At 39.6% G+C, this 57,671-nt stretch carries 47 protein-coding genes and 7 tRNA genes (2 of these 54 cut by a window edge); 25 read left to right on the top strand and 29 right to left on the bottom strand.

Annotated elements, in window-relative coordinates:
• The 16 genes from AC6H4V_RS03930 to guaB form a co-directional block, all read right to left on the bottom strand.
• Positions 1-10 carry the 5' portion of a DUF3137 domain-containing protein gene (locus AC6H4V_RS03930; RefSeq protein ID WP_497607550.1) on the bottom strand. The gene continues 932 nt to the left of window position 1, outside the view, so only the first 10 of its 942 coding nucleotides appear in the window; its start codon is at positions 8-10; its stop codon lies beyond the left edge, outside the window.
• Between the two features lie 8 nt (positions 11-18).
• A complete protein-coding gene (locus tag AC6H4V_RS03935) occupies positions 19-573 on the bottom strand; it encodes a LemA family protein (RefSeq protein WP_497607551.1) in 555 nt (184 codons plus the stop codon).
• 11 nt (positions 574-584) lie between these two features.
• Positions 585-1,805 carry a BaiN/RdsA family NAD(P)/FAD-dependent oxidoreductase gene (locus tag AC6H4V_RS03940; protein WP_497607552.1) on the bottom strand — a complete coding sequence of 407 codons (1,221 nt, stop codon included), beginning with the start codon at positions 1,803-1,805 and terminating at the stop codon, positions 585-587.
• A gap of 2 nt (positions 1,806-1,807) precedes the next feature.
• Positions 1,808-4,030: an endonuclease MutS2 gene (locus AC6H4V_RS03945; RefSeq protein ID WP_497607553.1), complete on the bottom strand. Its 2,223-nt coding sequence runs from the start codon at positions 4,028-4,030 to the stop codon at positions 1,808-1,810.
• On the bottom strand, positions 4,021-4,350 hold the full coding sequence (locus AC6H4V_RS03950; protein WP_497607554.1) for a hypothetical protein: 330 nt from the start codon (positions 4,348-4,350) through the stop codon (positions 4,021-4,023). Before AC6H4V_RS03950 ends, AC6H4V_RS03945 begins: the two co-directional genes overlap by 10 nt.
• Positions 4,350-5,663 carry a UDP-N-acetylmuramate--L-alanine ligase gene (gene murC / locus AC6H4V_RS03955; RefSeq protein ID WP_497607555.1) on the bottom strand — a complete coding sequence of 438 codons (1,314 nt, stop codon included), beginning with the start codon at positions 5,661-5,663 and terminating at the stop codon, positions 4,350-4,352. The genes AC6H4V_RS03950 and murC overlap by 1 nt, the downstream gene beginning before the upstream one ends.
• A gap of 4 nt (positions 5,664-5,667) precedes the next feature.
• Positions 5,668-6,174 carry a hypothetical protein gene (locus tag AC6H4V_RS03960; protein ID WP_497607556.1) on the bottom strand — a complete coding sequence of 169 codons (507 nt, stop codon included), beginning with the start codon at positions 6,172-6,174 and terminating at the stop codon, positions 5,668-5,670.
• Positions 6,162-7,304, bottom strand: coding sequence for a succinyldiaminopimelate transaminase (locus AC6H4V_RS03965; protein ID WP_497607557.1), 1,143 nt, complete (start codon positions 7,302-7,304; stop codon positions 6,162-6,164). Before AC6H4V_RS03965 ends, AC6H4V_RS03960 begins: the two co-directional genes overlap by 13 nt.
• Positions 7,305-7,364: 60 nt before the next feature.
• A complete protein-coding gene (locus tag AC6H4V_RS03970; RefSeq protein WP_497607558.1) occupies positions 7,365-8,036 on the bottom strand; it encodes a HesA/MoeB/ThiF family protein in 672 nt (223 codons plus the stop codon).
• Positions 8,033-8,830, bottom strand: coding sequence for a carbon-nitrogen hydrolase family protein (locus AC6H4V_RS03975; RefSeq protein ID WP_497607559.1), 798 nt, complete (start codon positions 8,828-8,830; stop codon positions 8,033-8,035). The genes AC6H4V_RS03970 and AC6H4V_RS03975 overlap by 4 nt, the downstream gene beginning before the upstream one ends.
• Entirely contained in the window at positions 8,827-9,036 is a 210-nt protein-coding gene (xseB, locus tag AC6H4V_RS03980; RefSeq protein WP_497607560.1) for an exodeoxyribonuclease VII small subunit, read from the bottom strand. The genes AC6H4V_RS03975 and xseB overlap by 4 nt, the downstream gene beginning before the upstream one ends.
• Positions 9,029-10,135: a homoserine O-acetyltransferase MetX gene (gene metX, locus AC6H4V_RS03985; protein ID WP_300696019.1), complete on the bottom strand. Its 1,107-nt coding sequence runs from the start codon at positions 10,133-10,135 to the stop codon at positions 9,029-9,031. The genes xseB and metX overlap by 8 nt, the downstream gene beginning before the upstream one ends.
• 2 nt (positions 10,136-10,137) lie before the next feature.
• Complete coding sequence (locus AC6H4V_RS03990) at positions 10,138-11,403, bottom strand: O-acetylhomoserine aminocarboxypropyltransferase/cysteine synthase family protein (RefSeq protein ID WP_497607561.1); 1,266 nt, start codon at positions 11,401-11,403, stop codon at positions 10,138-10,140.
• 75 nt (positions 11,404-11,478) lie between these two features.
• The gene (locus AC6H4V_RS03995) at positions 11,479-11,865 is read right to left on the bottom strand and encodes a DUF6858 family protein (RefSeq protein WP_497607562.1); all 387 of its coding nucleotides are present in this window, start codon (positions 11,863-11,865) and stop codon (positions 11,479-11,481) included.
• Between the two features lie 41 nt (positions 11,866-11,906).
• Positions 11,907-12,869 carry an SLAC1 anion channel family protein gene (locus tag AC6H4V_RS04000; protein ID WP_428730061.1) on the bottom strand — a complete coding sequence of 321 codons (963 nt, stop codon included), beginning with the start codon at positions 12,867-12,869 and terminating at the stop codon, positions 11,907-11,909.
• Positions 12,870-13,029: 160 nt separating this feature from the next.
• Positions 13,030-14,475: an IMP dehydrogenase gene (gene guaB / locus AC6H4V_RS04005; protein ID WP_497607563.1), complete on the bottom strand. Its 1,446-nt coding sequence runs from the start codon at positions 14,473-14,475 to the stop codon at positions 13,030-13,032.
• A 152-nt stretch (positions 14,476-14,627) separates the two neighbouring features.
• Here guaB and AC6H4V_RS04010 point away from each other — a divergent pair, with 152 nt between their 5' ends.
• Positions 14,628-15,431: an RMD1 family protein gene (locus tag AC6H4V_RS04010; protein WP_428730059.1), complete on the top strand. Its 804-nt coding sequence runs from the start codon at positions 14,628-14,630 to the stop codon at positions 15,429-15,431.
• Between the two features lie 40 nt (positions 15,432-15,471).
• Positions 15,472-15,798, top strand: a complete 327-nt coding sequence (locus AC6H4V_RS04015) for a c-type cytochrome (protein WP_497607564.1) — start codon at positions 15,472-15,474, stop codon at positions 15,796-15,798.
• 43 nt (positions 15,799-15,841) lie between these two features.
• Here AC6H4V_RS04015 and AC6H4V_RS04020 read toward each other — a convergent pair whose 3' ends face one another.
• The 6 genes from AC6H4V_RS04020 to ileS all read right to left on the bottom strand — a co-directional run bounded on the left by AC6H4V_RS04020 (position 15,842) and on the right by ileS (position 21,802).
• Positions 15,842-16,336, bottom strand: a complete 495-nt coding sequence (locus AC6H4V_RS04020) for a hypothetical protein (RefSeq protein WP_497607565.1) — start codon at positions 16,334-16,336, stop codon at positions 15,842-15,844.
• Positions 16,336-16,632, bottom strand: a complete 297-nt coding sequence (locus AC6H4V_RS04025; RefSeq protein WP_497607566.1) for a heavy-metal-associated domain-containing protein — start codon at positions 16,630-16,632, stop codon at positions 16,336-16,338. Before AC6H4V_RS04025 ends, AC6H4V_RS04020 begins: the two co-directional genes overlap by 1 nt.
• A 12-nt stretch (positions 16,633-16,644) precedes the next feature.
• Positions 16,645-17,988, bottom strand: coding sequence for an Asp-tRNA(Asn)/Glu-tRNA(Gln) amidotransferase subunit GatA (gatA, locus tag AC6H4V_RS04030; RefSeq protein WP_497607567.1), 1,344 nt, complete (start codon positions 17,986-17,988; stop codon positions 16,645-16,647).
• 110 nt (positions 17,989-18,098) lie between these two features.
• On the bottom strand, positions 18,099-18,440 hold the full coding sequence (locus tag AC6H4V_RS04035; protein WP_428730054.1) for a DUF3465 domain-containing protein: 342 nt from the start codon (positions 18,438-18,440) through the stop codon (positions 18,099-18,101).
• A gap of 106 nt (positions 18,441-18,546) precedes the next feature.
• Positions 18,547-18,936, bottom strand: coding sequence for a hypothetical protein (locus AC6H4V_RS04040; RefSeq protein WP_497607568.1), 390 nt, complete (start codon positions 18,934-18,936; stop codon positions 18,547-18,549).
• Positions 18,937-19,042: 106 nt separating this feature from the next.
• Positions 19,043-21,802, bottom strand: a complete 2,760-nt coding sequence (gene ileS / locus AC6H4V_RS04045) for an isoleucine--tRNA ligase (protein WP_497607569.1) — start codon at positions 21,800-21,802, stop codon at positions 19,043-19,045.
• 108 nt (positions 21,803-21,910) lie between these two features.
• On the opposite strand from ileS, the gene AC6H4V_RS04050 reads away from it, so the two are divergent.
• The 7 genes from AC6H4V_RS04050 (at position 21,911) to AC6H4V_RS04080 (ending at position 23,792) form a co-directional block, all read left to right on the top strand.
• Positions 21,911-22,999 carry a CinA family protein gene (locus tag AC6H4V_RS04050; protein WP_497607570.1) on the top strand — a complete coding sequence of 363 codons (1,089 nt, stop codon included), beginning with the start codon at positions 21,911-21,913 and terminating at the stop codon, positions 22,997-22,999.
• Positions 23,000-23,072: 73 nt separating this feature from the next.
• Positions 23,073-23,148: transfer RNA gene (locus AC6H4V_RS04055), tRNA-Lys, on the top strand.
• Positions 23,149-23,161: 13 nt separating this feature from the next.
• Positions 23,162-23,238: transfer RNA gene (locus tag AC6H4V_RS04060), tRNA-Asp, on the top strand.
• A gap of 96 nt (positions 23,239-23,334) precedes the next feature.
• A tRNA-Val gene (locus tag AC6H4V_RS04065) sits at positions 23,335-23,410 on the top strand.
• Between the two features lie 113 nt (positions 23,411-23,523).
• Positions 23,524-23,599, top strand: a tRNA-Glu gene (locus AC6H4V_RS04070).
• Positions 23,600-23,628: 29 nt separating this feature from the next.
• Positions 23,629-23,704, top strand: a tRNA-Val gene (locus tag AC6H4V_RS04075).
• A gap of 11 nt (positions 23,705-23,715) precedes the next feature.
• Positions 23,716-23,792 (top strand) — tRNA-Asp (locus AC6H4V_RS04080).
• Positions 23,793-23,869: 77 nt separating this feature from the next.
• On the opposite strand, the gene AC6H4V_RS04085 is transcribed toward AC6H4V_RS04080, so the two are convergent.
• On the bottom strand, positions 23,870-24,982 hold the full coding sequence (locus AC6H4V_RS04085) for an FtsW/RodA/SpoVE family cell cycle protein (protein ID WP_497607906.1): 1,113 nt from the start codon (positions 24,980-24,982) through the stop codon (positions 23,870-23,872).
• 47 nt (positions 24,983-25,029) lie between these two features.
• Between AC6H4V_RS04085 and AC6H4V_RS04090 the strand changes: the two genes are divergently transcribed.
• The 8 genes from AC6H4V_RS04090 (at position 25,030) to thrC (ending at position 33,228) form a co-directional block, all read left to right on the top strand.
• Positions 25,030-26,001 carry an RluA family pseudouridine synthase gene (locus AC6H4V_RS04090; RefSeq protein ID WP_497607571.1) on the top strand — a complete coding sequence of 324 codons (972 nt, stop codon included), beginning with the start codon at positions 25,030-25,032 and terminating at the stop codon, positions 25,999-26,001.
• Positions 25,949-27,346, top strand: a complete 1,398-nt coding sequence (locus tag AC6H4V_RS04095) for a fibronectin type III domain-containing protein (protein ID WP_428730048.1) — start codon at positions 25,949-25,951, stop codon at positions 27,344-27,346. Before AC6H4V_RS04090 ends, AC6H4V_RS04095 begins: the two co-directional genes overlap by 53 nt.
• Positions 27,347-27,357: 11 nt before the next feature.
• Complete coding sequence (trmB, locus tag AC6H4V_RS04100; RefSeq protein ID WP_497607572.1) at positions 27,358-28,530, top strand: tRNA (guanosine(46)-N7)-methyltransferase TrmB; 1,173 nt, start codon at positions 27,358-27,360, stop codon at positions 28,528-28,530.
• Positions 28,523-29,194, top strand: coding sequence for a cell division ATP-binding protein FtsE (locus AC6H4V_RS04105; RefSeq protein ID WP_428730046.1), 672 nt, complete (start codon positions 28,523-28,525; stop codon positions 29,192-29,194). The genes trmB and AC6H4V_RS04105 overlap by 8 nt, the downstream gene beginning before the upstream one ends.
• Positions 29,181-29,993 carry a cell division protein FtsX gene (locus AC6H4V_RS04110; RefSeq protein WP_428730045.1) on the top strand — a complete coding sequence of 271 codons (813 nt, stop codon included), beginning with the start codon at positions 29,181-29,183 and terminating at the stop codon, positions 29,991-29,993. Before AC6H4V_RS04105 ends, AC6H4V_RS04110 begins: the two co-directional genes overlap by 14 nt.
• The gene (locus AC6H4V_RS04115) at positions 29,990-31,213 is read left to right on the top strand and encodes a murein hydrolase activator EnvC family protein (protein WP_497607573.1); all 1,224 of its coding nucleotides are present in this window, start codon (positions 29,990-29,992) and stop codon (positions 31,211-31,213) included. The genes AC6H4V_RS04110 and AC6H4V_RS04115 overlap by 4 nt, the downstream gene beginning before the upstream one ends.
• Before the next feature lie 101 nt (positions 31,214-31,314).
• On the top strand, positions 31,315-31,713 hold the full coding sequence (locus AC6H4V_RS04120) for a hypothetical protein (RefSeq protein ID WP_428730043.1): 399 nt from the start codon (positions 31,315-31,317) through the stop codon (positions 31,711-31,713).
• A 42-nt stretch (positions 31,714-31,755) separates the two neighbouring features.
• Positions 31,756-33,228: a threonine synthase gene (gene thrC / locus AC6H4V_RS04125; protein ID WP_497607574.1), complete on the top strand. Its 1,473-nt coding sequence runs from the start codon at positions 31,756-31,758 to the stop codon at positions 33,226-33,228.
• Position 33,229: 1 nt separating this feature from the next.
• Here thrC and AC6H4V_RS04130 read toward each other — a convergent pair whose 3' ends face one another.
• Entirely contained in the window at positions 33,230-33,991 is a 762-nt protein-coding gene (locus AC6H4V_RS04130) for a pyrroline-5-carboxylate reductase (protein WP_497607575.1), read from the bottom strand.
• Positions 33,992-34,041: 50 nt separating this feature from the next.
• On the opposite strand from AC6H4V_RS04130, the gene AC6H4V_RS04135 reads away from it, so the two are divergent.
• The 4 genes from AC6H4V_RS04135 (at position 34,042) to AC6H4V_RS04150 (ending at position 37,274) form a co-directional block, all read left to right on the top strand.
• Positions 34,042-35,298 carry a glutamate-5-semialdehyde dehydrogenase gene (locus AC6H4V_RS04135; protein WP_497607907.1) on the top strand — a complete coding sequence of 419 codons (1,257 nt, stop codon included), beginning with the start codon at positions 34,042-34,044 and terminating at the stop codon, positions 35,296-35,298.
• 85 nt (positions 35,299-35,383) lie between these two features.
• On the top strand, positions 35,384-35,719 hold the full coding sequence (locus tag AC6H4V_RS04140; protein ID WP_428730696.1) for a hypothetical protein: 336 nt from the start codon (positions 35,384-35,386) through the stop codon (positions 35,717-35,719).
• Positions 35,720-35,727: 8 nt separating this feature from the next.
• Positions 35,728-36,960: a hypothetical protein gene (locus AC6H4V_RS04145; RefSeq protein WP_428730697.1), complete on the top strand. Its 1,233-nt coding sequence runs from the start codon at positions 35,728-35,730 to the stop codon at positions 36,958-36,960.
• Between the two features lie 11 nt (positions 36,961-36,971).
• Positions 36,972-37,274, top strand: coding sequence for a metal-sulfur cluster assembly factor (locus tag AC6H4V_RS04150; RefSeq protein ID WP_428730957.1), 303 nt, complete (start codon positions 36,972-36,974; stop codon positions 37,272-37,274).
• On the opposite strand, the gene AC6H4V_RS04155 is transcribed toward AC6H4V_RS04150, so the two are convergent.
• Positions 37,271-38,335, bottom strand: a complete 1,065-nt coding sequence (locus AC6H4V_RS04155; RefSeq protein WP_497607576.1) for a response regulator — start codon at positions 38,333-38,335, stop codon at positions 37,271-37,273. The genes AC6H4V_RS04150 and AC6H4V_RS04155 overlap by 4 nt on opposite strands.
• 96 nt (positions 38,336-38,431) lie before the next feature.
• Here AC6H4V_RS04155 and rsmH point away from each other — a divergent pair, with 96 nt between their 5' ends.
• The 4 genes from rsmH to AC6H4V_RS04175 all read left to right on the top strand — a co-directional run bounded on the left by rsmH (position 38,432) and on the right by AC6H4V_RS04175 (position 43,041).
• The gene (rsmH, locus tag AC6H4V_RS04160; protein WP_497607577.1) at positions 38,432-39,355 is read left to right on the top strand and encodes a 16S rRNA (cytosine(1402)-N(4))-methyltransferase RsmH; all 924 of its coding nucleotides are present in this window, start codon (positions 38,432-38,434) and stop codon (positions 39,353-39,355) included.
• Positions 39,356-39,634: a hypothetical protein gene (locus AC6H4V_RS04165; protein WP_428730701.1), complete on the top strand. Its 279-nt coding sequence runs from the start codon at positions 39,356-39,358 to the stop codon at positions 39,632-39,634.
• Positions 39,635-39,643: 9 nt separating this feature from the next.
• The gene (locus tag AC6H4V_RS04170) at positions 39,644-42,778 is read left to right on the top strand and encodes an efflux RND transporter permease subunit (protein ID WP_497607578.1); all 3,135 of its coding nucleotides are present in this window, start codon (positions 39,644-39,646) and stop codon (positions 42,776-42,778) included.
• 186 nt (positions 42,779-42,964) lie between these two features.
• A tRNA-Ile gene (locus AC6H4V_RS04175) sits at positions 42,965-43,041 on the top strand.
• A 2-nt stretch (positions 43,042-43,043) separates the two neighbouring features.
• Here the strand turns inward: AC6H4V_RS04175 and AC6H4V_RS04180 are convergent.
• The 4 genes from AC6H4V_RS04180 to AC6H4V_RS04195 form a co-directional block, all read right to left on the bottom strand.
• Positions 43,044-43,721, bottom strand: a complete 678-nt coding sequence (locus tag AC6H4V_RS04180) for a hypothetical protein (RefSeq protein ID WP_497607579.1) — start codon at positions 43,719-43,721, stop codon at positions 43,044-43,046.
• Positions 43,722-55,079 (bottom strand): helicase-like domain-containing protein, encoded by an 11,358-nt coding sequence (locus AC6H4V_RS04185; RefSeq protein WP_497607580.1) that lies wholly within the window; start codon positions 55,077-55,079, stop codon positions 43,722-43,724.
• A gap of 76 nt (positions 55,080-55,155) precedes the next feature.
• Complete coding sequence (locus tag AC6H4V_RS04190) at positions 55,156-56,118, bottom strand: hypothetical protein (protein ID WP_497607581.1); 963 nt, start codon at positions 56,116-56,118, stop codon at positions 55,156-55,158.
• On the bottom strand, positions 56,118-57,671 hold the 3' portion of the coding sequence (locus tag AC6H4V_RS04195) for a portal protein (RefSeq protein WP_497607582.1). The gene runs 318 nt beyond the window's last position; only the last 1,554 of its 1,872 coding nucleotides appear in the window; its start codon lies beyond the right edge, outside the window — the gene reads right to left on this strand; the stop codon is at positions 56,118-56,120. Before AC6H4V_RS04195 ends, AC6H4V_RS04190 begins: the two co-directional genes overlap by 1 nt.

Consider the following 57,671-nt stretch of genomic DNA (forward strand, 5'->3'; position numbering starts at 1 on the left):
CGCTTTTCATCGCTATGCCTAGCTAAAGAGCTCTTTTACATTGATATTTTGCCTCTCGCTCACATCAATTTCAAACACCTGTTTTCGTCCATAATGCATCAAAGACGCCATAAAACTTGTCGGTATCATCTCAATAGCGTTGTTGTAGTCCGTCACGGCTTGGTTGTAAGCGCGTCTAGCCGCCGATATCTGCTCCTCCACCTCATGAAGCGTATGTTGCAGATGCATCACGTTTTCATTTGCTTTAAGCTCAGGATAAGCCTCAACCGCCACCATGATAGAACCAAGAGCAGAGGTGATTTTTGCATCAAGCGCTATCTTATGCGCATCGCTGATATTTGGCTTTGTCGCCTCCGAGCGAAGTTTTGTAACCTCTTCAAGAAGCGATTTTTCATGCTCCATATATTTGCTCACACTCGCGACAAGATTTGGGATGAGGTCATAGCGTTTTTTAAGAACCGTATCTACGCTTGCAAAGATATTTTCCACCTGATTTTTCTTGCCTACAAGCGAGTTGTACATCAAGACAAGTATAAGAGCCAAGACACCTAGGATAATAAGAGAAGTTGACATAAGCAAATCCTTTAGCGAAATTTTGCTTGCAGTGTAGCTAAATTAACTTTAGCTATATCTTTAGCCGCAAGATACCCGCTTGCCCACGCAAAGGCAAAGTTATAACCGCCTCTTTTTCCCACGACATCAAGCACTTCTCCACAAAAATAGAGATTTTTTTGCTTGAGTGACTCAAAAGTTTTTGGGTTTATCTCTGTTGTGTCCACTCCGCCGCCTGCAACTTCTGCATGACGAAAGCCGTGTGTGTCGGTTACTTCAAAACGCCAGTTTAAGAGTTGGTTTGCTATTTTTTTAGCAAGTTTTATACCGATGGCATCTCCGCATAAAGAAGCTGAAATATTTAGCTCTTCTAAAATTCCTGAGGCTATTTTTGTTGGAACAAGCCCCATTAGAATATCAAAAATCGTCATTTTTGGTGCTAACTGAGCTATTTTGCTTATATGATTTACAAGTTTTTGCGCATTGAAAGAGGGAAGCAGATTTATCGAGATGGCTACGTGCGCTCCTTCCATCAAGGCGACGCTTACACCTTGTGAGATATCAAGCACTGCAAAACCTGAAACTCCATAGTCGCTAAAGAGTATATCGCCGCTTGAAGTTATCTCTTTTGCGTTGTTTATAAGTAGGGTGACTTCCCCATCTATCTTTGCTCCGCTCATCTTTTTAGGTGTTGAAGAGTTGAGATGTAGCTGTACTAAAGAGGGATAGGTCGGGATGATATTGTGCCCAAAAACCTCTGCAAACGCTAAACCATCCCTGTTTCCCCCAAGATGTGGTGCTGCCTCTGAACCCGTTGCTATCACAACGGCATCATACTCACTTAGCAGTTCTTTTATATCGCTTATTTTTCTATCAGTATGGATGACAACACCGAGATTTTTCGCATGGCTAAGAAGCAAAGAGGCAACACTTTTTGCCTCGTTACTAAGCGGATAAACACGCCCGTCATCTTTTAAATCAAGTAAAAGCCCGATACTCTCGCAAAATCTCTCAAACGCCCCAAATCCAAACTCTCTAAGCGCGAACTCCACAAAAGAGGGATTTTGAGAAAAGTAGTCGTTTGGGCTTAGGTTTTTGTTCGTGATGTTACAACGCCCATTTCCAGAGACCAAAATCTTTTTGGCACATTTGGAATTTTGCTCATACAAATCTACCTGCACACCTTTTTTTGCACAAAATATAGCGCATATTAAGCCACTTGCTCCACCGCCGATGATTGCTGTTTTTTTCATACTTACAGTGTCACCACTTTCGCCCCAAATCCGCCCATATGTTGCGGTGCGTCTTCAAACTTTTTTACTCTTGGATGTGCTTTTAGAAACTCTTTGACTGCGTAAGAGAGTTTTCCTGTGCCTATGCCGTGATAGACTATGACTTCATCCCAGCCGTTAATGAGTGCATCGGAGATAAATTTGTCCAGTACCTCGGTGGCTTCTTCGGCTCTCATGCCGTGGAGATCGCATTTTAATCCTGCTCTTTTTTGGACATTTAAGCTTATGTCTGTTTTTGGTTTTTGATGTGGTATATGTGTGTGCTTGAGCTGTGCGGTTTTAACTCTTATGCGCATCCCCTCTATCTCGACAATCGCCTCTTTTTTATCTTTCATTGCGACAATCACGCCTTTTTTGCTGTGATACTTGACACTCTCACCAACGTTAAACTCTGGAGTTTGCAGGATTTGCGGTTCTTTCTTCTCCTGTGGGAGTTTTTTGTTTGCCTCGTTCATCGCTCTGTGGATGGCTTGCATATCGCCTGCACGAGCGGCTTGTTTTGCCTCGTTGATGGCACTCTCATAGCTCTCTTTAAGAGCATTTTTCTCACGCTCCAACTCTTCGTAAACACTTTGTTTTTGCTCTTTTAACTCTAACTCTTTGGTTTTTATCTGCTCAAGTTTTTCATCTATGAGTTTGTGCTTTTGCTTTAACTCTCGCTCCAGCTGTGAACCTCTCTCAATGAGGATATTGAGTTTTTCGCTGTTGTCTCCGTAAAGAGCTTTTGCTTCACTTACTATTTTATTAGAGATTCCGTATCTGCTTGCGGTCTCAAAAGCGTAACTTTTTCCGATGATGCCGTGCATAAACTCATAAGTCGGAACTCTGTTTTTTTCATCGTAAATCGCCGCCATAAGTTCTACATCATCACGGTCTGCCATCAATGCGGCAAGTCGTTTGTGATGCGTTGTGACGACTATTTTCTGCCCTCTTAAAATCAACTCATCAAGCATAACTTTAAAGAGTGCCGCCGCTTCGTCGCTATCTGTTCCAAGCTCTATCTCATCGACTCCGACAAGCGCATCTCTATACTCAAAAATCCTTGAGAACTCCTGCATACGCCCTGCAAAAGTGGAGATATCGTTTTTGACATTTTGGGGGTCGTCGATGATGGCAAGTATGTTTTTAAAACTGCCAACATGAGATTTGTGTTCGTTTAGTTTCATGGGGATAATGTACTTTGCCATAAAAGCCGCACTTAAAATCGACTTTAAAAGCATAGTTTTTCCGCCCGCATTGACACCAGTTATCATCAAGATATTTTTAGAAAAATCAACATTTATGGGTTTCGCGTGGTGCAGGGCAGGGTGGATAAAGCCCTCTAGGATGATTTTGCCATCTTTTTTTGATTTGACGAGCTGGAGGTTTTTACTTTTTGCAAACAGAACTCTTGCTTGGTAGTTGTCAAACTTCGTAAACTCTTTATCTGTAAAGTTGAGAAATGGAAGAAGGAGGGCAAGTTTGGAGGAGAACTCTTTTGCGTAAGTGTAAAAAATCGCCTCTCTCTCTTGCGTAATGTAGCGAATCTGCTCTTTTGCTTTGAGGATCACATCTGGCGAGACATAAAAACCGCCGCCGCTGCTTCTGCCTACAATAGCACCTTTTAAGACATGGTTAAAGCCGCCACGTACCAAAAGAGACTCTTCATCGTTGATAAGATGGACTTGCGTGTCTATGAGATAAGGCGAGATTTTTGGGCTTGAAGTGAGTCTTTTGAGTGAACTGCTAATGTTGGCTTTATGCTCTTTTATCCTCTGTGCCAAACCAAAAAGTGCCTCATCTAGGTTCTCTTCAAATTTGCCGTCATGCGTAAAGTACTTCTCAACCTCAAAAAATTTCGGCTCTATAACGAACTTATCCATCCACTCGCCGATAATGCCGCTAAGGTTTTTGTTCTTAAAGTAGCGAAAATAGCGCACAACTTTGACAAACTCAAAAATCTGCTCAAACTGTAGCACGCCCTGTTTTTGGAGGTGAAGTTTTGCGTTTGTAAAGTCTGCTACTTTTGGAGGTGCTTTAAACTCTATGGTATCAAGTGCTTGGATATAGCGAAAATGAAGCTCTTGGTCACCCTCGATGTAAAGCGAACTCTCACGGGCAAAAAAGTGTCTAAAGGAGTTTATATGCTCGTTTAAATCGAGTTGATTGATAAGAGTATCAATCTTAGAAGCCGCATCTACTCGCATTTTGACGCGCTAATCATTTGACCGCTAAAGGGAGTTTTTTCTTTGCCTATAAAAGTATAAGTACCGATACTTAGGGTAAAGTTTGTGTTATTGACATCAAGCGCACCACATTTGACGGTGGCGTTTTGGTTAAACCTTGCAACAACATCAAGCATTTTATCTCTTTGTGTATCGGCATAGGTGTTAAATGCCAAAGCAAAGAGAACAAGCAGGAGCGCTACACCTGTTACAAATGTTTTTTGCTTACGCGTAAGTTCTGTAAAATAGTGCAGAACTAAGAAAAAAAGTCCTACGACAACGAGCCCTACGAGATAAGCCACTACACCGCTCCTCTGATTTGGTATGTCAAATCACCCGCACCAAAGCCTATGATAAGCCCTTTATCTAGTGTTTTGAGCTCCTCTTTGTCTTTTATGACACTGATGGTGTTGTTGGCTCTTTTGATTTTGTCTGCCATGGTAAGGTTGTAGCGCTTAAATTTCTCGGCAAAATCAATCTCTCTCTTTGCTTCACCCGCCGACCAAACAGGCAGGATAATCAACTCCTGCGCACCCTCAAAACAGTTGATAAACTCCTCAAGATTGTCAATGGTGCGAGAGTATTTGTGCGGTTGCCAGATAGCGGTAATTTTGTCAAAACCTTTAAGAAGTGCATACTCTTTTACTGATTCAAATGTTGCTTTTATCTCTGTTGGATGGTGACCGTAATCATCTATGATTACGCTGTCATCCTCAACTCCGACAATGTCAAAACGTTTTTTGATACCTTTAAATGTAAGTATTTTTTCTCTGATAGTCTCAATATCCATCGACTCATGTGCCGCCAAAATTGCCAAAGACGCATCAAGAGCGATATGTTTGCCAAATCCCCAAACATCAAAACTTCCCAAATCTCTAAGCGTAAAACGGGTATGCGGTTCATCGTTGATAAGAACAAATTCTATATTTGTGATGTCACGGCTTGGGTAGAGCCACTGGGCTTCTATGTCGCCCACAAGTTTGCCCAAAAACGGATCTTCAGCGTTTAAAACACGATGGGGAGCAGATTTTATAAAAGTTTTGTATGATTCATAAAAGAGTTCAAAGTTATAGTCATAGTACTCCATATGTTCCGGCTCGGCATTGACGACTATGGCACAGTGAGGGTTTGAGTTTAAAAAACTTCCATCGCTCTCGTCTGCTTCAAATATCATCACATCATTTGCGGCGTCATAGCGCACATTTGAGCCAAACGATTTTGACTCTGCTCCGATGATGGCTGAACCATCCATGATAGCCGTAAGTATCGCTGTCGTAGTGCTTTTACCATGCGCTCCCGCAACAGAGTAAACTTTCAAATCTCCCAAAATCTGCGGCAGTGCTTCACGGCGGGCAAGAACTTCGATTCCCTTTGTTTTTGCAGCTACTATCTCGGGATTGTCAGGGCGGATGATGGCAGAGTGAATAACCAAATCTTGCTCATTTATGGCAGAAGCATCATGAGGGATGGTGATAGCGATGCCAAGCTTGCGCAACTTTTGCGTTATAAGCGTATCGGCGATATCCGAACCGCTGATTTCATGTCCTTTGTAACGCATATACTGTGCCAAACCTGAAATGCCGATACCGCCAATCCCTATAAAATGAATTTTCATACGCTTACTCCCCACTGCTTTGGGCATTTTCAAGCAATTTTCGTGCCTCTTTCTCATTAAAAGAATTTATATAAAAAGTTCCCGCTTCTTGTGTTGCATCGATATTGGCGAGAATCTCTAAAAAATCATCAAGCGGGATATTTTTGGCAGCGGCAAGCTTGTGGATTTTAAGTGCTTTTGAGAACTCTTTGTCGTTGCTAAGACCGCCAAGAACTTCAAAAAGTGCGCTTGCATCCTCTCTTTTTCCTGCACTGTAGTTCTCCATGGCATACTCGTACAAAGCTCTTAGCGTTGCAAAATCCTGCACCTCGTTCATATCCATCACTCTATGCGCTTCAAGTGTGTCAGTGAGCCTTTCAAGTGCCATATCAAGAATATTTGCGTAAAAATCTTGAAGCATATCCTCTTCAAATGTGTTGTACGCCTGCTCTTCGAGCATATAAAGTGATGCAATATCGCCATTTTGCACAGCCTTAAAAACATCTTCTTTAAGTTTTTCTACACTAGACATAAACACTCCTTAATTCTTTTCAATGCACTCTCAACTTTTTGCGTATCCTCAACAAGAGCGATACGGACGTACTCTTTGCCTGGGTTGATGCCATTTACATCTTCTCTTGCCAAAAACTCACCCGGTAGAACTTTGACGTTGTAGTCACGGTAGAGTTTTTTTGTAAACTCCAAAGCTGATGGGACTTTTAGCCAGATATAAAATGTGGCTTCGGGTATCTCTACACCCAAAATCTCACGCGCTTTTTCAAAGTTTTGCTTATAGACGGCTCTTGCCTCTTCCACATGCTCTTCATCACTCCAAGCCGCCGCCGCCGCACTCTGTAGTGGTAGTGGAGAAGCACATCCGACATACGTTCTATAGTTCATGTAACCTTTTAAAATCTTTGCATCCCCAGCGATAAAACCTGAACGTAGCCCCGGAGCGGACGAACGCTTTGAGATAGAGTTGATAACAAGCACATTTTTAAATGAAGCGTTGCCCACATGTACCGAAGCTTCAAGAAGCGATGGGATGGGTTTGTCGGTATAAATCTCGCTGTAACACTCATCATTTAGGAGAAGAAAATTGTGTTTGAGTGCAAGCTTTACCCACTCCCCAAGCTCTTCAAGTGTTAGCATTGATGAAGTTGGGTTGTTTGGAAAGTTCAAAATGACAAGATGACATGTAGCTAACTTTTCTTCATCAATCAGAGGCTTAAAACCGTTCTCTTCTGTAAGGTTTAGGTGGAGCGTCTTTGCTCTTGAAGCAGTAGCCGCACCCTCATAAATCTGATAAAAAGGGTTTGTAAAAGCGATGGTTGGCTCTTTTTTGTCAAAAAGAAAATATTGCGGAAAGTTAAAAAGAACCTCTCTTGTTCCAAAAGTAGGAATGATTTGGTTTTCATGAAGCATCACGCCAAATCTTTTTGCGACAAACTCTCTTTGTGCCACTCTTAGCCCATCTTCACCCGCTGTTTTAGGATAGCGTCTAAGAAGCGGTGTACTATCACAAAGAGCTTTTTGTATAAAATGCGGTGTCTCAAACTGCGGCTCGCCGATAGTTAAAGCAGAGGGTTCATACGCGCTATTTGGAGTAATATCTTGAAGTAAAGCGGTAAGTTTTTCAAATGGATAGGGTTCAAAATTCATAGTGTTTGCGCCTTTTAAAGTAGGCGCAATTATATCTAAAATCTATAAAGCAGAGGTAAATTAACTCTTTGGCACTCCAAACTTTTGCGTTATCAGCTCCCCATCAGCGTTAAAAAAGAGGTAGTAGAGCCAATCTTTTTTGACACTCAAATCCGCAAGATATCTAATGGCGAGATTTGCTTGAAGAGAGGCAATGTGCATAACGATGGGAGCGGCGATGCCTGCCGGAGTTTGGGATGTTATCTTAAATGCGTCACGAAAAGAGGAGTTCTCAAAAAAACAGACTTGCCCGTGAAATGCCTCGACACTGCCGTATATCCAAGGCAAGTTTTTGCTTTTGCAGTAGTCGTCTATTTGGGCACGTGTGGGGAGGTTGTCGGTTGCATCTATGACCAAATCAACGGTTATATTTTTTTGAGAGAATGTTTCAAAATCACACTCATGAGAGATGGCTTTTACAAATGGACATCTCTGTTCTATGAGTTCTGCATTTAAAGCGGCTTTGCTTTTTCCCTCATCACCGATTTTAAAAGCGATTTGGCGGTGGATGTTGTGAGTGGAGACCGTGTCAAAATCGACCATATGTATCTCGCCGATTCCGCTAGAACCGAGTGCAAAAGCAAGTGAGCTTCCAAGCCCTCCCGCTCCGATGATGGCTATCTTTTTGTTTTGGAGTGCGTCTTGTCTCTCTTTGCCCCAAAGCTGTATCTGTCTGTGAAAATACTCTATCATGAGAGGCTTCTTTTGTGAAGTGCATCTCTAAAACCCCATGCTTTTCTCGCACGTGCCACCTCTGTATGGCTCATATCGACAATCATCAGCTCCTCTTTGTTGCCAAGATGCTCCAAAAGCTCGCCGTTTGGAGAGGCAAGAAGCGAATCGCCGTAAAAACTCCAAACATGCTCTTTGTCGGCATATTCGCCGATTCTGTTTGCTCTGAGTATATAGCAGTTATGTGTAAATGCACGTGAGAGGATAAGCGTTTTCCATCTCTCGTACGAGTCAAATGTGGAGACGCTCGGAAGCAAGATACAATCCACCCCTTTTGCGGCAATTTCGCTAAACATAGTATCGAAATGGAGTTCAAATCCACTCATAAGTGCAAATTTAAAGCCTCCAACTTTAAACATCAGCGGAGATTGAAGCGGTTTTGGTGTGTTGGCAAAAAACTTCTCCTCGTTCCAATGCGGATAGTTGATAAGGATTTGCTGCTCGTAGTAAGAGGTGGAAGAGGGTGCAAACTTCGCCACGGTTTTGTAAACCCTCCCTTTTTTAACTACCACCAAAGGCGCTACAATGGTTATGTCATAGGTATGCGCCATCTCTTTTAAAACTTTTGCCTGATGCTTCGCCTGCTCATCAATCATGCTAGGGGAGAGCCCTTGAAGCTCTTTGAAAAAAGGGTTTAGGATATATTCGCCCAAAAGCAGCACTTTGACATTTTGTTTTGAGGCTATGCGGATATAGTTGTAGAGCTTTGTTGAGCTCATCCCCTGTGCGCTGAGTTGAAGGACGGCGGCTCTCATTGTTTGCTCTTTATCTCGTTGATTTTTATCTCCGCCTCTTCTAGCATCTTTTGTGCGCTTAAGAGTTCGCTCATCCCTTGTTCATACGCTTTGAGGCTATCTTGAAGTGTTATTTCGGGATTCATAAGAGTTTCTAAAACTTTTTTTGCACTCTCTAACTTTGCCTCAAAGTTTTGGGTCTCTGTTGTCAAATCTTCTTTAGCCATTTAAAATATCCTTTACATACTCTTCAAATTTCTCGACTTCTACCAAAAATGCATCATGCCCGTAGTTGCTCTCTATATCGACATAGGTGTGGTTGGTGTTGCCAATCTTTGTCAGTGCATCGCTAATCTCTCTCATCTCAAAGTTTTTAAAGAGCTGGTCGTTGCTAAAACTCATAAGATGCAGTTCGCAACTTATCTTTTTAAGTGCCTCGCCAAGAGAGTCAAATCCGCGCGAGATATCGTAGATGTTGATGGCTTTTGTGATGTAGAGATATGAGAGCGGGTCAAACCATTTTGTAAAGTTATAACCGTTGTACTCCAAAAAAAGCTCCACTTGAAACTTGCCGAAGAGTTCGTAAAGTCCGTCTGTGTTTTTGTACTCTCTGCCAAACTTGCTCTGCATCGATTCGTAAGACAAAAAGCTGATAAATCCTGCCATTCTGCCCACCGCCATACCTGAGAGACCGTTTTCTTTGATATTTTGGCTCTCATAATATCCATCTTTAAAATCAGGGTCTTTAAGGATAGCTTCTTGCGCTACTTTGTTAAATGCTATCGCCCAAGGCTGGGTAGCGTGTGTTGTTGCCATGGAGATGATTTTGGATGCAAAGTTAGGGTAGTGAATCGCAAAAAGAAGTGCCTGCATGCCGCCCATCGAACCGCCGATGATAGCATGAACGCTATGGATGCCAAGTCTGTCAAAAAGGATTCTTTGCGCTTTTACCATATCTTTGATAGTAATAACCGGAAATTTGTATCGGTATGGGTTATGGTGCGGATGTTGCGGGCTCATAGGACCGGTTGAACCAAAACAGCTCCCTATGACGTTGGTGCAGATAACAAAGTATTTGTCGGTATCGACTGCTTTGCCTGAGCCGATGAGGTTGTCCCACCATCCTGCTTTTTTATCACCCTCGTAAGTTCCTGCACAGTGGTGCGAACCCGTGAGTGCATGGCAGATAACGACAACATTGCTCTTGTCATCATTTAGCTCCCCGTAAGTCTCATACGCTATGTCATAAGGCTCTAAGATACGCCCGCTCTCCAGATAGAGCGGGTTTGTAAAGTGTTCGGTATATGTTTTGAGGTTGAGTGACAACGCTATGCCTCTAGTGCTTGTTTCATATCTGCAATGAGGTCTGCGGCACTCTCTAAGCCGCATGAGATACGAATAAGTCCCGATGGAACACCGCACGCTATAAGTTCTTGTTCGTTTAACTGCTGATGTGTTGTTGAAGCAGGGTGCGTGATGATAGACTTAGAATCGCCGATATTGACCACCAAAGAGTAGAGTTTTGTCGCATTTACTATTTTTGTTGCTTCCTCAAGAGATGCTACTTCAAAGCTGAGCAGCCCGCTACATAAGGCGTCTTTGAAATATTTTTGTGCATTTTTGTAGTTTGCATTGCTCTTTAACCCTGGATAGTTTACTTTTTTTACTTTTGGATGCGCTTCTAAAAACTCTGCAAGTGCAAGAGCATTTTTAGAGTGTTCTTGCATACGCAAAAAGAGTGTCTCCATCCCTTGTATAAAGAGCCATGAGTTAAACGGAGACAAAACGGCGCCCAAATCACGTGCGAGTGAAAGTCTTGCTCTAAGGGTGTAAGGCGGGAGATTTGTATCGACATATACAAGTCCGTGGTATGAAGCGTCTGGTTTGTTGAAATGCTCATAGCGAGGGTTTGCACGAAGTTTTGAAACCAAATCTTCTCTCTCGACTAAAATCCCACCGATGGCAAGACCTTGTCCTGTTGTATATTTGCTTGCACTGTGAACCGTGATATCTGTTCCATGTTCAAATGGGCGGCATAAAATCGGCGTTGCAACCGTGTTGTCCACTACCGTGAGGATACCGTGTCTGTTTGCAATAGTAGTAATCGCCTCAATGTCTGCTACATCAATACTTGGATTTGTCAACGACTCAAAAAAGATAACTTTTGTTTTTGCATCGATAAGTGCTTCAAGTGATGCCATGTTATGTACATCAAAGTATCTTGCCTCAATGCCAAAACGCTTTAGTGTGTGCGTGTTGAGCGTCAAACTTCCGCCATAAAGCTGTTTTGCACAAACGATATTGTCTCCAGCTTCTGCCACATTGACGATAGCAAAAAAGATAGCGCTCATGCCGCTTGAAGTAGCAAGTGCAGCTGCACCGCCCTCTAGGGCTGCAAATCTTTTTTCAAAAACATCTGTTGTAGGATTGTTGAGGCGTGTGTAGATGTTGCCTAACTCTTTAAGTGAGAAGAGATTTGCAGCGTGCTCTACATCGCGAAACTCATACGCTGTTGTTTGGTAGATGGGAACAACCATCGTTCCCTGTGAATCTTTTATGTAACCTTCATGCAGTGCTATCGTTTGCAAATCCATCTTGCTCACCCTTGACTTAAATATTGAAAGGTATTTTAGCGAAAATGGTTTAATCTTCGTTTTAATGACACTTTTTTAGCTCTTTAAACCTTTTGTCCACTCTTCCATCACTTTATGGAGCTCCTCTTTTGGGGCTTCAAGAAAGTCGATGACGATTTTATCTTCAAATTCACAAACACCGATACTTCTTGGTCTTGCCGCCAACATTTTGGTATCGGGTATCGCCTGACCGAAACAGAAGATGATATTTTGTGCATCCAACAAACCATCCATCATAGGACCACCAAGATTTTTTGTATGCGTGTAGTGGTCAAAAACAGCGATAAACTGCGCAATCGGATGGTTTTGAATCTTATCTTTAAAGTACTCAATTACCTCTTTTGCTGTTGCAACTCCCATTTCGCTCTTAGCAAACTCAACACTGTAAACCGGATACTTGTCCATAAATATACTTTTTTTCACTCTTATTCCTTTTTAAATTTAAATTTTATCGGTAAACGCAACTACTCTTGAATACAAATTTCGCCTTTTTTCATATGCAAAATCGTCTGGTAAGCAACGATGGCAACAATGATTGTTGTTGCACCAAGCATCACGTAAGAGAGGAGCTGTAAAAATGGCGAGCCTCTCTCGTGGTACATCAACATGGAGCTTATCGCCATGGCAGCGATTGGGAAGACAAACGCCCACCATGAGATAAAAAATTTGATACGGATAAAATTTTTGTACATAAAAAGTACCAAAAGTGTAAAAAAGAGCGCTAAATTGAAGAGAAAAAGTGCAAAAGTATCGATGACGCCAAACATCTTAAAGTAAGCGATAAAGCCTACAGCAGGGGGTGCAATAAGGATAAAAAGTGTCGGCATAAACTTGATGGCTAGTTGGTGGTGAAATATGATGCGATTGAGAAGTACAGCAAAAAGTATAATCCAAAAAAACATACCGACACTAAAAAAGTAGAGCAACAAGCCAGTGTCAACGAAGCCTACCCCTGCTACAGGTACCAAAACATTTCCAACGATTGGGATAAACCAAGCAGGGTTCGAATGGTCAAGTTGCTGGTTTTTGTTAATCCAAAACGCTATGGTGTGCATAGTAAGATAGAAATGTAAAAATGTCCCCGGGTACCAAAAAATAGCACTTACAGTGGGAAAATTCTCCTTGTAGATGATAGCGAGCATCAGCATAGAGATGGAGATGGCAGCAAAAAAGTTGATACGTACAGGATGAGAAAACTCATTGGCAACTGCCATCTTGTAGGTAAAGAATTTTTTGAGATAAACAAGCGAGACAACCACAAAAACAGCAGTTGTAAGTACCATAAATATCTCACCTAAAAAAGCAGGAAAGCCGAGCCAAACCGCCGCTTTTTGGTAGGTAATGGTAAGTCCACTCAAGCCCATGACAATAGCATACATCATAACAGGAAAAAATTTTAATCTGTTTTTTTCTTGATTATTTTCCATCCAAAAACCTTCTTATTATCTAAAATTATAATATTCATAAATTTTACTATTTTTTCGCATAAAAGTCAACAATGCTTTTTTGTTTTTAAAAGTAGAAATCTTAAATACGTTAAAAAAAGAAGGAGATTTAGAGCATAAGAGAGTTATGCCCTAAAGAGAGTTAGATATGGTAGTTTGGAGCTTCTTGCGTGATGATAACATCATGAACGTGGCTCTCTTTGAGACCAGCACTTGTTATCTCAACAAACTCTGCTTGCTCCCAAAATGTCGGGATATCTTTACTTCCGCAGTAGCCCATAGAAGAGCGAAGTCCGCCCATCATCTGATGCACTATGCCGGCAATGCTTCCACGAAATGGCACACGCCCCTCGATGCCCTCAGGGACAAGCTTGTCTGCAGCAGTTCCTTCTTGGAAATATCTGTCGTTTGACCCTTTTTGCATAGCACCGATACTTCCCATACCACGGTATGACTTGTATTGGCGACCTTGAAACATGATAGTCTCCCCTGGGGACTCTTCCGTTCCTGCCAAAAGTGAGCCTGCCATGATACAGCTAGCACCCACTGCAAGAGCTTTTGCAATGTCGCCTGAGTATTTGATACCGCCATCAGCGATAACTGGAACACCATGTTTGCGCGCAGCATCTGCACACTCTGCAATAGCCGAGATTTGCGGCACGCCAACACCTGCAACGATACGGGTTGTGCAGATAGACCCAGGTCCAATACCCACTTTTACGCCATCAGCTCCAGCTTCTATAAGAGCTTCAACAGCTTCAGCAGTAGCGATATTTCCGGCGATAACGTCAACTTCCATTGTCTCTTTGATTTTTTTGACTGTATCTAAGATACCCTTTGAGTGTCCATGCGCAGAGTCAAGAACCAAAACATCCACGCCTGCATCTACAAGAGCTTTTGCACGGTCAAGTTGCCCAACACCGATGGCTGCACCAACCACAAGTCTGCCAAAAGCATCTTTGTTTGAGTGTGGATACTCGATACGTTTTTTGATATCTTTGATAGTTACAAGCCCTTTTAAAAATCCCTCATCGTCGATAATCGGGAGTTTTTCAATCTTGTTTTTGTGCATAATGTCCGCTGCTTCATCAAGTGAAATCCCTTTTTTTGCAGTGATAAGAGGCATTTTTGTCATCACTTCATCCGCACGTCTGCTCATATCTTTTTGAAAGCGCATATCACGGTTTGTGAGGATGCCTAAGAGTTTGTTGTGTGCGTTTATGACAGGAACACCGGAGATTTTGAACTCCTCCATAAGTGCATTTGCCTCTGCAAGCGTAGCTTCTGGATAGACATAGATAGGGTCGATGATAACGCCGCTCTCAGATTTTTTTACTTTTTTCACCTGTTTGCACTGTGTCTCGATGTCCATGTTTTTATGGATGATGCCTATGCCGCCAAGTCTTGCCATAGCGATAGCTGCACGGTACTCCGTAACAGTGTCCATTGCAGCGGAAACCATAGGGATTTTAAGAGAGATATTGCGAGAGAGTTTTGTCTCTAAAGAGACCTCTTTTGGTAAAACTTCGGAGTATTTTGGTACGAGAAGTACATCTTCAAAAGTGAGGGCACGTTTGCGAATTTTCATGGTTGTCCTTTTAGAAGTTAAAAGTTTTTATGTTGCTATAAAAATTCTGTGGATTATACTTTTATTGTGGTTAAAAAGAGGTAAAGCCGTGGTAATAAAATGGAGATAAAAAAGGTGTATAATAGAGCAAATTTATAAAATGAAGGCTAAAAATGGAATCAAGAGTACTGTTTGTATCCGTAGAGATACCCATAATCATCACAAAAAATGATCTTGAAAAAGAGTTCCCAGGCTTAATCCTCACAACCATAGAGAAGTCACTTGTCGGCGAGATAACCAACGATAAGTTTATTTTTGCCTCCTCTTTTGGGGTAATCACATTTTGCAACTTTAACCATGAAGAGATAAAGTCATTTCTGCAAAGACTCAAAATCAAAGAAGCACCGCACTACCAAACAGCACTTGTAAACCAAGATTATCCTATGGTTGTGGACGCTCTTTATGAAAAACCGCTTATCGATACACATACCATTAAGTACAATAAATTTAACAAATCGGTTGCCTCTATCATCTCACTTGCACTCTCGCAAAGTGTTGGGTTGGAAATAAGAGAAAAATCACTTGAAGCCAAGATGCAAGAGAGTAAAAAACTCTACGATAGAATAGAAAATATCAAAGCAAAAGATAGAGAAAATCTGATGAATTTTGCAAGCGCCATCGCAAAAGAGAGATTTGAGATTCTCAATCAGCTCTACCTTTTAGATAAACCAGACATTATCTGGGATGATTTTGAGCTAGAATCGCTCTACAACCAACTTGCACTCCAGTTGGAACTCAAATCAAGATTTGATGTTATCGAATACAAAATCTCATTTTTAAAAGAGTCGGTCGAGTTCATAACGGATAGAGTAAACCAAAAATCGAGTGAATTTTTGGAGTGGATCATTATCTGGCTTATCGGAGTGGAGATACTTTTTTCAACCTATGAGTATATCATCAAACCTAATTTGCATTAGAGAAAGGGCGTGTTATAATAACGCCAAAAAAGGGGATGTTGTGAAGAAGATTTTTATATGGCTTTTTTTTGTCTCTCTCTCATTTGCAGATATAGAAAAAGGGTTTGACGTTTACAAAACACACTGTGCAGGTTGTCATAGCATAACTATGTCAGGTGGAATGGGAAGAGATTTTAATCTTGTCTCTTATGAGAGAAAAAAAGAGGATATTTTTTCATATATCGTAGATCCGGCGGGAAACTACAAAAGGTTTGGCTACTCTTCCAACGCCATGCCAAAAATCGCTCTTAAACCACAAGAAGTTAATGATGTGGCAGACTACATCGACAGTCTGCAAAAATTTAAAAAGTGGATGAAGAAGAACTAGAAAACTCCTCTTTTGATCTACAAAATGGCTCAATCCATTCTTTTTATGGATTTTGTGCCGCACTCTCCTCTTTGGACCATTTATATTTTAAACTATGTATATAGACGATGAGCACAAAAAAAGTGGCTGAAGTAACACCTAAAACCAGGAGCAACATCGTCTCTGATGGATGTGTCTCGAGCAAAATCAATTTTCTCACCAAAACGACAAATGAAATCTCTAAAAAGGTAATTGCATAGTCAAAACCATTTTTTATAAAGAGTGTTTTTACAATCGCTAAAACAATAAGCGTAAAAAGACCATCCGTCAAAATCATCTTGATTGATTCAAAATCAAGCGCACCTTGGGCCAGCGTCAATGAAACTATTTTATAACTCAAACTAATCAAACAAGTAAAGAGATAAATAATCATCAAACTTATAAAAATATATCTTGCAATATTCAAGATATTCATAAGAATCTTATCCATTTTAACTTCTAAAAATGTATTTAAAGAGGATAAGGCTAAAAGAGTATTTTTAGAATCTTTTTTTTCCATCAAGAGTTTTCCCCGCCATCGCTCATCTTCCCCATAGCGCATGAGATAAAGCTTTTTGCTTTAAGTCCGCCTTTTGTAAATGCTCCTAGCTCTTCATCTTCCATCGGATAGCCAAGAGATTTTATCTTTTTGCGAAAACTCTTCTCTGCTTCTTCATCTTTTATCTCTAAAGTAATGACACGAGGCTCTTGCATCAAGTCAACATCAACCTCGCCAAACTCATCCTTTAAAGCCTCTTTGATAGTATTTGCACAACCGCCGCACTTGACATTTTGAACTCTAAAACTTTTTTGCATGACTGAACCTTTTTATTTTTGGTAGTTTATCGCTCTCTCAAGACTAAGTGCGCCATCAAACAGTGTCTGCTCATCATAAGCATTCGCAATTAACTGAAGTCCTATCGGCATTCCCTCAGAGCTTTTTGCAACAGGTACAGAGATAGCAGGAAGTCCCGCAAGGTTTACGCTGATGGTGTAGAGGTCGCTTAGGTACATCTCCATCGGAGTTGAAAGCTCTCCAAATTTGTTTGCGGTTGTCGGCGCAACAGGAGAGAGTATCAAGTCCACATCTTTAAATATATTTTCGTACTGCTCTTTTATGATATGTCTAGTTTTTTGCGCTTTTACATAGTAAGCTTCATAGTATCCGCTTGAGAGTACAAAGTTTCCAAGCAAGATACGGCGTTTAACTTCATCGCCAAAACCTTGACTTCTTGTTTGTACAAATGTGTCGTTTAGGTCTTTGCCGCTAACCCTGTTCCCATAACGGATACCGTCATAACGAGCCAAGTTTGTAGTAGCTTCTGCGGTTGCCGTTATGTAGTAAGCCGAGATATCATACTTTGCGTCCATCAACTCAGCTTCTACTATCTCATGTCCTGCACTCTTTAGCGCATTGACTGCCAGTTCATAAGCTTTTTTGACATCGTCACTTGCATTTTCTATGTGTTTTGGAAGTACGGCAATTTTAAGTTTGCGCTCAGGATTTAGTTTGTCGCTTACTTTGTCGTTTTTGTTTGCACTCGTAGAGTCTTTTTCATCATGTCCGCTGATGATGTCATACAAAATCGCCGCATCCTCCACATTTTGCGTCATCGGTCCAATCTGGTCAAGTGATGAAGCGTAAGCACCCAACCCATAACGGCTAACACGCCCATAAGTCGGCTTCATCCCCACAATCCCGCAAAAAGAGGCAGGCTGACGGATGCTTCCGCCCGTATCACTACCAAGTGCCGCAATGGCAAGTCCCGCCGCAACAGCCGCCGCACTTCCGCCAGAACTTCCCCCAGGGACGCAATCTCTGTTATGAGGATTGAGCGTTTTGCCGTAAAAACTTGACTCGGTAGTACTTCCCATAGCAAACTCATCCATATTTGTCCGCCCAAACGGACTCAGTCCGCTAGCCAACATCTTTTGTATAACGGTAGCATTGTAAGGAGCGATATAGCCTTGAAGTATATTTGAAGCAGATGTAACAGACCAATCTTTTACTTGAATATTGTCTTTTATAGCGATTGGCACGCCTTCGCCGATGTTGTTTACATCTATGTAAGCGTTTAAATCTGCATTTGCTTCTATTTTTGTTTTTAACTCATTTTTAAAATTTTCTAGTTCGTCTTTACTTAATTTTAGTGCTTCTTTTAATGTAATCACTAGTTTTCCTGTATCTATAAATTATGGGGTGTATTATAGCAAAATACGTCTGTTTTTCTTTAGCGGGGTTTAATTACACTTCAAACATTGGGTTGTGTAATTATTATATGTTACTCATACTTTTTACCATTATATTCTAACCAACCACCGACATGACTGTTTCTTGGGTCATGATGTGTCCAATGTACAACACCGCCTTTTGTGTTGTTTTCATATTCTCCACAAAACTTTATAGAATTACCCTCTTTTAGTTGATGTACTTTTGGTGCTAAATCAATATTGTGTGAAATCAATAAAGTTTGCCCAGATGGTACTTTTATGATAAACCTTTGATGACGGCTTCCTTGGTTATCATCACTAAGCAGTTTCGTAACCGTTCCAGAACTACACATTCGTGTACCAGCAAATAGTTCTAAACTTATAAGTAGTAATAAAAAGAACATCTTTTTCATTTTAAATTCCAATCCTTTCTCGTTCCACCTCTCCTGAGGTGTAATGCATACAACATTTAACAAATATTATATATAAAACAACTTGATATTTGCTACAAAATGATTTTCACAGCTTAAAATTTGCAAAAGCACCCTCAACGCTTAGTACATTTTTGTAGCTGGTTTTTGTGATAGTTACTCTTTTTGTGTTTAGGTCACACACAGCTATGCGGAAGTTTGAACCCATTTGCGGTTCAACTATGCATATGATTTTATCTTCTATCTGTCTCGTTGTATGGATAGTCCCGTAAAGATTGTGAAAAAAGTACTTTGGATAACTAAGCGGTGTAATTTCCACAACATCAGCGGTTCTTTTTTTATCAAGAGTTTGTGCGATAATATTGGCATCTTCAAAGTTGTCAAACTGGATGCACCAGTCGTCAAACTCTTTGTTAAATCGTTTTAATCCTTCATCTAAAAAACCACCAGCAGGTGATTGAAGAGCAAATATACTCATTTATGGTTATTTAAACTTTTTAACCAGAAGTATGCCAACCCCCACAGTCCCAAATATCACAGCAACAGTGCTAGCGATAAATGCAAAAGAGACAGGCTCGGCAAAATTAGGCATTTAGCACCTTTGAACATCTCTCACATGTATGCTCTTCGTCTATTGACTGGTATTTCCAACATCTTGGGCATTTTGCTTTTGTTGCTTTTTGGATGACAAAGATGTCTCCATTAACCTCAAATTTTCCGAGTTCTTCGATGATTTGGGTGTGTGAGATGCCTGAAACTACAAACCAATCTTCAGCGGCGGTTTTATCCATTTTTGCTATTTTTTCAGACTCTGTAACTATGACAAGCTCTAAAGTGTTTTTGATGATTTTCTCTTTTTTAAGTCCGTCAACTATCTCAAAAAACTTCTCTCTCGCACTGTTCATATAAGGAGCGTCAAAAGTTGATGCAACTCCTTCTATGCCCTCATGAACAAAGTCAAAGATGTCTTCTCTCTCACCCTTGATAACGGCAGGAAGATGCTCTACTATCTCATCTGCAGTGTATGTCAAAATCGGAGCGATGAGTGTTAGGAGTGATTTTGTCATGATTGCCATTGCACTCTGGCTTGAGGTTCTTCTTGGGTCGTTTATAGCGTCACAGTAGAGGCTGTCTTTTGTGATATCGATGTAGATGCCGCTTAGTTCATTTACTATAAAGTTGTTTAACATGCTCATGCCATGAACAAAGTTGTAGTTGCTAAATGATTTATAAACAGCGTCAAGTACGATTTTTGCCTCGCTAAGTATCCATTTGTCAAGCTCGCCCATTTCGTTATATGGCGTGATAGCTTTTAGGTCGTTAATATTTGCCAACATAATTCTAAAAGTATTTCTTAGTTTGCGATAGTTCTCGGCACTCTGTTTTAGAATGTTTTGAGAGATTTTAAGATCTCCTTGATAGTCGCTTGACGCAACCCAAAGGCGGAGAATCTCACTGCCGTACTCTTTTAAAACCGCATCAGGTGCGACAACATTGCCCTTTGACTTGGACATCTTCTCGCCCTTTTCATCAACCGTGAAACCGTGAGTAAGAACCATTTTGTAAGGTGCTTTGTGTTCTACCGCCGTGCTTAAAAACATAGATGACTGAAACCATCCACGGTGTTGGTCGCTTCCCTCTAAGTAGAGGTCTGCCTGATATTCCCCTGCATCATAGTTGCGGGATTTTAAAACGCTGTACCATGTAGAGCCGCTGTCAAACCAAACATCTAAAATGTCGGTTACTTTTTCAAGCTCATCTGCTTTATATCCAGAACCTGGGTAGAGGAGCTGTTCTGTCGGCATTGAGTACCATGCATCGCTTCCGTGCATCTCAAAAATCATAGCGACAAAATTTAAGACTTTCTCATCAAGCAAGACTTCTCCCGTAGCTTTTACTCTGAAAAATGCTATAGGAACGCCCCAGTCTCTCTGTCTTGAAATACACCAGTCTGGACGGTTTTCAACCATGCTTCTTAGTCTGTTTTTGCCGCTTTCAGGAAAGAAGAGAGTTTTTTCAACTTCATCAAGGGCAATTCCTCTTAGTGTTTTATCTTCACCCTTTGGCGTTCCGTCAACCGAGATAAACCACTGTTTTGTAGCTCTAAATATAAGAGGAGTGTGGCTTCTCCAGCAGTGCGGATATGAGTGGGTAAACTTGCTTACTTTAAGCACGCTTTCACCCATCATCTCGATTAGCTCATCGTTAGATTTGAAGATATGGCGACCGACAAAGTTCTCTCCATTTGGGATGAGTCCCAAACCTACTACAGTCTCATCAAAACATCCAGTCTCATCAACAGGCATGATAACTTCCAAGTCATAAACAAGCCCAATACGGTAGTCATCCTCACCATGCCCTGGAGCCGTATGCACACACCCCGTTCCGCTGTCCATGAGAACATGCTCTCCTAAAACGATGCGTGAAGTTCTGCCGTTTAGCGGGTTTAGAGCTAAAAGATTTTCAAACTCTTTAGCATGAAAACTCTTTACAATTTCTCCGCTTAAGATGCCTTGCTCTCTTAGAGAGTCCAAAAGCTCTTTTGCCACGATATAGCCAGTTGTTGTAAGCACATACTCTTCGTTTGGATTTAGTGATATGCCCGTGTTTGCAGGAATCGTCCAAGGAGTTGTTGTCCAGATAACAAGAGCCGCTTTATCTGTTACAGAGAGTTTTGATTTTGCATCATCGCTTAGTTCAAAAGCTATAAAAATAGAGTGTGACTCTTTGTTTTCATACTCAACCTCTGCTTCTGCAAGTGCAGTTCTCTCAGCCCATGACCAAAATACAGGCTTGCTTCTCTCAATCAAAAGCCCCTTTTTAGCGACATTGCAAAGAGTGCGGTAGATGTTTGCCTCAAACTTAAAATCCATAGTAACATAAGGATTTTCCCAGTCTGCTATGACACCGAGTTTTTTAAACTCATCTCTTTGAATATCTATAAACTCCGATGCATGAGCACGGCAAAGCTCTCTGATTTTTGCAGTCTCAAGCAGCTCTTTTTTCTGCTTTCCGCCAAGTTTTTTCTCAACTTGCTGCTCAATCGGCAGACCATGACAGTCCCAGCCTGGAGTAAAACGAACGGATTTGCCGCTAAAATAGTTATGTTTTATAATGATATCTTTTAAGATTTTATTGAGGGCATGTCCGATGTGTGTGTGACCGTTTGCGTAAGGAGGACCGTCATGAAGTGTAAAACTTTGCGCATCTTTGCGGTTTTTCTTCATTTTTTCATAGACTTTTTTATCATCCCAAGAAGCGTATCTTTTTGGTTCATTATTTATGAGATTGCCGCGCATCTCAAATTTTGTAGTAGGTAAAAGGAGTGTATCTTTGTAATCCATAGCTGTTCCAAATCGTAGAAAATTTTTGGATTATATCCCTTAAGCGTTTAAAAGCCACTTTAATGTATTATAATTGGCAAAATCAATTTCTAAAAGGTTATGCTCATCATGAAACTTCATCTTCTTCTTATTGGTAACAAGTTTATTTACAACACACCGTTGCGGGAGTATGTTATTAGAAAGATAGAGCAAAAAACAGATTTTATCCACTCTATCACTTTTTTCAAAGAGAGCGACAATTCACTTTTTCTCTATTTGGACAAAGAACTCAACACAAAAAATAGACAAATTATTGTCACAACAAAACAGCACTTCTCAACCATTGGTAAACTTTTATGTACCATAACTGGCGATAATCAGATTTTAAAAGAGGATATGCTTATTCCATCTAACTCCTCTGTTTTTGAGGATGGAAGTTATCTTTTAGAGTATAGGGATTCTATTACTAACGTTCTTCATATGGATGAGATGCAGATGTTTCCGGAAGTTTTGCTAAGTATGGAGGATTCTAAAGCAGCAGTGCATCTTTTCGAGGAGGACAAAGAGAGTGCGATGGCGATGCTCTCTCCTATAGCACAGATGTATGATTTGAAGATAGATGTAGTCAGTCTCATTGATGGATGGTTGCGGATTGATGTTAGAAGTAAGAAGTATGGAAATATATCCAAATTCATCGCCTCTGCAAAACAGCTGCTCCCAAATAAACTCATTGCAGCGTCAAGTATGCCAAGTTATATCATAGAAAAACTCTCAGCAAGTGGAAAAAAAATCTCTTTTGCTGAGAGTTGCACAGGAGGGCTTTTAACCTACTATTTTACGAAGCATAACGGAGCATCTAAAGTTCTTGAGGGCTCTCTTGTCACCTACTCAAACACGATGAAAGAGAACTGGCTCGGGGTACATGGCAAGACACTTCAAGAATATGGTGCAGTAAGCAGTGAGGTTGTTATGGAGATGAGCGAGGGCGCTATGAATGTGAGCAACGCTGATTATACAGTTTCAATTAGTGGTATAGCTGGCGATACAGGAGGAACGCTATATAAGCCAGTTGGCACTGCCTATGTGAGCGTAAGAAGCAAAGAGCACCATAAAGAGAGTCGCCTTCATCTGAATGGAGATAGAAACTATGTACAGCAGCAAAGTGTGCTCTTTGCTATAAAAATGCTACTCTTGTTAGACAAAGAGACATTTTTTTAAATTTGTCCTATTTTTTCTTGACAATTAAAACCTATTTGCCTATAATTTCGACCTCTAAACAAATAGAGGGTATGTCTTGTTAGCTCAGCCGGTAGAGCATCTCACTTTTAATGAGGTGGCCGATGGTTCGAATCCATCACAGGACACCAGTTTTTATAATGCGCGGTGGTAGTTCAGTTGGTTAGAATACTTGCCTGTCACGCAGGGGGTCACGGGTTCGAGCCCCGTTCATCGCGCCATTTTTTGATTATTTGCACGCAATATTTCGCTCACATACTTTAAGTATGCTATGCAAAATCTTACGCACAACTAATTCAAAAACCTAAATGAAATTAGGGCGTTTAGCTCAGTTGGTAGAGCGCTACCCTTACAAGGTAGATGTCACTGGTTCGAGTCCAGTAATGCCCACCATTTTTGATTATACTTCGTTAAATTTCAACCCACATAGTTTACTATGTTTCGTTAAAATTTGCCTTGTCTAATGCAAAAAACAAGTTTTATAAAACCTTTTGTTGAATGAAAGTGACCCTTTCGTCTAGTGGCCAAGGACACTATCACTTCATGGTAGGGACAGAGGTTCAAATCCTTTAGGGGTCGCCATTATATCTGGTGTTTATAGTTATAAAAATGGGCGTTTAGCTCAGTTGGTAGAGCGCTACCCTTACAAGGTAGATGTCACTGGTTCGAGTCCAGTAATGCCCACCATTTTTATATGCGCAGCGGTAGTTCAGTTGGTTAGAATACCTGCCTGTCACGCAGGGGGTCGCGGGTTCGAGCCCCGTCCGCTGCGCCACTTCATCCCCTTGGCAAATCAGCATAATAAAAAATCATCACAACACAAAATTTTAAACTAATAACTCTTTAACTCATTTAAAGAAAACTTTTTGTTCCCCGTCCATCATACATATCTTTGTAACGAAATGTGATGAGGTTTTGCATGATTGCAAAAAGAATCATAAAGTTGATAAAACTACTCCCCCCATAGCTAAACATAGGCAAAGGAACTCCGACAACAGGGGCAAATCCTATGGTCATGAAGATATTTACCCCCATATAGATAAAAATCATAAAGGCAATGGCTACTGTGACAACTTTGATAAAATGGTCGTTGTTAAAAATGCTTAGGCTCATGAGATGCAAGATAAGTAAAACATAGAGCAAGATAACGCCTAGCGCACCTAAAAATCCAGTTCTCTCAACCAAAAAAGCAAAGATAAAATCACTCGTTGCAATAGGCAAAAAGCGCATTTGTGTTTGCGTAGCGTCCTCTTTTGATTTGCCAGTCCATCCGCCTGAACCAATGGCGATGATGGATTGTTGCACATGGTAAGAGGGTTTTTCACTTACAAAATCGTGGATTCTTGTTCTTTGGTAGTCATGGAGTAAAAACTGGTAAGCAATGGGTGAAAAAAGCAAAATTCCCCCGACTAAAAACGCCCATATTTTCCAGTAAACACCGATATAAAAGAGTACCCCAAAACCAATAAGAAGAAGTACAAGAGCCGTCCCTAAATCAGGCTCTTTGGCTATGAGTATAAAGGGTAAAAGAATATAGAAGCTGATTTTTAAAAACTCTTTGAGTCCATAGCCCTGTATTGGCGGCGGAGATTTGTTGATGAGATAGGCAAGCATTAAAATGAGAGCGGGTTTAACAAATTCTGATGGTTGGATGGTGGCGTTGATAAAAGGGATGTCTATCCATCTTTGCGCACCAAGTCTTGCATGTCCAAAGAACTCAACCATAAGAAGAAGAAAGATGCTAATCCAGTAGATAGAAGGAATAAGCCAACTCATCCTGCGAATAGGAAGTAAAAAAACGGCTAAAAATGTTAATGTCGCAACCCCAACATAAGCTAGCTGTTTTTGTGCAAGTGCCGGAACTGCTTCGCTGATAAGCCAGTTGGAGGTAAGTACGAGGGGAATAATTAAAATAATGGAAAATATATCAAATTGTGCTAAAATGCGCTTATCAATTCTCCACAAATTTGAAACTCCATAAAATTTTAGAAATTGTATCATAAAGGTTTATAATGAATGCAACACATAGATATATTTGCGATGATGCACAGCGTCTTGATACGTTTCTTGCATCGCAAATAGGGCAAAGCCGTTCGCAGGTTGCACAGCTTATCTTAAGAGAATCTGTACTTGTAGATGGCAAAGTCGTCTCACGTGCAGGCGTTAAACTAAAAGAGAATCAAATCATTACCGTAAACCTTCCTGATATGCAGATAAGCTCTCCATTGGAGATAGATTTTAGTGTTGCAGTGCTTTATGAAGATGATGATGTTTTGGTTATTAACAAACCAAGCGGACTTACCGTGCATCCTGCTCCTAGTGTCAAAGAAGCGACGTTGGTTGACTGGCTCAAGCATAAAGGGATTCGTCTCTCAACGCTCAGCGGAGAGGAGAGACACGGAATCGTGCATAGACTTGACAAAGGGACAAGCGGTACAATGGTCATCGCAAAGAACAATGCGTCGCATGAGTTTTTATCTAGCCAACTTCAAGACAAAAGCATGGGAAGATACTATCTAGCAGTTGTTAATCCGCCACTTAAAGAAGATATAGTTGCAGTGGAGTGCCCCATCGCTAGAAGCACGCATAACAGACTTAAGATGGGATGTTTAGAGCATGGCAAATACGCAAAGAGCCTTTTTAAGGCGTTGGCATTGTCAAAAGATGAAAAAAATCAACTTATTGCTTGTAAGCTTTTTACTGGAAGAACACATCAGATTCGTGTTCATTTAGAGAAGATAAATCGCCATATTGTGGGAGACCATATTTATGCGCAAAGTCCAAAACTAGAGAAGTCGGAACGCATTTTGCTTCATGCATATAGCATATATTTTATTCACCCGACAACAAGAGAAGAGGTCTCTTTTACCGCGCCTTTGGACGTAGCAATGGGAGAATATATAGAGAAAAAATTTGATATGGAGCAGATGGATGAGACTATGGACGTTAACAACATTATACGCAGTTTCGCTACTTATTCTTAGTGGCTGTAGCGGTACGGTACCCGTGCCTAAAAAAGAGACGGTGATTGATACTACATTGCCGATTGTTGAGCTTACTGCAAATGGCACGATTATAGATACAAACTCGATTGCACTTGAGTGGAAACCGATTGAGGATCAAAGGGTAGAGGGTGTCTATATCTACAAAACAGTGGTTGGTGAAACAGATACTAAAAAAGACGCATACTATGATACAGTGCCTAGTCGTTTCTCTACGCACTACCTCGATACAAAAATAGAACCAAACAAGCGTTATAGTTACTATTTCAAAACATACAGCACAAAAGCAGAATCGCAAAAAAGTGCAGCGACGGTGATAGCTTCTCTTCCAGAACTTGAGTCTGTTGTCTGGATTCATAGCAGACAAGGAATGCCAAAAAGTGCAAAAATTTTATGGCGTCCACATGCAAATGAGAAGGTAAAAGCTTACATCGTTCAAAGACGAACACTTGAAGATAGTAAATGGATTGATGTGGCAACAGTAGAAGGACGTCTTAATGCAGAGTATATAGATGAAGATTTAAAAGATAATTTTACCTACATCTACCGTGTTCGCGTAAAAACATACGATGGACTTATCTCTAAACCAAGCCAAGAAGTCACCGTTTTAACAAAAGAGCTTCCTGTTGAAGTTATGCAGATTGTAGCTTCTACTGATATACCAAAAAAGATAGAACTTCACTGGAAAAAGAGTGACGCTGTTGACTTTTTGATGTATAGAATCTACAGGTCTGTAAGTATTAATGGAAGTTACACGTTGCTTGCTGAGACAAAAACAAACTCTTATGTGGATACTATCAAAGAGGATGGTCAAGAGTACTTTTACAGAATTAGTGTTGTTGATAGAGACAAGCTAGAGAGTATCAACTCTAACCACACCGCACTCGGAAGAACGCTTGTAAAACCAGCTGCTCCATCTTTAGCAGAGGCAAAATTTTCAAATGGACAGGTAAAACTCTCTTGGATTGGGACTGATTCTAGGGCAAAGAGTTATACAGTACAAAAAAAATATAGCAAAGGTTTTTTAGAGAGTTCGATTGAAGATTTTCAAAATATCAAAGGAAATCAGTTTTTTGACTCCAATGTGCAGTATGATAAAACATACTACTATAAAATCTTTTCAGTGGATGCAAATGGTATCAAATCAGAGCCGAGCATAGAGATCAAAATGACAATCGAAGACAAAAATATGGTTCCAAAAAAAAGAGAACCTGCTGTAGTTGAGAGAGATGTACCACAAAGTAACAGCACAAGAAGCAGTAGCCAACAAAAGCCAGTTGTTGCGCCTATCGAAGAGGTCATTGTGCCAATGCAAGATTTTAACTAAAACGAGAATGAATGCCGCATTTACATATAAAAGAGTTTAAAGAGATAGAGTTTCCATCCCAGAGTGATGGAACCTCTTTTTATTTTATAGCCAAAAACGCATCGTATCAAGAAGAGAGACTCATCTGCGCAAAAGTGGATGAAGATGAGTTTTTTTTGTTGGTGATAGACGAGGAGGGGAAGAAACTTCTCAAAAGCGATAAGCTCACGCGACCAACTTCTGTTTATAATGTACATAAAGCGCTTTTGTCCTATGCGAACCTTGCCGGATTGGAGATTATCGCATCCAATGTGCCGCATCATCAAAAAAATATTCACCTCAGAGAAGTAACAGCCCTTAAAGATATAACTTACTTTGCCCAAAATTTTCCACAAAACAAAAAAATTCGTATTGAAGTCGGTTTTGGCTCTGGGCGCCATCTCCTGCATCAAGCTTCCAATAATCCAGATGTTCTGTTTATCGGTATAGAGATTCACACTCCTTCTATTGAACAAGTTTTAAAACAAACTACCATCCAAAATATAAACAATATCTTAGTGCTTAACTATGATGCAAGACTTTTTATGGAGCTTGTCCCATCCAATGCCATAGAGAAGATTTATGTCCATTTTCCTGTGCCATGGGATAAAAAACCGCATAGAAGAGTTATTTCAGCTCCATTCATCGAAGAGGCGAGACGTATCTTGAATGTTGGCGGAACGCTGGAGCTTAGAACAGATAGTGAAAACTACTATGCATACTCGTATGAGACATTTATTGCTCCAAACAAAACCACGCTTCATATCAACAAAAACAAAGATATTGCAGTGACAAGCAAGTATGAAGATAGATGGAAGAAGATGGAGAAGAACATCTATGACCTCACTATGATAAACGATGAGGAGTCTATGGAGCTTGTGTTAGAGGGAAATTTTGATTTTTCTGGAGTACGACTAAAACCGCAGGCAATACTAGACCTTTATAAAACTGTTCAAAGATTTGATGGCGGTTTTCTTAATTTTGAGAGAAGCTATACCCTTGAAGATGGGGTTATGCTACGCCTCTCTATGGGAAGTTTTGATAAACCGGAACATGTTTATGTCATCATTAGAGGTGAAGATGCACACTACTTTCCAAAAAAACCCCTCAAATCAAGAAGCAACCTTTTGGCACATAAATTTTTAAACGAGGCGCTTCATGGATAAAGTCATTATCGCCCAAGACCTCTCTTTGGCATATTCTAACAATGAAACCATTATCAATAAAGCGAGTTTTTCAATAAATTCAGGTAATTTTGTCTTTATAACAGGAGCAAGCGGAAGTGGAAAATCAACACTTCTCAAATCTCTTTACGGAGCGCTTAAGCCTAAACAGGGCTCTCTTGTGGTTGGCGGGGTTGAACTTAAAGCCATTTCACGCTCAAAACTTAACTTTTTAAGAAGACATATTGGAATCGTTTTTCAAGATTACAAACTTGTTAAAGAGTGGACAATAGAGAAAAATATCATGCTTCCTCTTTTGATAAATGGATATCTTAAAAGTGTTGCGCAAGATCAGGTTGAGAAACTCTTAAAACATGTACGCCTCAACCATCAAATAGGAAAATACCCATTAGAACTCAGCGGTGGAGAACAACAAAGAGTTGCTATGGCAAGAGCGCTTGCGCACAATCCTATCTTGATTATGGCGGATGAGCCTACAGGAAACCTTGATGAGTACTCTTCACAACTCATCTGGAATCTTTTAGAGGGTGCGAACAATCAGCTAAAGACTACTGTTATTGTCGTTACGCATAATATTCCGAAAAATTTAAGCGTTGATTATAAACATTTTCACATAGAATATGGAAATATACATGAAATCCGTTAGAAATCATCTCTCCCTCGTTCTAGCACTCTTAAGCATACTCTTCTCAATGCAGCTTTATTTTATTGTGGAGCGCTCCATTGATGCGTACAAAGTAAAACTTTCGCAAAATTACTCTGTCATTGCGGTTAGCAAAGAGGAGTTGAGTAGTGAAGCATTTGCCAAAATCAACAAAATCGTATCACAAGCCAAAGAGATTGCTCCTGATTCTGTAATCAAAAGATTGAGCAGTGATATGAAGAGTACAAATGTCGAGCTTTTAAAACTGACATTGCCACGATTTTATAAACTCTCTTTGAGTCATTACCCCTCTCCAGAAGAGATAAAAAAACTAAAAAGTGATTTGCTTGCGCATAATGCTATAACAAAGGTAGAGGATTTTGCTCATACGCATGACACTGTCTATAAACTTCTGCTTCTTTTTAAAAATGTAGTGACACTTTTTTCAAGCGTGGTGCTTCTTGTAACAGTGCTGCTTATCTTTAAAGAGTTACGAATATGGCAGTACAAACACAACGAACGTATGAGTATTATGGGGCTTTTTGGGGCTGCTCTTTGGCTACGTTCTGCTGTGCTTTTTAGACTTGCAATTGTTGATGCACTTCTAGCAAGTTTTGTCGCTTTTGGCATTTTCACCTACCTCTCTTCCTATCCTTGGGTGCTTGATCAGTTTAAAAACATCGGTATTGATGTTGTTGTTTTTAACCCTATTGATGACTTTTTGATGATTTTAGGCGTTGCTGTGGCAATCTCTATAGTTTTGGCATCGTTGATTGTTCTGGGACATAAAGAAGAGGCATGATTCGTTTACTTCCCTCCCTTTTACTGCTCTCTTTTTGTCTGCACGCAAAGACAAATATAGATACAAAAATAGAAAAAACAAGCTCAGAGATAGGCACGTATGTAAAAACGCAGGAGCTTGTGAGCAAAAAAATGGATGAGACCGCACAAGCAATTATTGCTCATGAAAAAGAGATTGCTGCTCAGCAACATGTTCTTAAAAAACTTCAAGAAGAGCTTGTAGAAAAAGAGGGGAGCTATGGTGCTAATGTTGAAGAGATTAAATCTCTCAAAGGTGTGCAAGAGAGCCTAAAGCAAAACAGCAGTGCACTTGAAGAGGAGCTGGTTTTTACTATTGCGCAGAGTGTCTCACTCTCTATTATTTTAGAAGAAGAGTACAGCGCAAACGAAGAGTCGCTCATCGAGTATGAAGTTTTAGAAAGTATGCTTAAGAGTGCTAAAGCCAAAATCAAAGAGCTCAACAAAGAGTTTCATGAAAACTCCAAAAATATAGATGTTTTAAATCAGCATGTGAGTGTGATAGAGAGCGCAATTGCTTCCATTGATGGCAAAAGAAAAGAGATTAAAAAGACGCAAGAGGCAAATATAGAGTCACTCAAAAATTTAAAAATTGCAAGAGAATCCTATAAAAAAGAGTTAAAAGAGATTTTAAACAAGCAAGATTCTCTCAAAAAAACATTGGCACAGCTTAACATTGTAAAGATAGACGAACTCTCAAAAGCTCAGGAAGAGGCTCAAAGAGCAGAAGCGTTTAGCGCAAAAGAGAGTGTCTCAAATGATAATCTGCCAAAGGTAAAAACACAAGGAAGCAGTTATCAAGCTGCAAAAACAAAGCTCTATGTCGGAGAAAAAACGATAGCGCCGTTTGAGCCTTATAAAATCACAAAACAGTACGGAAACTATACAGACCCCATCTATGGTATCAAAGTTTTCAACGAATCAATCTCTATGAAACCAAATCAGCCAAATGAAAAAGTCAAAACAGTCTTTAATGGAAAAGTTATCTATGCAGACAAAACACCTGTTTTAAACAATATTGTCATAGTAGAGCATGACAATGGACTTCATACCATCTATGCGAATCTCTCTCAGATAGCACCAGACATAGAAAAAGGCAAAAAGGTTAAAAAAGGCGCAGTTATAGGGCGTATAAGCGATGAATTGATTTTTGAAGTAACGCAAAAATCGTTTCACATCAACCCAATTGCTCTCTTTCAATAAGAGAGAGAAGTCTTATTAACTTTATTTGATATTTTTTGTTGTTTTTTTGATAGAGTGTGATAAAATGACAAAAAAGAGAGATGAGTTTTAAGGAGTCGCTGATGGATAGAGAAAGAGATTTGGATAATCGTAGAAATAACGCTATGTACTATAATCAGCTTTTACGTGAAAATCAAACAAAAAACAAAACAAAAAATAGCTCTTACGAAACAACGTCTTTTGCGCAAAAAAAGGTGGACTTTAGTGATTATCTTCCTGTTATCGTGGGATATGAGGGGATTTTTTATACTTTTTATTTTATTGCTATCCCATACTTCATAGGAGCAGTTTTTCTCTTTTTTGTTGTGGCAGGTGGCAAATTTGAGCATTTTATGCTTTTAGAGTTCAATGCCTTTTTAGTTGTTTGGATGATAGGGTATGAGGTTGTTGCTGCTTTGATACTGATTGCTATATTGCTCTCCTTTTTTAGACACAATGAGACGCAAAACAAGAGACGTTAGAATAATTTGCTATAATTGCAAAAAAAATTTAGGCAGAACAGTATGAACTTTATTCAAACGCGCGGGTGTGACGCAACAAGAGCAAAAAGTGTAACATTTTCAGAAGCTATTTTAAACCCTATCGCCTCTTTTGGCGGTCTTTATGTACCTGAAAATTTACCAGAGTTAGGAGAAGCGTTTTTAAACGAACATTTGAACGCATCATATAAAGAGCTTGCTGCGGCGATGCTTGGGCGTTTTGAGATTGATATTGAAAAAAATGTTATCGATGAAGCGTTAAAGCTTTACGACAAGTTTGATAACCCATCCAACCCCGTTCCTGTAGTAAAAGTTAAAGAAAATCTCTATGTAAGTGAACTATACCACGGCCCAACTCGTGCTTTTAAGGATATGGCACTTCAACCTTTTGGTGTCGTACTCTCATCTATCGCACAAAAAAGAGGCGAACACTATCTTATTCTTGCCGCAACAAGCGGTGATACGGGTCCGGCTGCGCTAGAGACTTTTAAAAATCGTGCTAATGTTCAAGTTGCATGTCTCTACCCTGATGGCGGAACAAGTGATGTTCAGAGACTTCAAATGGTTACGGAAGATGCTAAAAATCTAAAAGTCATAGGCATTAACGGTGTTTTTGACGATGCACAAAATGCACTCAAGAGGCTTTTGGCTTCAAGCGAATTTAAAGCGGCACTTCAAGAGAAAAACATCCTTCTCTCAGCAGCAAATTCAGTAAATTTCGGTCGCATCATTTTTCAAATCATCTACCATATCCATAGCTACCTTGAACTTGTACGCCAAAATGCCATCATTATGGGCGAAAAGGTCTATCTTAATGTACCGAGCGGAAACTTTGGAAACGCACTTGGGGCTTACTACGCATGGAAAATGGGCTTGCCGGTTGAAAAAATTATCATCTCTTCAAATGAAAACAATGTTCTTACTAGACTTATAAAAACAGGAAAGTATGATCTAAGAGATGCTCATGTTGTCAACACAACTTCCCCCGCGATGGATATCCTAAAATCATCCAATGTAGAGCGTATTCTTTATGATATGTTTGGTTACGAGAGAACAAAAGAGCTAATGCAGGATTTGGAGTCTAAAAACTTCTATGAATTAAGCAGTGCAGAACTTGCAGAGCTTCAAAAGAGTTTTGATGCAGATTTTTGTACAGGCGATGAGGGCAAAGCCTATATAAAAGATACGTTTGAAAACAACGGCTATCTTATGGATCCGCACACTGCTACATGTATGAAGTCTTATGAGACATGTTCAAATCCGGCGATAAAAACGATTGCTTACTCAACTGCCGAGTGGACAAAGTTCTCTCCGGTGATAGCAAATGCGCTTACTGGAGAGGTTGATGCGCAAGATATCGTTGCGCTAGAGTCAATCGCAAAAGAGGCAAAACTCTCTATTCCTCCGATGATAAAAGAACTTTTCACTAAAGAGATAGTTCAAAAAACCGTTATAGAAAAAGAAGATATAGAAAAAGAGATACTCAAGTTTTTATAACCTAAGAGAGTTTTTTTGCTCTCTTGTGTGCTTTTTCAATAGCGTGGATACATGCAGCACGAGTTCCGCCATCTTCAAGTGCGCCGTATCCTGCAGCAGTTGTTCCTCCTGGACTCATAACCGCATCTTTTAAAAGAGCAGGGTGAACATCTTGTATGAGTTTTCCAAAACCGTCAAAAAGTCCACGCATGACATCCATGGCATCAGCTCTTTTCATCCCCTCTTTGACGGCTCCATCAGCAAGTGCTTCAGCGATAAGAGCTAGATATGCAGGACCGCTTCCTGCAAGTGCCGTTGCGATGTCCAGCTCTTTTTCACTCCCAAGCCAAAGCGTTGTACCGATTGTTCCAAGAAGCTCCTTTGCCTCCTCTTTGTAAATCTCATCGCCTGTGAGTGTAGTCATGGATTTGCCTACACTTGCAGCGAGATTTGGCATGCAGCGTACGATGGCATAAGGATTTAGATGCTCTCTCAATTTTTTTAAGGTTGTTCCTGCTAAAACAGAGTAGATAACTCTTGCTCTTCCTGTAAGTATGGAAGCAACTTCTTCTACATTGGATGGCTTGACACAAAAAAGAACCGTTTTTTGTTCGATGCTAAAGCTATCAAGAAGTACTTTTTCTACGCTTATGCCAAGCTCTTTTTCAAATTTTTCCAGTTTTTCAAAACTTCTACCTACAACTTCGATTTTGTAGCTCTCCCTTAGCCCTTTAGCAATACTTAGAGCCATATTTCCATTTCCGATAAAAGTTATAGTTTGCATAAAAACGCCTTCATTTTTTTTATGGTAGTATAACATCATCATAAAGAAATATCAAAGAGAAGCGGGTAGAGAGAATGGAGCAATTTTTACAAGAAGCAAAAAACGCAAGCAGAGTTTTGGCAGAGCTTAGCGGTGCTCAAAAAAATAGAATTTTAAAAGAGATGGCAAAAGCACTAAGAGCAAACAGTATGGGGCTTATAGAGGCAAATGCAAAAGATATGGCTGATGGCAAAAAAAATGAGTTGTCGTCGGCTTTGATGGACAGACTTTATCTTGATGAGAAGCGCATTGACGCTATGGCGGTGGCGATAGAAGAGATAGCCGCTCTTAAAGAGCCTGTAGGTCGTGTGCTTGATGGATGGGTTACGGAAGATGGGCTAAAGATAGAAAAAGTTACCATTCCCATCGGTGTGATTGGAATCATCTATGAGTCTCGCCCAAACGTGACGAGCGATACTGCGGCACTCTGCTTTAAGAGTTCAAATGTTTGTGTGTTAAAGGGCGGTAAAGAGGCTGAGAACTCAAACAGAGCTATTGCAGAGGTACTTCAAGGAGTGTTAGAGAAAAACAATCTGCCAAAATCGCTTATTTCGTTGATTCCTGACTCTTCAAGAGAGGGAGTTGCAAAGCTTATAAAGATGGATAAATATGTTGATTTGATTATCCCGCGCGGCGGAGAGGGACTTATACGCTATGTTTGCGACAACGCAACCGTGAGTGTTGTCAAGCATGATAAAGGGCAATGTCATACTTATGTCGATAAAGATGCAAAGCTTGATGATGCGATAAGAATTGCCATCAATGCAAAAGTGCAACGCCCCGGAGTTTGCAATGCCATGGAGACGCTTTTGGTCGATAGTGCCATCGCAAAAGAGGCGTTGCCGCTTTTTAAAACCGCTTTTGATGAGGCGCATACAGAGCTCAAAGGGTGTGCAAATACTCAGGCTATTATCGATGTCGCAAATGCTACGGAAGAGGATTTTGATACGGAGTATCTGGCAAATATCTTAAATATCAGAGTTGTTGAGGGTGTTGAGGGTGCGATAGAGCATATTGTCCGCTTTGGCTCTGGACACTCAGAGGCGATAGTGACACAAAATGTTACAACCGCAGAAAAGTTTTTAAATGCCATAGATGCAGCGGCGGTCTATCTTAATGCCTCTACACGTTTTACCGATGGAGGAGCTTTTGGCTTTGGAGCAGAGGTGGGCATCAGCACAAACAAGCTTCATGCAAGAGGTCCGATGGGCATCGAGGGACTTACAACGTACAAATTTAAAATCTATGGAAGCGGACAAATAAGATAGAGAGTTTTTTTCAATGTTGATACAAATCAACTCTACTTCCTTAAAGTTGCATTACAATTAGAAATATTAAAAATAGGAGTGTGTTATGTCTTTAATTCCAGATGAAGCTACAAAGATAGAAGTAGTAGGTGCAACGGTTGATTTTTTTAAACTTGAAAAAGATGGTGAGAGTACGTACTACTTTGATACATCAAAATGTGGTCCACCAGACCCGATGGTCAATGCAGTAAGTGGTTTGAAACTTATCCAAGGAACGAACGATAAGCTTGTGATGATTAACCATAAAGCACCGGGTGGGCTTTTTGCAAAGCTATCAAGTGATATCTCATATGAGACACAAGAGGTTGAGGGTGGCTTAACGCAAGTTACTTTCTCAAGCAACGGTGCAACAAACACAGATCTTGAAAATATCCGCCACTAGGCAAGGAGATGTTTTCCATTTCGCAAGATTTTGCGCCACCTTTTAAACTTATCTCCCCATTTTTTATCGTGGGGAGCTTCTTCTATTTAGCTGCAGTGCTTTACATATTTTTCATAGGTGCTCAAAATCTCTCTCTTCTTGATACGAAAATATTGGGTTTTGTCCATCTTTTCTTGCTTGGCTTTGTGATGATGACCATTTTTGGCGCAATGGCGCAATTGGTTCCAGTTGTCTTAGAAGTTGGGCATTTTGGGGTTGAACTCTTTTATGCTATTTGGCCGTTACTTGGTATCGGTACTCTCATGATGGCTTTTGGTTTTAGCTATCCTATGTTGCTTCCTTTTGGCGGTGTGGTAGTCCTCATAGCGATGATGATATTTGTGATGGAGATATTTCTCACGATAAGAAAAGTGCAGAAGCTCACCCTTGTTATGAGCAGTGTTCTTCTTGCCAATATTTTTCTCTTTTTAGGGATTATTTTTGGTTTGATTATGGCGCTTGGATATGCTGGTATGGTGCATGTAGATGTCGATGCATTGCTTAGAAGCCATGTTTTTTTAGTGATAGTTGGCTATATCGTAGTTACTATCATGGGCTTGTCTGCAGTTTTGATTCCGATGTTTGGGCTCTCGCATAGCTTTTCTATGAAGCCTCTTAGAAATGCTATGGCTATGATTAGCGTCGCGGCTTTTTTGATAGTGGCGTCTTCCTTGAGCGGCTTCAAACTTTTAGAGTATGCGGGGTATATAGTCTCAGTAGTGGCGATGGTTATCTATTTTTTCTTTGTAAAAGTTATTTATACAACAAGAGCTAGAAAAGAGATAGATATCTATGCAAAATCACTGATTTTTTCTTATATCTCGTTTATGGTCTCTTTGGCTCTTGGTGTTTTATACCTTTTTGGAGCAGGTGAGCCTTTTCTCTTGAGTGCTGGATGGCTTATGTTTTTTGGATTTTTTGCGTTTGTTATTACGGGACATATCTACAAAATCATCCCATTTTTGGTCTGGTTTGAGCGCTTTTCTCCGCTTGTAGGAAAACAAAAAGTCCCTATGCTTGCCGATATGCTCCCAGAAAAGAGTTCATCGGCGCAACTGATTTTTAGTGCAATCGGTGTTGTTGTGGTTACTGTGGCACTTTTACTACAAAATGAGATGCTTATAAAAGCAGGGGCTTCGTTCTTGCTTTTTGGAACGCTAGCTTTTGTGAAGAGTGTTTTTTATATGATAAATTATAAATAAAGGATTAGATTATGTATTCAAAAGAGGAACTATTTTTAGCGATCTCAACTGTTCTTGACCCAGAGGTTGGGTTTAACCTTGTAGAGATGGGGCTTATCTATGATGCTTCATGCGACGCAGATGGCAATGCTTATGTCAAGATGACACTCTCTACAAAAGCGTGTCCCCTGCACCAACTCATTATGCAGTGGGTAAAAGAAGCTGTACAAAAAATGGCAGGCATAAAAAGTGTAGAAATTGACCTTGTTTGGGAGCCGGCATGGAATATCTCCATGGCAGACGATAACGTTAAAAAGGCTCTGGGCAGAGGTTAAATACGGCTTGTATATTCGTTGATCGCTTCACAAACTTGTTGAAGTGATCTTTTGTACTTTCTGAGATTGTTGATGTACTCCATATCTGTTGGATTTGAGAGGCTGTTTTTAAGGTCTATCGCAACTTGATGGAGTTCATCTGCCCCAATATTTGCTGCCACACCGGAGATGTCCAGAAGCATTTTACTTGCATTTGCACTATCAGAGGTGCTAATATACTCTTGAATGATTTTTGCAGAATCTGAGTATTTTGAGATAAAATCGTTTAAAATTTCCAGATAAAACTCTTTGTCACCACCGCAAATCTCCAACCCCATATGTGTGTCAAACTCTTTCAAATCTTCCTCTTCATGCTCGTTAGAGGGGCAGTTTTTACCTTCATTGCCTGTGGTGTAGATGTAGAAGACATCGTAGAGTGCATCCATCTTAAGTGGTTTTTCAAGATGTGCTTCCATGCCGACACTCAGCATATTTCTAACATCATCTGCTGCAGTATCGCCACTTAGAGCGATGACTGGGATATGTTCATAGTTTGGATTTTTGCGAATTGCTCTTGTTGCTTGAAATCCATCCATAACAGGCATATGTGCATCCATAAAAATTATTGAGAAGTTTTTGTTGTTTTCAAGGATGTTAAGCGCTTCTTGTCCATCGTTTGCTATAGTTATCTCAATGCCTGATGTTGACAAAAGTCCAACAATAACTTTTTGATTGATAATATTGTCTTCCGCGATAAGAATTTTTACCCCTCTAAAAATTTCAAAATCCTCTTTTGCTATTTTTCCATGCGGGAGAAGTTCACGTTTTACTCTTTTTGTAACTTGCGGCGCAGAAGATTCAACAGGCTTGCTACGTTCCTCTTCTTTTATCTCTGGCACAACTTTTGGTGTTTTGTGTGTGACTGGAGTTTCTGGTGCGGCAGTTTTGGGCTTGTTTTCATAAATATACCCATTGTCCTCTTTTTTTTGTGATGCTCTCAGAACCAAATAGATGACCACAAGACTTACGGTTGCGATTGTGCCAATGATTTCAATGTAGTACGTGTTGATGAAACTTTGCATTTTTGCCCGCTTTTTTTTCTTTATAATACACTAAGAAAAATTAAACTTTACAAAGTTGCTGTATAATCATAGTAAAAAATAGTCCGTAGGTAGGGTATGCAAGCAGTTCCTCATGTTCCAGTTCTTTATAGAGAGGTAGTAGAAGCTTTTAGTGAGATAGAAGATGGGATAATCATTGACTGTACGATGGGGTACGGCGGACACTCCTCGCTGCTTCTTGAAGCAAATCCTCACATAAAACTCATCGCAATAGACCAAGACCAGAGTGCTATCGACTTCTCAAGCGCAAGACTTGAGCCTTATAATGAGAGAGTTGTTATAAAAAAAGGGCGTTTTGCTTCACTGCTCAAAGAGATTTTGCAAGAGTATGAACCTAGTCAAATCAGAGGAATTTTGGCAGATATTGGTGTTTCATCACTCCAGCTTGACCAAAAAGAGAGAGGATTCTCTTTTTCAAGCGATACCCTTGATATGCGGATGGACAAAGATGCGCCGCTTAGCGCATATAATGTGGTAAATGAGTACTCACAACGTGATTTAGAGAGGATTTTTTTAGAGTACGGTGAGCTTGGAAACTTTAAAAAAATAGCATCTTTTATTGTGCAAAACCGCCCGTTTCTAACAGCAAAAGAGCTCTCCGATGCACTAAAACCTCTCTTGCCACCTGCAAAGAAAATCCACCCTGCCACCTTGCTTCTCCAAGCTATCCGCATAGAGGTTAACAACGAGTTGGGTGAGTTAGAATCACTCTTAGATACGATAGAAGCGGCAAAATTTCCAAATGCTACTGTAGCGATTATCTCTTTTCACTCTCTCGAAGATAGAATTGTCAAAAATAGATTTAGCCAGTGGAGCAGGAGTTGCATCTGCCCGCAAGAGGCGATGCGTTGTACTTGTGGCAACAACCACTCTTATGGAAAAATCATAACAAAAAAACCGCTTATGGCTCAAGATGATGAACTAAAAGCAAATCCAAGAAGCAGAAGTGCCAAAATGCGTATATTTGAGATGGATATATAGATGGGTCACAAAACAGAACTTTTAAATGAAGTAGATGATGTTATCAATCCAAAAAAAGAGTTGGATTTAAACTACTTTTTTTACGTAGTACTTAGTGTTTTTTTTGCTATTGCGCTACTTTTTCCAAAGATATATATCCAACAGCAGATTTACTTTACAAGCAGAGACATCGCAAAGCTTAAAGGCGAGCATGATACGCTTAAAGAGGAAAACAGGCTTATACAGAGCTCTGTTGAAGAGATACGATTTAAAAATCAGATTCTTGACACACTATTTTAAAGGGTTGTGATGCTACGACGTTTCTTAGAGTTTGCTATAGATAAGCCGCTTCTCAACCATATCTTTTTGACGTTTATCTTTGTACTTTCTGTATTTGCCTACATAAACATCCCAAAAGAGATTTTTCCGCCTATGAATATGGATAAAGTGACCATTTCTGGCGGCTACGTAGGCACTTCGGCAGATGTTTTGGACAAGATGGTCGTCAAAACGATTGAGGATGATTTACAAAATATCGCAGAACTCCAAACCATAAAAACAACCATCAAAAATGGCTCTTTTTCTATTATTGCTGACATCAAACCTGGTTCACAAAATATCAATGTTTTAAATGATGTCAAAGATATCGTCGGAAGTGTTAAAAAAGATTTACCCGCTGATATGGCAGAACCTATCGCTCAGGTAAGGCTTCATACCTTTCCATTAGCACTTATCGCATTGGCGGGAGAGAGACCAAAAGAGGAACTTTTAGCACGAGCAGAAGAGCTCAAAAGTGAGCTGAGCAAGTTTAAAGAACTCAGCGAGATAACTATTCGAGGAGATGCAGAGGAGGAGCTTGTTATCAACATCAATGAGCAAAAAATCCTAGCGTATGGGCTGCAACCGGCTTTAGCGATAGAAGCTATCAAAAATATCAGCTCCGTTTTTCCCATAGGAACGATAAAAGAGCGTGGTTCTCATCTCTATATCTCAACATATAATGGGGAGAAAAACAGAGAAGCGATTCAAGAGACGCTCATTGGTGTTGGTGGAGTCAAGGTACGCATAGGCGATATTGCAGATGTCTCTTTTGAGCTGAGTGATGAGTCGGAACTCTCGCACTATAACGGAGTGAGAAATATCTCTATCAATGTGGCAAAATCACACGAGGGCAATGCTATAGCGTTGGTTAAAGAGGTACGTGCGCTTTTAAAAGAGCAAGAAAAACTTCATCCAGAGCTTCAGTATGAGATTTATGCAGATACCTCGGTGTGGATAAAAAACCGTTTAAATACAGTTTTCGCAAATATTGCTTTTGGACTTGCTCTTGTCTTTTTAGCGATGCTGCTTTTTATCAACTCTGGGATTGCCATCGTTGTTGCTGTTGGGATTCCTGTGAGTTTGATGACAGGACTTATCGTCACGGAGGTCATGGGCGATAGTCTTAACATGCTCTCCCTGCTTGGAGCTCTTATAGCCCTTGGTATGCTTGTGGATGAAGCCATCGTCGTTGCTGAAAATATCTACCGACACCTAGAAGAGGGAATGGAGCGGCGAGAAGCGGCGATTGTAGGGGCGATGGAGATGTTTCCGGCAGTTCTTACTGCAACACTCACTACTGTTTTTGCTTTCTTGCCGATGTTGCTGCTTAGTGGTGAGATGGGGATGTTTATCAAAATCATTCCTATCATGATAACGGTACTTTTACTCTCCTCTCTTTTTGAGGCATTTTACTTTTTGCCTCTTCATGCACATGACTTTTTAAGAGTGGCGCACAATGAGAGTTTTACAAAAAAACTTTGGGCAAAACTCTCCTCTTGGCATAACGCTGTTTTGCACTTCTTTTTCAAAAGAAAATGGCTCTCGCTTATCGTGATGGTTGTAACAATCCTCTCTTTAACGGCAGTAATGCTCAAAAACTCTAAGTTTCAGCTCTTTCCAGATTTTGATACCACGCAGGTTTATGTTTATGGCAAGGTCAATGTAAACAATGAACTTGAAGATACCGAAATGATAGTTACAGAGCTTGAAAATGAGCTTTTGAAGCATATAAAAGGTGATGCTATCTCCTCCATCACATCTGTCATCGGTTTTAAACTTGATGCTAAAAATGTGGTAGAGACGGGTGAGCATCTTTTTCATATTTTCATCGACCTAAGCGAACGTGCGCCAGAAAATGTGTTTGATAAATATATCAGTCCCTATCTCTCCATAGAGTATGATGCGGAGGTGCTCAAAAGAGGGCGAGACGCAAGAGAGATAGCAAAAGATGTAGAAAAAGTTGTCGCACCTTTTTATGAACTTAAAAAAGAGGAAAATCTAGTTTTTGAAGAGCTTGTTGTCAAAGTTCCAGGGGCGGGGGTTGTCGCTTCGGATGTAGAGATTAGCTTGAGCGCAAAAGAGGAGCAAAAAGTAGTGCGTGGAGTAGAGGAACTCCAAGAGGCTTTAAAGGCGATAGAGGGTGTCAGTAATATAGCTAATGATGCCACTCTGGGCGAAAAAGAGCTAAAACTGCGCATCAATGAGTACGGACAACAGCTTGGGTTCAATGAAGAGCTTATTTCAAGAGAGTTGCGCTCCTACTATCTCAAAGGCGAATATGGCAAGATGTTCAATGAGAGCGGACTTGTACGCATCAAGATAGAGAGTGGCATCAACCAGCAGATAGACTCCATCAACAGAGTTGAGGTGCAGATACCCTTATCAGATAGATTTGTACTCTTACGTGAGGTGTGTGATTTTGTCATGACACAAGGTTTTGTTGCACTTCAAAAAGAGAATGGCGTGCGCATCAGAACAGTAATGGCTTCACTGGACAAAAAAAAGATAACATCTGCAGAAGCGATGCAAAAACTCCAACCAACATTTGCAAAACTAAGGGATGATGGCTTTGTCATAGATATAAAAGGCGAAGAGAAGGAGAACGCAAAAAATAAAAAAGAGATGCTCCAATCTGCACTCATCGCCATTTTTCTTATCTTTATAACGCTTGTTTGGCTTTTTGATTCGATTAAAAAATCGCTCATAGTTATCAGCACCATCCCTCTTGTGTTGCTAGGCGTCTTCTTTGGACATATGGTAATGGGCATCAACCTCACAATGCCAGGGATGATAGGCGTAGTAGGGCTTGCTGGGGTCGTTGTCAATGATGGTTTGATAGTAGTAAGTTTTATCAAAAATGCAAAAAATACAGAAGAGTTGATGCAGATGGCACAAACAAGATTGCGCCCGATTCTCTTAACATCACTCACCACTGTTTTAGGGCTCTCTACGCTTATCTTTTTTGCCTCAGGACAAGCTATGATACTTCAACCCATGGCAATCTCTCTAGGCTTTGGCATAGCATGGGCAACGCTCCTCAACCTTATCTATGTACCGCTCCTCTACGCGGTAGTTTTCAAAATCAAAGACGCTGACAAATCAGAAAAATCTAAGGTGAGCTAAAGTATAATTCCGCCCTACAAAGCAGTATCTTCTTTGTGTAACAAGTGGGTTCTTAGCTCAGTTGGTTAGAGCTCCCCGCTCATAACGTATTAGTGGAATTTCCACAAAGTGCGTCTGTAAGGTGGCTTAGTAGGTGTTAGTTTTTTATGGGTACCGACTTGGGTACCGACTTCTTTTTTCATTGATGGGCTTTTAACTCAGCTGGTTAGAGTCCCCCGCTCATAACGGGGTTGTCGCAGGTTCGAGTCCTGCAAAGCCCACCATCTTATGAAACACTTTCCGCAGTTTGCATCTCAATAGCTTTTTTCTGTTCCTCTTTCATCAACCGTTCTAATTGTTCAACAGTCATAGAATTCAACTCATCAGCACTATAATTTCCATTCGCATTAAATATAACCGTATCAGGACTTTTTCCAAATCGTGACTCTTTGGCGAGTTTATGTATCTCTGAACTTGCTTTGATGTCAGCTTGTTTCACTTTCGTAATATCTTTTTTCACTTGATTACTCAGAACAATGCTGGAGAGCATAGAGTTCTTAAATAGCTGCGCATCAAAGTAATCAGCCTGTACAGATGCAAGCAGTGTCATATCTGTTTCTATGCGAGCTTGTAGCTGTGCATTGTCACTTCCTATGTCCAATATACCATCTACTTCTAAGTCTCCTTTCTTACTCACGCCATAGTATTGATTGAGCTTGTTTTTCATCTCATCATAAACAGAGGTCGCTTCTAATTCCTCTCGTAACTTCTTTGCAGTAAGAGCAACTTTGCCAGACTTAGAACCCTGCAACCAAAGCCCACCATACTCATCTCTATCGTCATTCTTCCAATCGCTCAAAGTAGAGACGCTTACCGCCTCATCTTTGCTAATGTCGGTAAGTGACTTGTTCATAACTTCAAACAAAGCCCTACATCTAAAACGAATCTCTAAATCATGTGCCATTTATTTATCCTCAAATTTTTTAAGTTCTGTTTCTAAAGACTCACTTACGCCTTTAAAAATATCTGTTCGTGCTGCATACGCATCATTAATAAGTTTCTCTTTTTCTGCTCTACTTAAATTTTTATCATAAGTGATATGCTCTACACTGTTTTTAATCTGAGTCAGAGTTTGTCCGTAGCTTTTCATAAGTTTACTCACTTGCACATACGCACCTTTCTCCTCTTTACTCATATACTCAGTGATGTTTTTTCCATCGTCAAGAAAAGCTTTTTTCTTTTTAGCTTCAAAACTTGCTTTAACACCACTTGCTTTTTCCATAAGCTTGTAATACTTCTCGCTATAAATAGTTCTCGGTTCAGCCTCTTTACCTCTAAAACGATGTATCATAAACTCTAAGGCATTTTTTGCAAAAGGTCGCTCACCCCAATCTTTTTCATTCCAAAGAATATTCTCAGTTGTCTCTTCTAGCATTTTTGCAGTAAGTCCAAGATACCCATCAACATAGTGTTGCGTTAGTATCGGACTAGCGCCTGTTAGTTTGCCAAATTCTTTATAAAGCAGTGGAGTGAAGTTCATGTATTGGTCGCTCTTATCATCCAAGTTTTCAAGATAGCTAGGGATGATGTCTCCTCCTGTCCAGTTCTTATTTGTCATGTGCTCAAGTACTGGTTGAAACAATCCGCTCACATCCCCAATGCTAAACATAGTTTTTACACCCCAAACAAAATCCTCCGCAGCATCTTTACCATGTTTCGTATAAACACCGTCTGCAACAATCTCAGGCATAGTTGCAAATGCAAAACCAATATCGTATGGACGAGGTATTTTTATATGTTCATCACCTATAAAAAAGTGCCAATACATAAGCTTACTATCACGAGTAAGTTTTTTATATCTCTCATCATCCCTATTTTGCAACCATAGAGCAAGTGTAAGCCCTGTTAATATTCCACCTATGACATAAAATTTTAGCTTATGCGCCTGTAGCTCTCCCATCTGATTTGCAAACTTCACTGCATTTGAGAGTTTCATCTCCCCATTAAGCGAGAAAATTCTTCTTGCCGTTTTATCTAAACCGTTAATTGCAGCTTTCATAAATGGAACAGTTGCTAAAAATCCAGTCCATGAGCGATTGCTTCCCTTGATGGTAAAGTCTGTACTCACTTCATTACCCTCAAAAGCTCCTTGCATATTACTTTTTCCGCTCTTTGTGCTAAGAGCAAACTCTCCAACTCTTGTGCCGTACTCAAAAACATCAGCACCATACGCCATTGCACTTAGAAGTTTGTGGATCACTTCAAACCCACGGTTCACTTTTAGCATTCCCATAGCATCCGCTTCACCGCCTAGAGTAGTTCTTCTCGTTCCATAACCGCCGCCGCTTGCCATAAACGCTTTATATACATCTGATTTCGTCACAAAGTGATACATACCACTTACAGAAGTCATAACAGGTACAAAATTATTTTTAGAGAGTACCGTTGCACTCACTGTATCTCTTGCAAAGTTTGTAAAGTAAAAGAGTGGATTATTTGTAATATTCCAAGTCATTACATTTTTAGCCATCATCAAGCCCTGCACAAAACCATTATAGTTTGCACCGCTAAAAGAGGTAAGACTATCAACAAGCCCAGCATCATGTACTTCAAAGTAAACTTTTTTATCGTTTATAATTACCGTCTCAATATATCCTGTTTGAGAAGTAGGTTTATGTCCGTGTGTCCAAAATTCTAACGCAGACGGATTGTCAAGTAAGTTTTGCTCTATCTCGTTTACATCTACAATCACATCTGCATCTATGCTTCCGCTAAATATCATCCCATCTTTTGCAACAGTCACACCAAGTTCTGCCATAAGTCTTGCTACTTTTTTCGCTTGCTGTGCTATGTCTGATTTTACAAGTTTGTTTTCTGCACTCACTTTGGTTGCAAACACTCCACCCATGTCACTATCATCAAGCATCTTAAAAAATACAGATTTCCCTCGGGAAATTATCGCTTGTTTGATGTTGCTCTCTAAGCCGTTGATGATGTTCTCCATGATGTTGCCAAGAGAGTGTGTTCCTCCTGTAAGTCTTTGTCCTATCTTCGCTGGAGGTACTGCTCCATTTTGTACACTCTCTGTAACCCTATGAAAAGGCACATAGTTTTTATTCATCTCTTGAAAGTTCTCTTTTTGTGAAGAGGTAATCAAGTTCATAGCGACATAAAAGTCCAGCATACCATCGTTAAATGTTTGATACTCTTCAAAGATAGTCTCAAACTCAGGATATTTTTGTGCGAGTGCAAGTCCTGCTTTTATCTCATCTTTAGTAATAAGTTTTTCACGCCCTTGCCCCATAAGTTCATCTGCTCTTTTAGCTACAAGATAATCCGACAAAAGTCTCACACGCTCTTCAGATACTTTTGTCGCAGGAGCAAAAATATCATTCAATGCTTTACCGCTGTAAGTTAAGTCTCCGCTTGCCATCACCGTAGGCACTCCAAAGTGCATAGCAGAGTGCATTAAAGAGCTTGCATGTTCTGCAAGTTGGAGTATCTTATAAGGGCTATTGAGTGCATCTGCTGCAACATCTCCACGAATCTCAGCTTCGATACGCTTGATGCTATGAATTTTATCTATTGCACCTTGTCTTATCTCTTTGCTTATTTGTGCCTTACTTCTTTGCATCTTCTTCGCTGTTGCGTTTAGCTCTCCGCCTTGCTTACTTCTAAGGCTTGCATCCGCACCTTGATAATAAAATTGGTGCATCCCAGTTTGTAGCATCTCCATTTTAAATTGAAGATTTCTATCTTTTGCTAAACGAGCTTCAAAATCTTTTACCATGTTTGGCGCTACGAGAGTAAGAGTATTGTAATTTGTAAGCCACAAACGAACAAACTCAGCAAATCCCTCGCTCAATACTTTTTTAGGGTCTGTAGTGTAGCTAAGAGCTTTTACTTCTACTTTGTTTTTCAGTATCACACCTCTAAAGAAACTATCTTTTGCAGTTTTACTTTTGTTGTTGAAAAAGAAGTCCAAAAAGTGAGCCATCTCATGAGCCATCACTTCAACATCGCTGTAGTTTTTCACACGAATTGCACTGTCTTTTCTTTGGTAAACACCTAAAGCACTCTTGCCTTTTATCTTTCCATCATAAAGTCTGTTCCCTACAATTTCACTCAAATAGACACGCAGACTATCTGCGTTTATAGGCTTATCCAGAGTAGGAAGCTGTATCTCTCTTTTGCCAAGCATAATAGTACCGCTCAAAGGACGAGTAGGAATACCGCTCACGGAGTAGTTAGGAACATAGTTCACACCAGCCTCATCATACCCATTCGCACGAGCATAAAGATTTGTTTCGTCTATTTGCTGCTCTTCTTTTGGTGTTGGAAGTTTTGAGTAAGAAACGGTGGACTCTTCTATGGCTTCTTCTGTCGCAGTTTTTTTATCAGGGTTTGCTGCATCACTTATAGCTTTTTTTACATCATTGAGTTCTTTCTCTGTCTTATCGAGTTCAGTTTGCTTTTCAAACTTCCCATCTTTACTATTTTTCAAAGACTCTAACATCTCTTGCTTTAATGGTAACTCATTCGTGTAAGACTCAAACATATCACTGTAGTTATTCATCTTATTTACAAACTTCGTACCTAGACCATCTATACTTTGCCCTGTATATGTATATTCCAAAATATTAGGAAAAAGAGATTTAAAATTAATCTTTACACCATCCGTTGTAGCGGAGTATTGAATCTCTATTTTTATATCTCCTATTTTACCAACCTCTTTAGGATTGATTGCTTTTGCGTTTATATATTTTGTAATAACATCATAGAGTGCTTCGCCTATCTCTTTTCTTGTCTCAACTGTTTTATCATCAATAACGATTTTGTTATTCCCAATCTCTTGTCTATCTTTATCAAGATTTATTAACGACTCTTTGAGATATTTTATTCTCATCTCATGTTGTTTTATATCAGATGCTTTTTGCTGATTTGCTAGTTCCTGCCCTCTTGCAATGCGTCTTAGTTTTTTGAGTTGTTTTTCAAGTCTCATTTTATCTATCAAAAGAGGATTACCACTTGCTTCGGCTTTTATTCTCTCAGCAAGTTCGCTGTTGCTCATCTCTTCTATATCTACTTCACCGTCCATAGAGCCATTATAAAACTGCTCTATAAACTTTGCTTTGTTCTGTAAAATCTGAAAGTTCATAGCATCAAGTGTTCTTTTTGTGAGGTAATGCACTATCTCAATTTCAAACCCCTCTATCGTTTTTAAGAGTTCATTCCCTTGACGAATAATCCTGCCATTGCGCTGTTCAAGTTCCGCAGGAGTAAATGGTATATCTATGTGGTGTACAGCTATAAGTCTCTTTTGTACATTCATACCTGTTCCTAGTTTTTTCGTGCTACCGATTACTATGCGTATTGCACCGCTATTTACAAGCTGACCAAGTTTCTCTTTTTTCTCTTTTGTATCGAAATCGTGAATAAATACTACTTCATTTTCAGGAACTCCAAGTTTTACAAGTTTTGATTTCATATCAGAATAAACACTAAAGCTTCCATTGAGCATATCATCAATCTCTTCATCGTTATATTCACTAAGTGCTTTTTGTGCGTCCTCATTCCCTTCATCTGCTTTTCTTATCAACTCTTCAAGTTTTGCTTTTGTATCTTTGCTTTTTGGTACACCCTTATCACTAAATATAAGTTGCGTTCCCTTGACACTATCAAACTCTTTGTATTTCTCAAAAACTTTAGCAACTGCAAGATTGACTTTAGAGTTTGGAGTATCTTGAAAACTGCTATTAATCAGTCGCATATCTATAGCCATCTTTGCACCATCGCCAAAAACTGCCAAATGGTTATCTGGGTTATCTTTACTAAAACTCTCTATTCTTTTTATGAGTCCAAGATTAAATTCTATTTGCTCATCACTAGGCTCTGCATACACCTCTGTAACCTTACCGTTTTTGAGTGGAGGAAGTTTAAAGTTTACATCACTTTTTTTGATGTCATTATTTGTAACAGTATCTATAAACTGTCTTGTTGTTTGTATGAGTGTTGGGAGGTTTTTAAACTCTTTGAGTCTAGTAACCTCTTTAAGTCCACCTGTGCTTGTAAGCTCTATCTCTGTAGTTTGCTCTGTATAGTCTTTTGCCCACGCATCAAAGTGATATATCCCCTGTGCTTTAAGCTCATCCGCTTGAAGATATTTTTGAAGTAGATAGAGTTCTGGCAAAGTATTTGTAATCGGTGTTCCTGTCATAAATACAACCGTTTTATGAGGATTGCTTCTAAGTAGATATTGGGTTTTAACATAAAGGTCAAAAGCTCTTTTGCTTCCGCTTGTATCTGGCATCCCTTTAATGCTTCCCATGCTTGTGCTGTAAACAAGTTTTTTAAAGTAGTGTGCCTCATCAACTATGATACCGTCAATACCAAGTTTATCAAACCCTAAAATATCATCTTTACTTGCATCTTGAAGCTTTGCAAGGTTTGTTTCAAGCTTCTCTATAGCTAACTGTATTTGTCGCTTACTTCTCCCTTTTTCTTTATAGTCCAAATTAGAATCTTCAACCTCTTTGAGTGCTTCTTGCAAGCTGTATATCTCATCAAGTACAAGTTCATTTTGTAGCTCTAAAGGATTTTGAAGATTCATCATCTGTTCATGAGAAAGAACAACAGCATCATAATCGCCTGTAGCAATAGAACTCAAAAGCATTTTTCTATTTGTTGCAATAAAGTCACTATCATTAGGCAAAAGTATCTTTGCATTAGGATATGCCATTCTAAACTCTCTCACATACTGAGGAACAACAGATTTAAGAGTGACTATGAGTGGTTTTTTTGCTTTACCAAGTCGTCTCCACTCCATAGCGATTATCTGAGAAGTAAGTGTTTTTCCACTTCCCACGGTATGATTTAAAAGCATAGCGTTTGCACCAAATACCGATTTATAAACAGCACTTACTTGATGGTTTCTAGGGGTAAACCATTTGATATTAGGGATTGTATATTTTCCGATGATGTCCTCAACATTTTTTTCTACAAATCTATTTTTTATCTCATTATAGTGTGATACGAGGGTGTCTCTTCTGGTTGCATCTTGAAACACCCACCCCTCGAACTTCTCTTTTAGAAGCTGTACTTGTGAATTTGCAAAGTCTGTTCGTTCTTCATCAAGAATGGTTTTACCGCTCACAACATCTTTATACGTAACTCGTAGCATCTTATTGTTGAGCGCAGAATCAAGTATTGCATTGTTCTCAACACGACTTGCAGTAAAAGGGAAGTTTCCGCTATAGCCATTGATAAACCACTTTGCAGTTGCAGAACTTTGGTGTGCTTCATAGTTTCTATATCCGAGTTCTTCACTCATAAATTGTCTGATGTATTTTGCATCTATCCAACTCTGACCGATTTCAACTCGTATATCTTGAGCTTCCAAGTTTTTTGGTATTACTTCAAGAAGTGCTTTTTTATGAAAATCATCTATTGTATTTTCAAGTTTAGTTTTTACATCACCACTTAAAAAATCATCTTTTGTAACCCATCCTGCATCCACATCGTAAAATATAGTACCAAGAAGTTCATCTATTAGAGACTCTTGTGTCTTATCTGATATTTGAGCCATATACTCTAAATCAACATTCCCTTTTTGATTAATAGCAAACTCTAAAGCTTCTTTTGCGTTTGTTGTTTTGATGTCGGTTTGTGGACGTATGGTTCTTGTTGTAAGTATGTCTGCTTTATTCCAGCTTTCATCTTGTGGCTCTTTCCCTACTTTGTTGTCAGCTTTTATCTCTGGCTTGTAGTTCTCCTCAAGTGTTGCTACTAAAAATCCGTCTTTATCTTTTGTGATTTGACTTCGTGTCATAACCTTATTTAATGCACCATTCTTTTTAACCCACCCATCATAGAGACTATTCACCTTTGCTCTTTGAGTCTCTACCTCTTTGTCGTTAAGTGTAGTGTCAAGTTGCATACTCACAAGCTTTAAAAGCTCATCCCTAAGAGCTATAAATTGTTTTGCTTTTGCAGGAGTAAGAGATAGCTTCTTTTGAGTGACACCCTCTCCATCTTTAATATTTACAAATACGCTTTCACCCTCTATATACATCACGCTAGGCTTAAAAGAGTGTGACTTCTTATGCTCTTGAATTGTTCCATCACTTGCCAAAATATCTTTAGGAAGCGATGTTATAGCCTCTGATAGTTGTGTTTCAAAATCTCCGTTGGCTTTAAGTTCGCCGCCACGGTAGCCTTTAACCCAATTGCCCAGAAGCATTTTAGGATTATCTATAAAGTATTGGTTTATTTTAAATCCGTTAAGAGTTCCTTTTGTAGCCCATAATTTAGGATTTTCAATATTTGTGTCACTCTTCTTTTGAAAAACAACGATGTCTGTAGTTACTTTTGTGCCTGTCTCTTTAAATGCGTCTGATGGAAGTCGGATAGCACCTATGAAGTTTGCTTTTGCATTAATGAGTGAGATTGTCTTTGCATCAAGATTGTCCATAAAAGAGGAAGAGATTACAAAGTTTAAAATTCCACCCTCTTTGAGTGCATCCAAACCTTTTACTACAAAGTAGTTATGAGCTGAGAGAGTGTTATACTCTTTTTTATTTTTATCATAAAGCTTGAACTCTCCATAAGGAGGATTGCCAATAACCATATCATGCGTACTGTCATAGTTTGTCTCTTCAAACCCTAAATTTCTTGCATTGATATTTTCATAGAGTGCAGCAGCTATCTTATATGTTGTTGGATCTATCTCTATGCCATTAAAAGCAACTTTACCTTTGAGGTTTTGCGGTAACAATCCTATAAATCTTCCCACTCCCATAGACGGCTCTAAAACAGTTCCACCCTTAAATCCAAGATGTGATGACAAATCCCACATACTTTGAGTAATTTTAATAGGTGTGTAGTACGCATCAAGCTGTCCGCTCTTTACATTCTTAAGTTCATCAGCTGTAAGTAAACCCTCAAGAAGCCTAACTCTCTCACTCCATCCATCAACTATTTGCCCGTTTAAATCTCGAAATGCTTTACCAAGTCCGCCAAAACCTGTATATTTTGAGAGTGTTGCTTTTTCATCTTTTGTGTAGTGCTGTTTGTTTTGTTTAAGAAGTTTAATTGCTTCGATGTTTGCTACAAAGCGTCCCACTTCGCCGCTTGCATAAACATCATTTTGAGAGATTATATGTTGATTTTGTGTATCTACTCTTCCACTGGAAGATGGTCGTTTGTCACTATCTCCCTTGCTTCTATCAGGTTGTACCCCTGTGTTAGATAACTCTCCATCTCCTCTAACATCACTTTTGACTTTGATTGGAGATAATGACTCAGTGTCTTTTGTTGTGACATCCTGCTCAGTTCCGCTTTGCTTAGGTTCAACTCCAACATTTCCTTGAAGTTGCTCAAGTATTGGCTCTTTTGTTCCGCTGTTAATGTTTGCATTGTCTTGTACCTCTTGTTTAATTATATCACTATTTGAGTCTCTATTTCCACCAAATAAATGCTCTGCCTCAGCATCACTTAAATACTTATCAGGATTATCTTTTTCATCCTGTTCCTCTGCATCTAAAGCTGCTTGTATTTTTGCAGTGCTTAAAATATCTATATATTCAACTTCATCTTTTTTAAGTTCAAACGCTGAATTTCCATCACTAAGCGTATATCTATTTACTGCACCCCTCTTAGTTTTTACAACATCAGTGAATCCCTCAGCAAAAACTTTATCTAAAAACTCTTTTCGTGACATATTTTCTTTTTTATATCTAATTTGCTGTCCATCAAGCATTTTTATAAGAGAGTCTATATGTTTCTTTTGAGCAACATCTTTACTTGCCTTATCTCTCTCTTCTAAAAACTTTGTATATCCGCCATCAAAGAACTTATCAATAGCCTCTGCACTTGCCTTTCTTGTTTTTCCAAAGTCTATACTTCGTACAGCTTCAATCCCTTTTTTATACTGCTCAAACCCTATACCAAGAACAAGACGGCTATGTATTCTCTCCATATTTCCACTATCAAAATCATTAAGCATCTCATCAAAAGTATTTTTAAAATGCTCTGCATAAGCACTTCTTAGCTCTGTTTCATCTTTATACTTAGCTATTTTATTTTGATATTGAGGGCTCTCCTCTCCGTACTGTTCTTTAACTTCATCTAAATATTTATAGTCATCCTTGATACGCTTTGAAATGTATGTATCTCTAATTGTATTTATTTTAAGTGTATCATCACTACTAAACTCTTTTTTAGTTTCGGCATGTGGAACTGCATCAGGATCTTCCTTTATGTCCCCGACATTAGTGTCAGTAACATCCAACTTTGCCTCTGGCTCAAGCGTTACTTTATTATTAAAATCTTTTGCATCAATCCCAAAATATTTTTGAGTAATTTCATTTTCTGTTTTTGAGAGAGGAACTTTTACGAACGCTTTCGTTCCATCTGAGGTTATAAAACGAAACTTATCTGCACTGCTTCCATCATATTGTACTACATCGCCTTTTTTTAAATCTATCTCGGGAATATCAACTTGCATAGTGAATTGTTTTAATTGTGGTGTCTGCATGTCTGTAACATCCAGCTTTGCCTCTGGCTCAGGCTCACCAATACGAGGTTTTTCTATTGTCGGAGTAGGGCTTACAACTGGTTTGGCATCCATGCTTGCCACTAAATCTTCTAGTTCAAACTTCTCATCAGTCGTAAGCTCATCATCTGTTTTTTGTTGCAACTCTTGAAGTCGTGCCATATCTATTGTTGATGTGGTAGGTGTCTGTACAGCATTAGGCATTTCCTCAACCCCGTGAGGCTTTAATTCTTCATTCGTAGCTATGCTTTGTTCTAAAGCTTTAAACCCTACATCTATTGCATTAAGACCGCCCTTATCGCTAACATCTAATCCATTCGCTTTCGCTTGATTTACAACTTCTTCTTGAATAGCGACACTATCCTCAGCCTCTACAGGTATAGTATGCTCAGGGTGATTAATAAGTAAGTTTTGAAACTCATCTTGAATGGTTTTTACTTTATCGTTCAGATTGTTTGAAAAGTTTATATACCCCGCATCATCTACAGTAGCTACTAATCCGCTTCCCATCATCTGCTTATTATAAGCATCTTGCATATAAGTCTCTCTTGCAGTGTCTTTACGTTCAGGAGTAAGCTTATTAAATACTACAGAACCTGCCTCCGCACTTCCTTTCATAGCGCCACCCATAGTTGCGCCTAAAAATGCAGAAAATTTAGCATCATCAGATGTAGCTATTTGTGCAATACTTTTAGCATCTTCTTTTTGAGTTAGATGCTCTTGACTGACTGCCTCTGAATACTCTTGTCCACTCTCAAATAAAGCACCCTCAGCAATTCCGCCTGCAACACCTGCTCCTGTTTTTGGTTTCGTAGATTTAATAGTTTTTCCTAAAACTTTCATTCCAAATCGTTCTGCTAAAAGTATGGCTGACTGTGTTGTTATAGCCTCAGCATACCAAGCAGCATCAGGTTTATTGCCATTATTATTTTTTATGTACTCATCTTCAAATTTTGATACTCTTGCAGCTATCGCCACACCTGTAGAGGGTAAATTCATCAGCTGCACTATTTCACCACTACTATCAGCCAAAACAGATGGTAACTCCATAACAGATTTTGAAGTTGCTGTGAGATAATCTCCATTCTCCCAATCTTTTTTAATATCATTCATAGAATCTTTATCTTTAATTCTATTGTTTTGAGAATATCCAACTATGAAATCCGCTTCATCTTGAGTCAATGCTTTTACATCTGGTATCTTTGAAGCTAGTCCATTTGCACCAACTGCCTCTAAGCCTCTTTTACCAAACTTACTGACTGCTCTTGCAGACTCCACTGATTGCTGTGTTAAAGAAGATTGTATTTGGTCTAGTATGTTACTATCATCAAACTCTGGTTTGTACTGAACATCTAGTTTTATATCAGGAGCTTTCAAATCAATATTTGAAGCAGTAAGTGAGTTTGGAATTAAGTAATCATTTTTTACTGTACTCTCTTGTTTTACAGTGGCGGTACTTGCAGTCAATGGAGTAGGAGAGTTCGCTCCAAATTCATTCATAGCTCCATCAATAGAAACATTTGCAGATAATGGATTAGGTTTAAATGCCTCTTGTAATGCACTTGCACTTTTGGCAATAGTGTCGCTCACATCAAAATCAAGCTGTGCATTCATAAAATTATTTTTTATGACGGCTTGTTTCTCTGCATCGAGTTTTGAGAACTCTTCGTCTGCCATCTCTCTGTCAAAGTAATTATTGGCGATTGTCTGTTTTTTTTCTAAGTCAAGTGATTGAAAATCTTTGTCGGAGAATATGTCTATTTGTTTCAAGAGAAGCCTTTATAATGATATAAAGGCTTATGTTATCTAATATAAAAAGCTTAAGTGGGTTGTCAAAATAGCCTAGTTATTTTTCGTAATCTTTCCAACTCTTTTGAGGGGTAGCACTTGTAGCTTCAGACGTTTTAGTATTCGCTTTTGTGAACATATCAAGAGCAATAAGAGGCGTGACGTTATACTCTTTTGCTATTTTTGCAATACCTGTAGTATTTGTATAAAATTCTGCCTGCTTGTCCTCACTCCATCCGTCAATATTGTTCATATCAAGCCCCATACCCTTAGCCACTATATTTGCTATTTTTGTATCGGTCTCTTGAGTATATTTTGTTCCATTCTCGTTTAGTGCCTTATTCTTCTCAGCATTAAGATTATTCATCTCTCTTTTTATGTCTAACATCGCAGATGCATTTTGCGTTCTAGCTTCTTGTGCTGCCATCTTCGCCTCACTCGTATCTTTGTCGCTAAAGTGTTTGTCAAGCTGTGCCATGGTTGTGCCATCTGCCATTTTTACAAGCTGTTCATTCTCTTTTGCAAATGTAGCAAAATCTTTATATCCACCGCTTACAGCTTTGTTTTTCGCTTCATCGTTAAACTTGCTTTGGAAGTGTGCATCTGCTTCTTGTACTGCTTTAGATGAGAGTGTGCCGTAGCCATTTCCTGTTTGGTAGTTGTCTTTAAAGAGCTTTATATTCTCAGCTCCCTCTAAACCTCTGTAAGATGTACTAAACGCATCATCAAGTTTCTTTGTCTCTTTGTCTGCTTTAGTTGTCTCTATGGCATCAAGCGCCGCTGTGTTTTGCGTACCGTAGAGTGCTGTCTTTGCCTCTTCGGATTTTACCTTTGCCTCATCAGCTCTCAGCGCTGCTTCTTGCGTTTTTAAAAGTGCTGCATCTTTTGTAGCATCTGTCATACCTTTGCCTATTGTTACAAACGCATCGCCAAATGCTTTAGCTCCTAGCCCCATATCACTTCCGACACCGTTTAGGTTTACCCCTGCGACATTGCCTCTAAAGCTGTCATACCATCCCATTAGCTTACACTCCTCATCATATCAAGTTGATTTTTATCACTCTTGGCTTTTACTGCCTCTTTTTGTATCAAAGAGCTGCTAAAAGCTTTTTGCAAATCTATCTGGTTTTTGTCAAGCATAGCTTTTGCTTTTGTGTTGTTTAGGTTAGCTTGCGACTGTTTTACCATCATGTTGAGTTTTTCGTTCTCTGCTTGAAGTTGTGCCACTTGCTGTGCCTCTGGAGAATTTTGCGACTGTGCATCTTGTTGCTCTATTATCTCTTTTATCTTTTTAGCACTTGGAGAGTCACTATCTTTGAGTATGTCAGGTATCAGGTACTTAACAAGCTTAGGGTCTGTGCTTTGTAGCACTTTGAGGAGTTCTACATTTTGGCGCAAACGCTCAGAACTCATAGAGTTAGACTTTGGTTTAGCGGTAAATATTAAATCATATTTGCCGACACTTATGCCATTAGAAACTTTAGGCTTCACTTTACCATCAGCCAATACTTCAAGCTCTACACCGCCATTTTCATTAAGTACTGCCTCATTCATGGTAATGTAGTCTTGCATAAAATCTTCATCTATAATGCTCACAACTCTCTGCGTATCATAATACTGTTCTATAAACTTCACGGTCTTTTTGATGATCTTCTTTTGCAAGTTGTCGCTTGAGTTCATAAAGCGGCTTAGTCCAATAAGCCCTGTTTGTACTCTTTGTTCTTGCCCAACTGCACTCATGCGATTGTTCGCTGTGCCTAACATCTCTTTGTTAGAGTTTAAAAGCTCGCTTATCTGCTGTCGTCCATCTATGATGATTCCGAGTATTTGCTGTATCTGTACATTTTGCTTAATGTCCTTGACACCATTGATATCTTCTACCATTACAGTAGCATTGTCAAGACTGTACTCAGCATTAAACGCTTCTATGTCACCATCTATCAAAGCCCCACGGTTAATGAGTGTCTTGTTATTTGCGAGCATATTTTGCAAACGCAGCTTTGCATAGTTAATGTGGTCTTGTATTGGCATAATGTCACGGTACAATCCCCAGTATTTTATCTTGCCTAAAAAGTCACGGCTCAAAAACTCAACCTCATAAGGAAACCCATCAAAGTTGTAAGGCGTTTCTCCCTGCAAAAGTATAGTCGTGTTGCTCCAAAAACAGTAATAAAACTTATCTTTTTTACTCTCTGCATCATACTTTCTGTACCAAGTGTACGCTAAAAGAGTTCTCTTGCGAATAGTCTCATCCGCCCACATATCATCTTCTACCACATCAGCTATGTAGTTAATATTTGTGAGCTCTTTTATTTTCTCTGGGGAAAATCCAAGCCCTAGCAAATAATCAGTATCTATCCAAAAACAGCGTGTCAAATGTCTAGCATCATCGTTATAATTTTTCGCACGAGAAAAAGGGTCGAGATATATTTCACTCGAAGGCACTTGTTTTATCTCTACATCTTTGTGCTCACGTCCAAAGCTGTCAAACTCTCCGCTTGCATTTATGGTAAGTTCGGCAATGGCTACACCCTCTATGCTTAACTCGTCATCAAGAGCATCTACTTCTGTTTC

The sequence above is a fragment of the Sulfurimonas lacustris genome (assembly GCF_059705355.1).

Excerpts from the sequence above, each read along its gene's own strand:
- AC6H4V_RS03935 (WP_497607551.1), bottom strand. The coding sequence starts at position 573 with ATGTCAACTTCTCTTATTATCCTAGGTGTCTTGGCTCTTATACTTGTC.
- AC6H4V_RS03940 (WP_497607552.1), bottom strand. The coding sequence starts at position 1,805 with ATGAAAAAAACAGCAATCATCGGCGGTGGAGCAAGTGGCTTAATATGC.
- AC6H4V_RS03945 (WP_497607553.1), bottom strand. The coding sequence starts at position 4,030 with ATGCGAGTAGATGCGGCTTCTAAGATTGATACTCTTATCAATCAACTC.
- murC (WP_497607555.1), bottom strand. The coding sequence starts at position 5,663 with ATGAAAATTCATTTTATAGGGATTGGCGGTATCGGCATTTCAGGTTTG.
- AC6H4V_RS03960 (WP_497607556.1), bottom strand. The coding sequence starts at position 6,174 with ATGTCTAGTGTAGAAAAACTTAAAGAAGATGTTTTTAAGGCTGTGCAA.
- AC6H4V_RS03965 (WP_497607557.1), bottom strand. The coding sequence starts at position 7,304 with ATGAATTTTGAACCCTATCCATTTGAAAAACTTACCGCTTTACTTCAA.
- AC6H4V_RS03970 (WP_497607558.1), bottom strand. The coding sequence starts at position 8,036 with ATGATAGAGTATTTTCACAGACAGATACAGCTTTGGGGCAAAGAGAGA.
- AC6H4V_RS03975 (WP_497607559.1), bottom strand. The coding sequence starts at position 8,830 with ATGAGAGCCGCCGTCCTTCAACTCAGCGCACAGGGGATGAGCTCAACA.
- xseB (WP_497607560.1), bottom strand. The coding sequence starts at position 9,036 with ATGGCTAAAGAAGATTTGACAACAGAGACCCAAAACTTTGAGGCAAAG.
- AC6H4V_RS03990 (WP_497607561.1), bottom strand. The coding sequence starts at position 11,403 with ATGGATTTGCAAACGATAGCACTGCATGAAGGTTACATAAAAGATTCA.
- AC6H4V_RS04000 (WP_428730061.1), bottom strand. The coding sequence starts at position 12,869 with ATGGAAAATAATCAAGAAAAAAACAGATTAAAATTTTTTCCTGTTATG.
- guaB (WP_497607563.1), bottom strand. The coding sequence starts at position 14,475 with ATGAAAATTCGCAAACGTGCCCTCACTTTTGAAGATGTACTTCTCGTA.
- AC6H4V_RS04010 (WP_428730059.1), top strand. The coding sequence starts at position 14,628 with ATGGAATCAAGAGTACTGTTTGTATCCGTAGAGATACCCATAATCATC.
- AC6H4V_RS04020 (WP_497607565.1), bottom strand. The coding sequence starts at position 16,336 with ATGGAAAAAAAAGATTCTAAAAATACTCTTTTAGCCTTATCCTCTTTA.
- AC6H4V_RS04025 (WP_497607566.1), bottom strand. The coding sequence starts at position 16,632 with ATGCAAAAAAGTTTTAGAGTTCAAAATGTCAAGTGCGGCGGTTGTGCA.
- AC6H4V_RS04035 (WP_428730054.1), bottom strand. The coding sequence starts at position 18,440 with ATGAAAAAGATGTTCTTTTTATTACTACTTATAAGTTTAGAACTATTT.
- AC6H4V_RS04040 (WP_497607568.1), bottom strand. The coding sequence starts at position 18,936 with ATGAGTATATTTGCTCTTCAATCACCTGCTGGTGGTTTTTTAGATGAA.
- ileS (WP_497607569.1), bottom strand. The coding sequence starts at position 21,802 with ATGGATTACAAAGATACACTCCTTTTACCTACTACAAAATTTGAGATG.
- AC6H4V_RS04050 (WP_497607570.1), top strand. The coding sequence starts at position 21,911 with ATGAAACTTCATCTTCTTCTTATTGGTAACAAGTTTATTTACAACACA.
- AC6H4V_RS04090 (WP_497607571.1), top strand. The coding sequence starts at position 25,030 with ATGAATGCAACACATAGATATATTTGCGATGATGCACAGCGTCTTGAT.
- AC6H4V_RS04095 (WP_428730048.1), top strand. The coding sequence starts at position 25,949 with ATGAGACTATGGACGTTAACAACATTATACGCAGTTTCGCTACTTATT.
- trmB (WP_497607572.1), top strand. The coding sequence starts at position 27,358 with ATGCCGCATTTACATATAAAAGAGTTTAAAGAGATAGAGTTTCCATCC.
- AC6H4V_RS04105 (WP_428730046.1), top strand. The coding sequence starts at position 28,523 with ATGGATAAAGTCATTATCGCCCAAGACCTCTCTTTGGCATATTCTAAC.
- AC6H4V_RS04110 (WP_428730045.1), top strand. The coding sequence starts at position 29,181 with ATGAAATCCGTTAGAAATCATCTCTCCCTCGTTCTAGCACTCTTAAGC.
- AC6H4V_RS04115 (WP_497607573.1), top strand. The coding sequence starts at position 29,990 with ATGATTCGTTTACTTCCCTCCCTTTTACTGCTCTCTTTTTGTCTGCAC.
- AC6H4V_RS04120 (WP_428730043.1), top strand. The coding sequence starts at position 31,315 with ATGGATAGAGAAAGAGATTTGGATAATCGTAGAAATAACGCTATGTAC.
- thrC (WP_497607574.1), top strand. The coding sequence starts at position 31,756 with ATGAACTTTATTCAAACGCGCGGGTGTGACGCAACAAGAGCAAAAAGT.
- AC6H4V_RS04130 (WP_497607575.1), bottom strand. The coding sequence starts at position 33,991 with ATGCAAACTATAACTTTTATCGGAAATGGAAATATGGCTCTAAGTATT.
- AC6H4V_RS04140 (WP_428730696.1), top strand. The coding sequence starts at position 35,384 with ATGTCTTTAATTCCAGATGAAGCTACAAAGATAGAAGTAGTAGGTGCA.
- AC6H4V_RS04145 (WP_428730697.1), top strand. The coding sequence starts at position 35,728 with ATGTTTTCCATTTCGCAAGATTTTGCGCCACCTTTTAAACTTATCTCC.
- AC6H4V_RS04150 (WP_428730957.1), top strand. The coding sequence starts at position 36,972 with ATGTATTCAAAAGAGGAACTATTTTTAGCGATCTCAACTGTTCTTGAC.
- AC6H4V_RS04155 (WP_497607576.1), bottom strand. The coding sequence starts at position 38,335 with ATGCAAAGTTTCATCAACACGTACTACATTGAAATCATTGGCACAATC.
- rsmH (WP_497607577.1), top strand. The coding sequence starts at position 38,432 with ATGCAAGCAGTTCCTCATGTTCCAGTTCTTTATAGAGAGGTAGTAGAA.
- AC6H4V_RS04165 (WP_428730701.1), top strand. The coding sequence starts at position 39,356 with ATGGGTCACAAAACAGAACTTTTAAATGAAGTAGATGATGTTATCAAT.
- AC6H4V_RS04170 (WP_497607578.1), top strand. The coding sequence starts at position 39,644 with ATGCTACGACGTTTCTTAGAGTTTGCTATAGATAAGCCGCTTCTCAAC.
- AC6H4V_RS04180 (WP_497607579.1), bottom strand. The coding sequence starts at position 43,721 with ATGGCACATGATTTAGAGATTCGTTTTAGATGTAGGGCTTTGTTTGAA.
- AC6H4V_RS04190 (WP_497607581.1), bottom strand. The coding sequence starts at position 56,118 with ATGGGATGGTATGACAGCTTTAGAGGCAATGTCGCAGGGGTAAACCTA.